This window comes from Rhodospirillales bacterium (assembly GCA_016872535.1).
GTDB lineage: Bacteria > Pseudomonadota > Alphaproteobacteria > Rhodospirillales > 2-12-FULL-67-15 > 2-12-FULL-67-15.
The window spans coordinates 1-55,727 of record VGZQ01000001.1 but is presented as its reverse complement, the minus strand read 5'-3'; the positions used below and the strand labels follow the sequence as shown (position 1 = coordinate 55,727).

56 protein-coding genes (1 of these 56 running past the window's edge) are annotated in these 55,727 nt (G+C 65.5%); 36 read left to right on the top strand and 20 right to left on the bottom strand.

Annotated elements, in window-relative coordinates; genetic code table 11:
• The 9 genes from FJ311_00280 to FJ311_00240 form a co-directional block, all read left to right on the top strand.
• A protein-coding gene (locus FJ311_00280) for a (Fe-S)-binding protein (GenBank protein ID MBM3949873.1) crosses the window boundary here: on the top strand, positions 1-558 show its end. 945 nt of this gene lie to the left of the window's left edge; only the last 558 of its 1,503 coding nucleotides appear in the window; its start codon lies off the left edge, out of view; it ends in the stop codon at positions 556-558.
• Positions 559-585: 27 nt separating this feature from the next.
• Entirely contained in the window at positions 586-2,538 is a 1,953-nt protein-coding gene (locus FJ311_00275) for an FAD-dependent oxidoreductase (protein MBM3949872.1), read from the top strand.
• A 76-nt stretch (positions 2,539-2,614) separates the two neighbouring features.
• A complete protein-coding gene (locus FJ311_00270; protein MBM3949871.1) occupies positions 2,615-4,573 on the top strand; it encodes a 4Fe-4S dicluster domain-containing protein in 1,959 nt (652 codons plus the stop codon).
• Positions 4,574-4,581: 8 nt separating this feature from the next.
• Positions 4,582-4,995, top strand: coding sequence for an Hdr-like menaquinol oxidoreductase cytochrome c subunit (locus tag FJ311_00265; protein MBM3949870.1), 414 nt, complete (start codon positions 4,582-4,584; stop codon positions 4,993-4,995).
• Positions 4,992-5,747, top strand: a complete 756-nt coding sequence (locus FJ311_00260; GenBank protein ID MBM3949869.1) for a 4Fe-4S dicluster domain-containing protein — start codon at positions 4,992-4,994, stop codon at positions 5,745-5,747. Before FJ311_00265 ends, FJ311_00260 begins: the two co-directional genes overlap by 4 nt.
• Entirely contained in the window at positions 5,744-6,946 is a 1,203-nt protein-coding gene (locus tag FJ311_00255; GenBank protein MBM3949868.1) for a molybdopterin oxidoreductase, read from the top strand. The genes FJ311_00260 and FJ311_00255 overlap by 4 nt, the downstream gene beginning before the upstream one ends.
• 25 nt (positions 6,947-6,971) lie before the next feature.
• The gene (locus tag FJ311_00250) at positions 6,972-7,988 is read left to right on the top strand and encodes a glycosyl transferase family protein (GenBank protein ID MBM3949867.1); all 1,017 of its coding nucleotides are present in this window, start codon (positions 6,972-6,974) and stop codon (positions 7,986-7,988) included.
• A 33-nt stretch (positions 7,989-8,021) separates the two neighbouring features.
• Positions 8,022-10,274, top strand: coding sequence for a cobyrinate a,c-diamide synthase (locus FJ311_00245; GenBank protein MBM3949866.1), 2,253 nt, complete (start codon positions 8,022-8,024; stop codon positions 10,272-10,274).
• Complete coding sequence (locus FJ311_00240; GenBank protein ID MBM3949865.1) at positions 10,267-11,037, top strand: hypothetical protein; 771 nt, start codon at positions 10,267-10,269, stop codon at positions 11,035-11,037. Before FJ311_00245 ends, FJ311_00240 begins: the two co-directional genes overlap by 8 nt.
• 19 nt (positions 11,038-11,056) lie before the next feature.
• Here the strand turns inward: FJ311_00240 and FJ311_00235 are convergent, their stop codons facing one another.
• Positions 11,057-11,443, bottom strand: a complete 387-nt coding sequence (locus tag FJ311_00235; protein MBM3949864.1) for a DUF302 domain-containing protein — start codon at positions 11,441-11,443, stop codon at positions 11,057-11,059.
• Positions 11,444-11,532: 89 nt separating this feature from the next.
• Between FJ311_00235 and FJ311_00230 the strand changes: the two genes are divergently transcribed.
• The 3 genes from FJ311_00230 (at position 11,533) to FJ311_00220 (ending at position 14,587) form a co-directional block, all read left to right on the top strand.
• Entirely contained in the window at positions 11,533-12,210 is a 678-nt protein-coding gene (locus FJ311_00230; GenBank protein MBM3949863.1) for a Fe2+-dependent dioxygenase, read from the top strand.
• A complete protein-coding gene (locus tag FJ311_00225; protein ID MBM3949862.1) occupies positions 12,207-13,355 on the top strand; it encodes a zinc-binding dehydrogenase in 1,149 nt (382 codons plus the stop codon). Before FJ311_00230 ends, FJ311_00225 begins: the two co-directional genes overlap by 4 nt.
• Positions 13,356-13,459: 104 nt before the next feature.
• Positions 13,460-14,587: an HD domain-containing protein gene (locus tag FJ311_00220; GenBank protein MBM3949861.1), complete on the top strand. Its 1,128-nt coding sequence runs from the start codon at positions 13,460-13,462 to the stop codon at positions 14,585-14,587.
• 35 nt (positions 14,588-14,622) lie between these two features.
• Here the strand turns inward: FJ311_00220 and FJ311_00215 are convergent, their stop codons facing one another.
• The 6 genes from FJ311_00215 to FJ311_00190 all read right to left on the bottom strand — a co-directional run bounded on the left by FJ311_00215 (position 14,623) and on the right by FJ311_00190 (position 22,115).
• Positions 14,623-15,381 carry an SDR family oxidoreductase gene (locus FJ311_00215; protein MBM3949860.1) on the bottom strand — a complete coding sequence of 253 codons (759 nt, stop codon included), beginning with the start codon at positions 15,379-15,381 and terminating at the stop codon, positions 14,623-14,625.
• Positions 15,382-15,412: 31 nt separating this feature from the next.
• Positions 15,413-17,179 carry an FAD-binding protein gene (locus FJ311_00210; GenBank protein ID MBM3949859.1) on the bottom strand — a complete coding sequence of 589 codons (1,767 nt, stop codon included), beginning with the start codon at positions 17,177-17,179 and terminating at the stop codon, positions 15,413-15,415.
• On the bottom strand, positions 17,148-18,854 hold the full coding sequence (locus FJ311_00205) for a formate--tetrahydrofolate ligase (protein MBM3949858.1): 1,707 nt from the start codon (positions 18,852-18,854) through the stop codon (positions 17,148-17,150). The genes FJ311_00210 and FJ311_00205 overlap by 32 nt, the downstream gene beginning before the upstream one ends.
• A gap of 180 nt (positions 18,855-19,034) precedes the next feature.
• Positions 19,035-19,961 (bottom strand): 3-methyl-2-oxobutanoate hydroxymethyltransferase, encoded by a 927-nt coding sequence (gene panB / locus FJ311_00200; protein ID MBM3949857.1) that lies wholly within the window; start codon positions 19,959-19,961, stop codon positions 19,035-19,037.
• A 339-nt stretch (positions 19,962-20,300) separates the two neighbouring features.
• The gene (locus FJ311_00195) at positions 20,301-21,329 is read right to left on the bottom strand and encodes an aminomethyl transferase family protein (GenBank protein MBM3949856.1); all 1,029 of its coding nucleotides are present in this window, start codon (positions 21,327-21,329) and stop codon (positions 20,301-20,303) included.
• Between the two features lie 15 nt (positions 21,330-21,344).
• Positions 21,345-22,115 (bottom strand): sulfite exporter TauE/SafE family protein, encoded by a 771-nt coding sequence (locus FJ311_00190; GenBank protein MBM3949855.1) that lies wholly within the window; start codon positions 22,113-22,115, stop codon positions 21,345-21,347.
• Positions 22,116-22,181: 66 nt separating this feature from the next.
• Between FJ311_00190 and FJ311_00185 the strand changes: the two genes are divergently transcribed.
• A complete protein-coding gene (locus FJ311_00185; GenBank protein MBM3949854.1) occupies positions 22,182-23,150 on the top strand; it encodes a LysR family transcriptional regulator in 969 nt (322 codons plus the stop codon).
• A 10-nt stretch (positions 23,151-23,160) separates the two neighbouring features.
• On the opposite strand, the gene FJ311_00180 is transcribed toward FJ311_00185, so the two are convergent.
• From FJ311_00180 to FJ311_00155, 6 genes are all read right to left on the bottom strand, one after another.
• Positions 23,161-23,364, bottom strand: coding sequence for a hypothetical protein (locus tag FJ311_00180; protein ID MBM3949853.1), 204 nt, complete (start codon positions 23,362-23,364; stop codon positions 23,161-23,163).
• A 9-nt stretch (positions 23,365-23,373) separates the two neighbouring features.
• Positions 23,374-24,237, bottom strand: a complete 864-nt coding sequence (locus tag FJ311_00175; protein MBM3949852.1) for an ABC transporter ATP-binding protein — start codon at positions 24,235-24,237, stop codon at positions 23,374-23,376.
• A gap of 22 nt (positions 24,238-24,259) precedes the next feature.
• Positions 24,260-25,051, bottom strand: coding sequence for an ABC transporter permease (locus FJ311_00170; protein ID MBM3949851.1), 792 nt, complete (start codon positions 25,049-25,051; stop codon positions 24,260-24,262).
• 78 nt (positions 25,052-25,129) lie between these two features.
• The gene (locus tag FJ311_00165; protein ID MBM3949850.1) at positions 25,130-26,005 is read right to left on the bottom strand and encodes an ABC transporter ATP-binding protein; all 876 of its coding nucleotides are present in this window, start codon (positions 26,003-26,005) and stop codon (positions 25,130-25,132) included.
• Positions 26,006-26,010: 5 nt separating this feature from the next.
• Positions 26,011-26,784 (bottom strand): ABC transporter permease, encoded by a 774-nt coding sequence (locus tag FJ311_00160; GenBank protein MBM3949849.1) that lies wholly within the window; start codon positions 26,782-26,784, stop codon positions 26,011-26,013.
• 286 nt (positions 26,785-27,070) lie between these two features.
• Complete coding sequence (locus FJ311_00155; protein MBM3949848.1) at positions 27,071-28,207, bottom strand: nitrate ABC transporter substrate-binding protein; 1,137 nt, start codon at positions 28,205-28,207, stop codon at positions 27,071-27,073.
• Positions 28,208-28,850: 643 nt separating this feature from the next.
• On the opposite strand from FJ311_00155, the gene FJ311_00150 reads away from it, so the two are divergent.
• The 13 genes from FJ311_00150 (at position 28,851) to FJ311_00090 (ending at position 41,680) form a co-directional block, all read left to right on the top strand.
• Positions 28,851-30,092: an aromatic ring-hydroxylating dioxygenase subunit alpha gene (locus FJ311_00150; GenBank protein MBM3949847.1), complete on the top strand. Its 1,242-nt coding sequence runs from the start codon at positions 28,851-28,853 to the stop codon at positions 30,090-30,092.
• A gap of 33 nt (positions 30,093-30,125) precedes the next feature.
• The gene (locus FJ311_00145) at positions 30,126-30,620 is read left to right on the top strand and encodes a hypothetical protein (protein MBM3949846.1); all 495 of its coding nucleotides are present in this window, start codon (positions 30,126-30,128) and stop codon (positions 30,618-30,620) included.
• A 122-nt stretch (positions 30,621-30,742) separates the two neighbouring features.
• The gene (locus FJ311_00140) at positions 30,743-31,081 is read left to right on the top strand and encodes a Rieske 2Fe-2S domain-containing protein (protein ID MBM3949845.1); all 339 of its coding nucleotides are present in this window, start codon (positions 30,743-30,745) and stop codon (positions 31,079-31,081) included.
• 55 nt (positions 31,082-31,136) lie between these two features.
• On the top strand, positions 31,137-32,180 hold the full coding sequence (locus tag FJ311_00135) for a 2Fe-2S iron-sulfur cluster binding domain-containing protein (GenBank protein ID MBM3949844.1): 1,044 nt from the start codon (positions 31,137-31,139) through the stop codon (positions 32,178-32,180).
• Positions 32,181-32,193: 13 nt separating this feature from the next.
• Positions 32,194-32,631 (top strand): cyclic nucleotide-binding domain-containing protein, encoded by a 438-nt coding sequence (locus tag FJ311_00130; protein MBM3949843.1) that lies wholly within the window; start codon positions 32,194-32,196, stop codon positions 32,629-32,631.
• Between the two features lie 136 nt (positions 32,632-32,767).
• Positions 32,768-32,968 carry a hypothetical protein gene (locus FJ311_00125; protein ID MBM3949842.1) on the top strand — a complete coding sequence of 67 codons (201 nt, stop codon included), beginning with the start codon at positions 32,768-32,770 and terminating at the stop codon, positions 32,966-32,968.
• A gap of 385 nt (positions 32,969-33,353) precedes the next feature.
• Positions 33,354-34,664: a sulfite dehydrogenase gene (gene soxC, locus FJ311_00120; GenBank protein MBM3949841.1), complete on the top strand. Its 1,311-nt coding sequence runs from the start codon at positions 33,354-33,356 to the stop codon at positions 34,662-34,664.
• Complete coding sequence (locus FJ311_00115) at positions 34,651-35,235, top strand: cytochrome c (GenBank protein MBM3949840.1); 585 nt, start codon at positions 34,651-34,653, stop codon at positions 35,233-35,235. The genes soxC and FJ311_00115 overlap by 14 nt, the downstream gene beginning before the upstream one ends.
• Before the next feature lie 88 nt (positions 35,236-35,323).
• A complete protein-coding gene (locus FJ311_00110) occupies positions 35,324-35,704 on the top strand; it encodes a 4a-hydroxytetrahydrobiopterin dehydratase (GenBank protein MBM3949839.1) in 381 nt (126 codons plus the stop codon).
• A gap of 88 nt (positions 35,705-35,792) precedes the next feature.
• A complete protein-coding gene (locus FJ311_00105; GenBank protein MBM3949838.1) occupies positions 35,793-37,211 on the top strand; it encodes a UbiD family decarboxylase in 1,419 nt (472 codons plus the stop codon).
• Positions 37,208-38,245, top strand: a complete 1,038-nt coding sequence (locus tag FJ311_00100) for a TAXI family TRAP transporter solute-binding subunit (GenBank protein ID MBM3949837.1) — start codon at positions 37,208-37,210, stop codon at positions 38,243-38,245. The genes FJ311_00105 and FJ311_00100 overlap by 4 nt, the downstream gene beginning before the upstream one ends.
• Before the next feature lie 42 nt (positions 38,246-38,287).
• Positions 38,288-40,189, top strand: coding sequence for a TRAP transporter fused permease subunit (locus FJ311_00095; protein ID MBM3949836.1), 1,902 nt, complete (start codon positions 38,288-38,290; stop codon positions 40,187-40,189).
• Between the two features lie 3 nt (positions 40,190-40,192).
• Positions 40,193-41,680, top strand: a complete 1,488-nt coding sequence (locus FJ311_00090; protein MBM3949835.1) for an amidohydrolase family protein — start codon at positions 40,193-40,195, stop codon at positions 41,678-41,680.
• A 7-nt stretch (positions 41,681-41,687) separates the two neighbouring features.
• On the opposite strand, the gene FJ311_00085 is transcribed toward FJ311_00090, so the two are convergent.
• Together FJ311_00085 and FJ311_00080 are read right to left on the bottom strand one after the other, a co-directional pair.
• Complete coding sequence (locus tag FJ311_00085) at positions 41,688-41,945, bottom strand: MoaD/ThiS family protein (GenBank protein MBM3949834.1); 258 nt, start codon at positions 41,943-41,945, stop codon at positions 41,688-41,690.
• A 28-nt stretch (positions 41,946-41,973) separates the two neighbouring features.
• Positions 41,974-43,137 carry a glycosyl hydrolase gene (locus FJ311_00080; GenBank protein ID MBM3949833.1) on the bottom strand — a complete coding sequence of 388 codons (1,164 nt, stop codon included), beginning with the start codon at positions 43,135-43,137 and terminating at the stop codon, positions 41,974-41,976.
• Between the two features lie 170 nt (positions 43,138-43,307).
• On the opposite strand from FJ311_00080, the gene FJ311_00075 reads away from it, so the two are divergent.
• Together FJ311_00075 and FJ311_00070 are read left to right on the top strand one after the other, a co-directional pair.
• A complete protein-coding gene (locus tag FJ311_00075; GenBank protein ID MBM3949832.1) occupies positions 43,308-43,664 on the top strand; it encodes a hypothetical protein in 357 nt (118 codons plus the stop codon).
• A gap of 12 nt (positions 43,665-43,676) precedes the next feature.
• Positions 43,677-44,171, top strand: a complete 495-nt coding sequence (locus tag FJ311_00070) for a hypothetical protein (GenBank protein ID MBM3949831.1) — start codon at positions 43,677-43,679, stop codon at positions 44,169-44,171.
• Here FJ311_00070 and FJ311_00065 read toward each other — a convergent pair whose 3' ends face one another.
• Together FJ311_00065 and FJ311_00060 are read right to left on the bottom strand one after the other, a co-directional pair.
• The gene (locus FJ311_00065; GenBank protein ID MBM3949830.1) at positions 44,172-44,363 is read right to left on the bottom strand and encodes a hypothetical protein; all 192 of its coding nucleotides are present in this window, start codon (positions 44,361-44,363) and stop codon (positions 44,172-44,174) included. It lies immediately after the preceding gene.
• Between the two features lie 17 nt (positions 44,364-44,380).
• Positions 44,381-45,019, bottom strand: a complete 639-nt coding sequence (locus tag FJ311_00060; GenBank protein ID MBM3949829.1) for a UbiX family flavin prenyltransferase — start codon at positions 45,017-45,019, stop codon at positions 44,381-44,383.
• Between the two features lie 135 nt (positions 45,020-45,154).
• Between FJ311_00060 and FJ311_00055 the strand changes: the two genes are divergently transcribed.
• Genes FJ311_00055 through FJ311_00045 form a run of 3 tightly spaced genes read left to right on the top strand, consistent with a single transcriptional unit; the run spans position 45,155 to position 48,142 of the window.
• Positions 45,155-46,117 (top strand): tripartite tricarboxylate transporter substrate binding protein, encoded by a 963-nt coding sequence (locus FJ311_00055; GenBank protein ID MBM3949828.1) that lies wholly within the window; start codon positions 45,155-45,157, stop codon positions 46,115-46,117.
• A gap of 17 nt (positions 46,118-46,134) precedes the next feature.
• Positions 46,135-46,635 carry a tripartite tricarboxylate transporter TctB family protein gene (locus FJ311_00050; protein MBM3949827.1) on the top strand — a complete coding sequence of 167 codons (501 nt, stop codon included), beginning with the start codon at positions 46,135-46,137 and terminating at the stop codon, positions 46,633-46,635.
• A gap of 13 nt (positions 46,636-46,648) precedes the next feature.
• Entirely contained in the window at positions 46,649-48,142 is a 1,494-nt protein-coding gene (locus tag FJ311_00045; protein MBM3949826.1) for a tripartite tricarboxylate transporter permease, read from the top strand.
• A 72-nt stretch (positions 48,143-48,214) separates the two neighbouring features.
• On the opposite strand, the gene FJ311_00040 is transcribed toward FJ311_00045, so the two are convergent.
• Together FJ311_00040 and FJ311_00035 are read right to left on the bottom strand one after the other, a co-directional pair.
• Positions 48,215-48,805 carry a biotin transporter BioY gene (locus FJ311_00040; GenBank protein ID MBM3949825.1) on the bottom strand — a complete coding sequence of 197 codons (591 nt, stop codon included), beginning with the start codon at positions 48,803-48,805 and terminating at the stop codon, positions 48,215-48,217.
• Positions 48,806-48,885: 80 nt separating this feature from the next.
• Positions 48,886-49,761 carry a LysR family transcriptional regulator gene (locus tag FJ311_00035; GenBank protein MBM3949824.1) on the bottom strand — a complete coding sequence of 292 codons (876 nt, stop codon included), beginning with the start codon at positions 49,759-49,761 and terminating at the stop codon, positions 48,886-48,888.
• Positions 49,762-49,994: 233 nt separating this feature from the next.
• On the opposite strand from FJ311_00035, the gene FJ311_00030 reads away from it, so the two are divergent.
• From FJ311_00030 to FJ311_00010, 5 genes are read left to right on the top strand one after another with little or no spacing between them, the layout of a single operon-like run.
• Positions 49,995-51,395 (top strand): aldehyde dehydrogenase family protein, encoded by a 1,401-nt coding sequence (locus tag FJ311_00030; GenBank protein MBM3949823.1) that lies wholly within the window; start codon positions 49,995-49,997, stop codon positions 51,393-51,395.
• 30 nt (positions 51,396-51,425) lie between these two features.
• Entirely contained in the window at positions 51,426-52,550 is a 1,125-nt protein-coding gene (locus FJ311_00025) for a succinate--CoA ligase (GenBank protein ID MBM3949822.1), read from the top strand.
• Positions 52,547-53,440, top strand: coding sequence for a succinate--CoA ligase subunit alpha (gene sucD, locus FJ311_00020; GenBank protein MBM3949821.1), 894 nt, complete (start codon positions 52,547-52,549; stop codon positions 53,438-53,440). The genes FJ311_00025 and sucD overlap by 4 nt, the downstream gene beginning before the upstream one ends.
• Positions 53,441-53,468: 28 nt before the next feature.
• Positions 53,469-54,665 carry an acetate/propionate family kinase gene (locus tag FJ311_00015; GenBank protein ID MBM3949820.1) on the top strand — a complete coding sequence of 399 codons (1,197 nt, stop codon included), beginning with the start codon at positions 53,469-53,471 and terminating at the stop codon, positions 54,663-54,665.
• Positions 54,662-55,387, top strand: a complete 726-nt coding sequence (locus tag FJ311_00010) for a sulfite exporter TauE/SafE family protein (GenBank protein ID MBM3949819.1) — start codon at positions 54,662-54,664, stop codon at positions 55,385-55,387. The genes FJ311_00015 and FJ311_00010 overlap by 4 nt, the downstream gene beginning before the upstream one ends.
• A gap of 2 nt (positions 55,388-55,389) precedes the next feature.
• Here the strand turns inward: FJ311_00010 and FJ311_00005 are convergent.
• A partial coding sequence (locus tag FJ311_00005) for a phosphate acetyltransferase (protein MBM3949818.1) occupies positions 55,390-55,727 on the bottom strand: 338 nt, incomplete at its 5' end.

The window sequence follows — 55,727 nt, the reverse complement described above, 5'->3', positions numbered from 1 at the left end:
CGCGTCGCCTACAGCTTCCTCAACACGCTCGCGGGCCCGTGGGATTTCCTCGATCCGGCCTACCCGACGCCGCAGCACATTTGCGAGCTTACCTACGACCTGATCCAGAAAGGTGTCATCACCTTCGACAAGTCCAAGAACGACGACAAGGTCATCACCTTCCACGATTCCTGCAACGTCGCGCGCGGCTCGCGCATGGGCGCGGAACCGGGCGGGCAGTTCCGCATTCCGCGCGAAATCATCAAGGCCTGCTGCAACAATTTCGTCGACATGCGCGCCGATACCATTGGCGAAAAGACCTTCTGTTGCGGCGGCGGCGGCGGGTTGCTCACCGACGACTTGATCGAGCTTCGGGTCAAGGGCGCCATGCCCCGGATGCAGGCGCTCAAGGAAGTCGTAACCGGGCGCGGCGTCACCCACATGGCCGCCATCTGCGCCATCTGCAAGAGTCAATTCACCAAGGTTCTGCCGGAATACGGCATGGACATGGACATGATCGTCAGCGTGCATCAGCTGGTGAGCAACGCGATCCGGATCGAACCGGCAAAGACGATGTAATTCGGAATTCAGTGAAAGGGACGCGCCATGAACGTTGAAACGCCGAAAAAGGCCGAGAAGGCTCTGACCTACCGCCGTTACGAGGACGGCAAGAACAAATGGCGCGACCTGCAGCACCAGATTTTCCAGGCGAGCTGGTCGCACAAGTGCCCGACCTACGTGCACCGCACGCCGCCGTGTCAGGGCAGCTGCCCCTCCGGCCACGACATTCGCGGCTGGCTTCAGATCGCGCGCGGCATCGACAAACCGCCGGTCGCCGGCATGACGTGGCAGGAATACGCGTTCCGGCGCATGGCCAAGGCCAATCCGTTTCCCTCGGTCATGGGCCGGGTGTGTCCGGCGCCATGCGAAACCGGCTGCAACCGCAACGCGGTCGACGACTTCGTCGGCATCAACGGGGTCGAGCAGTATGTCGGCGACTGGGCGATCCATCACAATATGACCTTCACCAAGCCGGAAAAGGAAACCGGCAAGAAGGTCGCCATCATCGGCAGCGGCCCGGCGGGCATGTCGGCGGCGCTTTACTTGCGCGAACGCGGCCACGGCGTGACGCTGTTCGAATCGCAACCCGAACTCGGCGGCATGATGCGCTACGGCATTCCCGGTTACCGCACGCCGCGCGACATGCTCGACGCCGAGATCAAGCGCATCGTCGACACCGGCGTCGTGGTCAAGACTGGCGTGCGCGTCGGCAAGGACGTGCCGGTCGAACAACTGGAGCGCGATTTCGACGCCATCTTCTGGGCGATCGGCGCGCAAGTCGGTCGCCCCCTGCCGGTGCCCGGCTGGGACGCGCCCAACTGCATCGCCGGCGTGGAATTCCTGCGCGCCTTCAACGAAGGCCGGCTCAAGGTCGTGGCCAAGCGCGTGGTGGTGGTCGGCGGCGGCGACACCTCGATCGACGTCGCCTCGGTCGCCCGCCGGCTCGGCTACATCTCCCACGGCCGCGACGTTCCCGCGCCGGAAGCGGTCGTTCACGGTCATACCGCCCAGGACGTCGCCGGCGTCATGCGGCGCGAAGGGGTCAAGGCGGTGCTGACCTCGCTTTTCCCCGTCGAGCAGATGACCGCGGCGGCGCGCGAGCGCGAGGACGCCATGCGCGAAGGCGTCGAGATCAAGGGCGGCGTGATGCCGCTTGAGGTACTCAAGGGGCCGGACGGCCGCGCGCGCGCGCTGAAAATGTGCCAGTGCACCATGAAGGGCATGACCCCGGTGCCGACGCCGGGCACCGAATTCGAAATCGAGTGCGACTTGATCGTTTCGGCCATCGGCCAGGGCGGCGACCTCAAGGGCATGGAAAGCTTCGACAACGGCAGGGGCCTGATGACGGTCGAAAGCACCTACCAGGTCAAGGACAAGCCCAAACACTTCGCCGGCGGCGACATCGTGCGTCCGCATCTGCTCACCACCGCGATCGGGCACGCCGGGATCGCGGCCGAATCCATCGACCGGTTCCTCGCCGGCCAGGATCTCGGCAAGCGGCCCAAGGTGGACAAGCGCCGGTTCAATCTGCTCGACGAACTGCGCCAGCGTAAATTGGAGCCGGGCGAGTACGACCACAAGGAAACGCGGGGAACCTCGGACGCGAATTTTGCGGTCCACAACTACGAAGACCGTTCGTTCGTCGAAATCATCAAGCACGACGACATGTTCCTCGGTCATTTCCCCTACGTCGAGCGGGCCAAGCGCAAGGAAATCCATATCGTCGCGGACGAGGTGATCGGAAATTTTCAGGAACGCATCGTCAATTACACCGAGGAACAAGCCATCGCCGAAGGCAAGCGCTGCATGTCCTGCGGCATGTGCTTCGAGTGCGACAACTGCGTGGTGTTCTGCCCGCAGACGGCGGTGTTTAGGGTGAAGAAAGACAAGCGGGCCATGGGGCGCTACGTCGACACCGACTACAAGAAGTGCATCGGCTGCCACATCTGCGCCGACGTCTGCCCGACCGGGTACATCGAAATGGGGCTTGGCGAATAGCCGGGGAAGGAACGGATGACTTCAGGCGCATGCGGCATTATCCTCGCGGGATGACCTTCGACGCAGGGAGAGCGCCATGACGTCCCCGACCTACACGTCCAAGCCCGGCCGGCCCCCCAGCTACTTCCGGTACAAGGAAGGCGAAAGCGCCTGGAGCGACCTTCAGGAGAACGTGTTCCAGGCGGGCTGGTCGCACAAATGTCCGATCTATGTGCACCGCGCGCCGCCGTGCCAAGGCAGTTGCCCTTCCGGGCACGACATCCGCGGCTGGCTCCAGATTGCGCGCGGGCTGGACAAACCGCTCGACAAGGGAACGCCCTGGCAGGAATACGCCTTCCGCCGGATGGTCGAAGCCAATCCCCTTCCAGCGGTGATGGGCCGGGTCTGCCCCGCCCCGTGCGAGGCCGGTTGCAACCGTAACGAGCTCGAGGAGCAAGTCGGCATCAACGCCGTCGAGCAGTACGTCGGCGACTGGGCGCTCGCCCACAAGCTCGGCTTTGCCGGGCCGGAGCGGGAAAGCGGCAAGCGCGTCGCCATCATCGGCGGCGGGCCGGCCGGGCTTGCGGCCGCCTATTTCCTCCGCCGGCTCGGGCACGGGTGCACGATCTTCGAATCCTATTCGTCGCTCGGCGGCATGATGCGGTTCGGCATTCCCGGCTATCGCACGCCCAAGGACGTGCTCGACGGCGAGATCAAGCGCATCGTCGATCTGGGCGTCGAGGTAAAGATAGGCGTGCGGGTCGGCAAGGACGTCTCGGTCGAACAACTGGAACGCGGTTTCGACGCCGTGTTCTGGGCGATCGGCGCGCAAACCGGCAAGCCGATCGCGATTCCGGGCGCGGAGGCGCCCAACTGCGTCGACGGCATCTCGTTCTTGCGCGCCTTCAACGAAGGCCGCCTGCAGCATCTTTCCGGGCGGGTGCTGGTGATCGGCGCCGGCGACACCGCGATGGACGTGGCCGCGGTCGCGCGCCGGATCGGCCATATCCACAGCATCCATCCGCACGACAGGCCGGAGAATGTGATCCTCGGCCAGACCGCCCACGATGTAGCCACCGCGGCGCGCCGCCAGGGCGCCGAAGTGTGGATTATCTACCGCCGGCCGATCAGCCAGGCACCGGCGAGCAAGCACGAACTCGCCGCCGTGCTTGCCGAGGGCGTGCAAATCCGCGAAAGCCTCGTCCCGGTGGAGGTAACCCGCGATTCCGAAGGCCGGGCGCGGGCGCTCAAGGTCTCGCCGGTCGACTGGGAGGCGGGCAAGATGAAGCTCCGCGCCGGCGAGGAGTTCGAGATCGACTGCACCCTGATCGTCGGCGCCACCGGCCAAGCCGGCGATTTCGCCGGCTTCGAGGCGTTCGACAACGGCCGCGGCCTGATGAACGCCGACCGGAACTACCGCCTCGCCGGGCAGAGGAAGCATTTCGCCGGCGGCGACGTGATCGTGCCCAATCTACTCACCACCGCGATCGGCCACGCGCGCATCGCGGCCGAGGGGATCGACCGCTACCTGCGCGGCGAAGAACTGCCGAAGCGGCCCAAGGTCGATGTCCACCATTTCAGCCTGCTCGAGGAACTGCGCGCTCATCACATCGAACCGGGCGAATACGATCATACCGAAGTGCACGGTACCGACCGCTCTTCCTTTGCCGTCCACAATTACGAAGACCGTTCGTTCATCGAGATTATCACGCACGAAAAGCTCTTCCTCGGCCATTTCGGCCACGTTCCGCGCCGCCGCCGGGCCGAGGTCGCGATCGACGCCGACAACGTGCTCGGCAACTTCCAGGAACGGTTCAACGGGTTGTCCGAGCAAGATACGATCGCCGAAGCCGACAGATGCATGTCCTGCGGGATGTGCTTCGAATGCGACAATTGCGTGATTTATTGTCCACAGACCGCCATCGACCGGGTGAAGAAGGATCAATACGCCATCGGTCGCTACGTCGACACCGACTACAAGAAGTGCATCGGCTGCCACATCTGCGCTGATGTCTGCCCGAGCGGCTACATCCAGATGGGTCTTGGCGAGTTGTGAAGGGAACGATGGCGGGATATCGCGCGCTCGTTCGACTTCTGATGGCTGCCGTTCTGGCGGCCGTCGTCGGGACGGCTTTTGCCGCCGACGCCCCGCGCACGCCGGTGCCGAAACCGCCCAAGGCGGCGAAGGGAACCGAATGCGTCGAGCCGGTCGCCGACATGCGCCGCAACCACATGGTCTATCTCGATCACGAGCGCGACGAAACCGTGCACAAGGGCATTCGCGGCCGCAAGCACAGCCTTAAAGGTTGCGTCGAATGCCACGCCGTACCGGCTGCCGCCGTGGGTGGCGCGCGCACGGTCGGGCCATTCTGCGCCGAATGCCACCGCTACGCCGCGGTCACGATCGATTGCTTCGGTTGCCACGCGACGACGCCGGAGACCCAGGCCGCGTCCGCGCCGGCGAGAAAATCTCCATGACCGGCGCGGCGACCATGGAACTTACGCGCCGCGCCCTGTTGCAAGGCGCGGCGGCGACGGTCGTCGCGTTGGCGCCGGGCGTGACCCTGCTGCTCGGGCCGGCCCCTTCCGAAGCGCGCGCACCCGGCACGCCAGTTTCCGCGAAAACCCGCTGGGGCCTGCTGGTGGACGTGTCCCGGTACGCGGAAGTGGCCGATACGGTGGTCGAGGCCTGCCGCACGGAAAACGGCTGGACCGGCCACGGCCGGCCGCTCACCGATCCGCAGTGGGTTCGCAACGTCACGCTCAACGATCCCCGGACCGGGGCGGTGCGAACGCTGCCGGTGATGTGCCAGCATTGCGAACACCCGCCTTGCGTCGACGTATGCCCGACCGGGGCGTCGTTCCGCCGCGCCGACGGCGTTGTCTTGGTCGATAAGCATATCTGCATCGGTTGCCGCTATTGCATGATGGCGTGCCCGTTCGGCGTGCGGTTTTTCGTGCACGAGAACGTCACCGGGCAGAAACCGCACGCGCCGCGCGGCAAGGGCACGGTCGAATCGTGCACGCTCTGCGTCCATCGGCTCGACGCCGGGCGCCGCCCGGCCTGCGTCGAGGCGGCCGAGCGGAAAAGCCCCGGCGCCATGATCTTCGGCGATCTCAACGACCCGAATAGCGAGATCGCCCGCGCGGTCGGCCGCCACGTGGCGCTGCGGCTCCGCGCCGACCTCGGGCTCGACCAGGGCGTGTTCTACAAGGGATTGAACGGATGACCGCCGCCGCGCGCATCGAATTTCGCGAACATCCGGGTTGGGGACGCGGGTTCCTGACGCTGGCCGGCGCGCTCGGCCTGCTCGTTCTCGGCGGATTGGGCGGTGCCCACGTCATGGAAAGCGAAGGCCACTGGGTCACCGGCATGTCGAACCGGATCGTGTGGGGAACGCCGCACGTGTTCGCGGTGTTCCTGATCGTCGCCGCATCCGGCGCGCTCAACGTCGCGTCCATTTCCTCGGTCTTCGGCCGGGAGCTCTATAAGCCGCTCGCGCGGCTCTCCGGCGTGCTCGCGGTTTCGCTGCTGGCCGGCGGGCTCGCGGTGCTGGTGCTCGACCTCGGCCGGCCCGACCGGCTGATCGTCGCCATGACCGTCTATAACTTCAAATCGATCTTCGCCTGGAACATCTTTCTCTACACCGGCTTCTTCGCGGTGGTGATCGTCTATCTCTGGATGATGATGGAAAAGCGCATGAACCGGTTCTCGAAGCCGGTCGGCACGTTCGCGTTTCTCTGGCGGTTGGTGTTGACCACCGGCACCGGGTCGATCTTCGGGTTTCTGGTCGCGCGCCAGGCTTACGACACGGCGGTGATGGCGCCCATGTTTATTGCCATGTCGCTCGCTTTCGGGCACGCGATCTTCTTGCTGGTGGTGATGGCGGCCTCGGCCGGGACCGGGCGGCCGCTCGGCGACGAGGTGGTGCGCCGGCTCAAGAACCTGCTCGGCATCTTCCTCGCCGCGACCCTCTATTTCGTCGCCGTCCAGCACTTGACCAACCTCTACATCGCGGAGCGGCAGGGGGTCGAACGGTTCCTGCTGGCCGAAGGAGGCATCTACACCTGGCTCTTCTGGGTCGGCCACGTCGGGATCGGTTGCCTTGTGCCGATCGCGCTGGTGTTCGCACCGGCGACCGCGTCGTCGCGCGGCGCCGCCGGGCTCGCCGCCGTCCTTGCCGTGGTCGGGGGAATCGCCCAGATTTACGTGATCATCATCGGCGGCCAGGCCTACCCGTTGGTTCTGGTGCCGGGTATGGAAGCGGCGGGATCGGTGCTCGATGCCGGCATCGCCCCCTACGTCCCGAGCGTCTACGAAATCGCGCTCGGCCTCGGCGGCGTCGGGTTGGCGCTGCTGCTGGCGACGATCGCGATCAAGGTTCTGCCGGTCCTGCCGGAATCGCTTGCCGACGTTCCGGCGAAGTAAGAAGTAACATGAGAGAGGCGGATTCGTGAGCAACACGGAGCACCCTTTCGCCAAGTACGTGCGTACCATCGCGCGCGGGCCCACGCTTTCCCGCCCGTTGACCGCCGAGGAGGCGCTGGAGGCGACGCGAATGATTCTCCGGGGCGAGGTCGAGCCGATGCAGCTCGGCGCGTTCCTCTGCGTGCTGCGGGTGCGGACCGAGGACGCGGGCGAAGGCGAAGGCTTCGTGCGCGCGGTCAAGGAAACGATCCGCGTGCCGGAAGGGGCGTGTGCCGACCTCGACTGGTCGGCTTACGCCGGCAAGAAACGCCAGTTGCCGTGGTTCATGCTGTCGGCGCTGCTGCTCGCGGGTGCGGGGGTGCGCGTGCTGATGCACGGCACCGAGGGCCACACGCCGGGGCGCGTTTACGCGCGCGAGACGCTCGCCGCGCTCGGCGTTCCGGTCGCCTTTTCGCTTGAGGACGCCGCGCGCCAGATCGCCGAGCGCAACTTCGCCTACCTGCCGCTCGAAGCGTTCAGCCCGCGTCTGCAGGAAATCATCGAACTGAAGGCGATCATCGGCGTGCGCTCGCCGGTCAACACTTTCGCGCGCATGATCAACCCGTTCGATGCGCCCTATTCGATCCAGTCCATCTTCCATCCCAACTACCGCGAAATTCACCGCGACGTCTGTCTCCGGCTCGGCCAGCCGCACATGGTCGTGTTCAAGGGGGAAGGCGGCGAGATCGAGCGCCGCCCGGAAAAGCCGGTCGAGGTGCAGCATCTCCATCAAGGCGCGAAGTTCGACGAAGATTGGCCGGCGATCGAGGGCCTCGCGCGCGCGCCGCACGAGGAAACGATGGATTTATCCCGGCTCGCGGCCTTGTGGCGCGGCCAGGACAAGGACTCCTACGCGGAAGCGGTGGTGATCGGTACCGCCGCCATCGCGCTCCGCCTGATGGGGCGCGCCGCCGAGCCGCGCGCGGCCGAAGCCGAAGCCCGGCGGCTTTGGAACGCGCGGCCGAACGAGATCCTGCCCCGGGCGTCGGCGCGGGCGGCTTAGGGTCCGGATCCTGAAGCCCGGTGGGGCCGTTCCATGGCGCACCTCTTTCTCTCCGCGGCGCACAAGTCCTCCGGCAAGACGACGCTCGCCATCGGCCTCGCGCGCGCCTTCGTCCGGCGCGGGGTCGCGGTGCAGCCGTTCAAAAAGGGGCCCGACTACATCGACCCGCTGTGGCTCGGCGTCGCCGCCGGGCGGCCCTGCCACAACCTCGATTTCCACACCATGTCCGCGCGGGAAATCGAGGACACGTTCGCGACGCGCATGGCGGGCGCCGCTCTCGGCCTGATCGAGGGCAACAAGGGCCTTTACGACGGCCTCGACCTCGACGGCTCCAACAGCAACGCGGCGTTGGCGAAGCTGCTGGCCGCGCCGGTGGTGCTGGTGATCGACGCGCGCGGCATGACGCGCGGGATCGCGCCCTTGCTGCTCGGCTATCGCGCGTTCGACGCCGATGTCGCGATCGGCGGCGTCATCCTTAACAAGATCGGCGGATCGCGCCACGAAGCGAAATTGAGGGCGATCATCGATCATTACACCGGGATTCCCGTGCTGGGCGCGGTGCAGCAGGATCCGGCGCTGGAGATCGTCGAGCGCCATCTCGGCCTGATGCCGAGCAACGAATGGACCGCGACCGAGGCCACCGTCGACACCATCGCCGATGCCGTCGCCCGCCAGGTGGACCTCGATCGCGTGTTGGCGCTGGCGCAAGCGGCGCCGCAAGCGTCTATTGTTCGCCCGCCTATCGGCGGGACGCGCGCTTCCGACGTGCGCATCGGCGTCGCCCGCGATTCCGCCTTCGGATTTTATTACCCGGGCGATCTGGAGGCCCTGGCGGCGGCCGGCGCCGAGTTGGTCTTTTTCGACACGCTCCGCGACCGCGCATTGCCCGATATCGACGGCTTGTTCATCGGCGGCGGCTTTCCCGAAACCCACATGGCGGGGTTGGAGGCGAACGCCTCCTTGCGCGGCGAGATTCGCGCGGCGCTGGCGGCGGGGCTTCCGGCCTATGCCGAGTGCGGCGGGCTGATGTATCTCTGCCGGCGGCTGAAATGGAAAGGCGACGTCCGGGACATGGTCGGCGCGATCGCGGCCGACGTGACGCTGCACGCCAGGCCGCAGGGGCGCGGCTATGTGCGGCTCAAGGAAACCGGCGCCGGTCCCTGGCCCAAGGCCGGTGACGCCGACGAAACGCCGCGCGACATTCCGGCGCACGAATTTCACCACGGCGCTCTCGATGCCCTGCCGTCCGATACGGTCTTCGCCTACGAGGTGCTGCGCGGCCACGGGCTCGACGGCCGTCACGACGGGTTGGTGCAGGGCAATCTGCTCGCGTCGTTTTCGCATTTGCGCGACACCGGCATGAACCGGTGGGCCGCGCGCTTCGTGGCGTTCGTGCGCCGGTGCAAGGCCCAAGGGGCGGACCGAATCCGGACGACGGCCGCCGCGGCCGCGCCGACCGCGACGCCAATCCGGCGCGCGGTGCGCGGATCCGCCGCGACGCCCGCGCGGGTGCACCTGGTCGGCGCCGGGCCGGGCGATCCCGGCTTGTTGACGGTGCGGGCGAAAGAAATTCTGGCCGAGGCGGACATCGTCGTCTACGACCGCCTGGTTTCGCCCGAAGTGCTGGCGCTGGCGCGTCCCGGCGCCGGCCGGATTTTCGCCGGCAAGGCCGCGCGCACCCACTTCGTCGAGCAAGACGAGATCAATCAGTTGCTGGTGCGCCTGGCGCGCGGGGGCAAGCGCGTGGTGCGCCTCAAGGGCGGCGATCCTTTCGTCTTCGGGCGCGGCAGCGAGGAGGCGCTCGAGCTTGCCCGCAACAGCATCGCCTTCGAGGTTGTGCCGGGCGTATCCGCCGCGACCGGCTGCGCGACCCGCGCCGGCATTCCGCTCACCCATCGGGGTCTCGCGCGCGCCGTCACCTTCGTCACCGGCCATGCCCAGGACGGCCAGGAGGTCGATCTCAACTGGAAGGCGCTGGCCGATTCCAAAACCACGCTGGTCGTTTACATGGGCCTGACCAACGCCGCGTTGATTTCGCGCGAGTTGATCCGGGCCGGCCTGGCACCCGCGACGCCGGCGGCGGCGATCGAAAAAGGCACGACGCCAGCGCAACGCACGGTGCTGACCACCCTCGCCGATCTTCCCGATTGCGTCGTCCGCGAACAGTTCCGCCCGCCGACCCTGTTCGTCATCGGCGAGGTGGCGGCGCTGGCCAAGGACCTCAATTGGGCCTCGGAAATCGTCGACTGCGAGCGACTTCCGGACGACCGGACGGCGCATGGCTGAAGCCTCAACCGCCTCCTGGGCCCGGCGGGCGCTGGTGATCGTCGGGCACGGTTCGTCCAGCCAGCCCGAAGGCGGACGCTCGGTCGAAGCGCTGGTTGAAACGGTGCGCGCGCGGGGGATTTTCGCCGACGTGCGCGCGGCATTCCTGCGAATGGGGCCCAAGCTCTCCGACGTTCTCGACGAGTTGGCGGGGTGGGCGACCTATATCGTTCCGCATCTTGCCGCCGACGGCGTGGTCGGGGAAGCGCTGTCGGGCGCGGTCGCCGCGCGCAAAAGCATCGTCATCTGCCGGGCGACCGGCACCCATCCCGACGTCGCCCGGATCGCCGCCCGACGTCTCGCCGAGCTCTGCGCGCGTTTCGCCCTTTCGGCCGATCGCCTCGGCGTCCTCGTCGCCGGTCACGGCACTTCGCGCAACCCGGATTCCTCGGCGCGCGCCCGCGCGCTCGTCGACGCGCTGCTCGCGGCGGGAGCCGCGCGCGAATCGGCGGCCGCCTTCATCGAGGAGCCGCCGTCGATCGCGGAATGGGACCGATTGCTCGCCGTCGCCGACATCGCCGTGGTGCCGCTTTTGATGGCCGAGGGACGCCACGGCGGCAGCGATGTGGCGCGCCTGCTGGGCGTCGCGCCGGACGGAACGGAAGCGCCGTTCGCGGGCCCGTTCGCCATGCGCGGGCGCAGGCTGTGGCTGATGCGCCCGCTCGGCGTCGATCCCGGCTTCGCCGACATCGTGCTGGCGCGAGTAACCGAAGCCGACGGCTAGATGGGTCTCCGGGACGCGGTTAAAGGGATTCGACCATACCTTTAAGCAGACTTTGCACTTCGGTCGCGATCGTTTCCAGCGCCGGGTTCTTGATCGCGGCCATGGACGCGATCGGATCGACGGCGGAAACCTGGACCTTGCCGTCGTCGTTCTGCTGAACGATGACGTTACAGGGCAGCATGGTGCCGATCATCGGTTCGGCCTGAAGGGCCTTGTGGGCGAAGCCGGGATTGCAGGCGCCCAGGATGGTGTAGGGCCGGAAATCCGCGCCGATCTTTTTCTTGAGCGTGTCCTTGACGTCGATGGTGGTGAGCACGCCGAATCCGCGATCCTTGAGGGCGGCGGTGGTCTTGGCGATCGCCTTATCGAAGGGCAGATCGAGGGTCTTGGAGAAATAATACGTCATGGCGGGTTCCCGTTCTTGAACATTGGCGATCATGGGGGGATATTGGGCATATGTAGGCGCCGAAAGGGGTCCGGGCAAGGGAACGGTCCATGATCGTGATCATCGAAAACGTTCTCGATGCCGAGGATCTCGCGTTCGCGGACGAAACACTCGCCAAGGCGCGCTTTCGCGACGGTGCCGAAAGCGCGGGCGGGACCGCGCGCGGAACCAAGCGCAACCTGGAAATGGATCGTGCGGCGACACCGGGCGCGTCGGCGCTCGAAACGCTGCTCGTGCGCGCGCTCGCCGCCAAGCGCGAATTTAACGATTGCGTTCTGCCGTGCCGCTATTCGCGCCCGATCGTCAGCCGTTACGAACCGGGCATGGCCTACGCCCGGCATGTGGATAACCCGCTGATGGGCGGGGCGGAAGGCATGCTGCGCACCGACGTTTCGGTCACGATCTTCCTCGCCGATCCGGCAAGTTACGACGGCGGCGAGTTGACCGTCGGCGCGGAGGGAGAAGAACGCGCGATCAAGCTTCCGCGCGGACACGCGGTTGTCTATACCACCGGCACGCCGCACCGGGTCGCGCCGGTGACGCGGGGCGCGCGGCTCGCCGGAATTCTGTGGGCGCAAAGCGTGGTTGCCGATCCCGGTCGGCGCGCGATCCTCGCCGACCTTCAGCGCGCTCACCATATTCTCGTCGAAAAATCCCCGGATGCGCCGGAAACCGCGGCGCTGTTGCAGGGGTATTACAACCTTCTTCGTCTGTGGGCCACGCCATGAAAACCAAAGCCGCCATACTGGAAACCATGGGCCTGCCTGCGCCCTACGCCGAAAGCCGCCCCTTGCGCATCGCCGAGGTCGACCTCGACCCGCCGGGCGAGGGCGAGGTGCTGGTGCGCGTGCGCGCGGCCGGGCTTTGCCATTCCGATCTTTCCGTCATCAACGGCGACCGTCCCCGGCCGACGCCGATGGCGCTCGGCCACGAAGCCGCGGGCGAGGTCGAGGAAGTCGGCCCCGGCGTCAATGACCTCAAGCGCGGCGACCATGTGGTGATGGTGTTCGTGCCGAGTTGCGGGCATTGCCTGCCGTGCACCGAGGGCCGTCCGGCGCTGTGCGAACCTGGAGCGGCGGCCAACGGCCAAGGCGCGCTCATCTCGGGCGCGCGCCGGTTCCGGCGCGGAAGTGAAGCCATTCATCACCACGTCGGCGTTTCCGCGTTCGCCGAATTCACGGTGGTTTCGCGCAATTCGTTGGTCAAGATCGATCCCGATCTGCCGTTCGAGACGGCGGCGTTGTTCGGTTGCGGCGTTCTGACCGGGGTCGGCGCGGTAATCAACACCGCGAACGTGCGGGCGGGGTCCTCGGTCGTGGTGGTCGGCCTGGGCGGAGTCGGACTCAATGCTTTGCTCGCGGCGCGCCTCAGCGGGGCGGGGCGCATCGTCGCTCTCGACATCCTTTCCGACAAGCTCGCGCTCGCGCGCGAACTGGGCGCGACCGACGCCGTCGACGCCGCCGATCCCGATGCCGTCGCCCGGGTGCGGGATATGACCTCGGGCGGCGCCGACTACGCCTTCGAAATGGTCGGCTCGGTCAAGGCGATGGCGCTGGCCTACCGCCTGACCCGGCGCGGCGGAACCACCGTCAGCGCGGGTCTCGCCCACCCCGATCACACGTTCGCGCTGCCGCACGTTAATCTCGTCGCCGAAGAACGCACGGTGAAAGGCAGTTATGTCGGAAGCTGCGTGCCGTTGCGCGACGTGCCGCGCTACATCGCGTTGCACCGCCAGGGCCGGTTGCCGGTCGACAAGCTGATGAGCGGGCGGATCGGATTCGACCAGCTCAACGCGGCTTTCGATCGCTTGGCGGCGGGCAGCGTCGTCCGTCAAATTCTAGTGCCGGGCGATCCCGTTTCGCCCAGCATTTAAGGCGGGCCCGACAGGGGAAAATCCCTTATTGTTCCGGGAATTCCAGGCTGTTAGCATTTTTTGAATTTCACTGCGCATGGCCGCGCGACCAAGACCGAATCGAAATGAATGACAAACCCGCCGCCGACGCACGACCGGCACTTCCGAAAGTAGGCCTGATCGACGGCAACGTCCGCTATCGGGCGGAAATCACTTCGGCTCTCACCCAATATTACGACGTCATTCCCTTTCCCGACGGCCGCGACGCAGTGGTCGGGTTGATCGCGCGCCCACCGGCGGTATTGATCATCGACGAGAAGGCGCCGCCCGGCGGCGGCATGGCGGTACTGGAACTGATCCGCAAAAACCCGTCGCTCGCGGCGATCCCGGTCATTGCCAAGGCGGAGGACGCGGGATCGGCCTTCGCCGCCGCGGCGAAGGAAGCGAGCCATTGCACCGTGATTTCGATCCCGTTCAAGCGTAGCCAGCTGCTGGCGGCGATTTCCGGCAACGTCAACAAGGAGATCGAGGCCGCCTGGGACAAGGTCGAACCGGTGCAGCAAGCCGCGCTCAAGCAGTCGGTCGCGACCTTCAACCAGATCGCCGAATTGCTCGAAGACGGCAAGCCGATCCCGTTCGAGAAGGTCAAGGACAGTTGCGAGCCGCTCGCCCGCGCCGTCAGCGAAGGCAACTTCAAGGATGTGCTCAAGGGCGTGCGCGGCCACGACAATTACACTTACGTTCATTCGATGCGGGTGGCGACGCTGCTCTCGCTGTTCGGCCATCGCATCGGCATTCGCGGCGACGATCTGCTCACCCTCGCGACCGGCGGGTTATTGCACGACGTCGGCAAGATGGACGTTCCCCAGGACGTTCTCAACAAGCCCGGCCGGCTGACCGACGAGGAATTCGCGGTCATGCGCAGCCACGTCACCCACACCAGCCGCCACTTGCGCGACAGTCCCGGCATTCCCAGGGGCGTCATCACCATCGCCGAGCAGCACCACGAAAAACTGAACGGCAAGGGCTACCCGAAGGGCCTGCAAGGGACGCAGTTGAACGATCTCGCGCGCATGGCCGGGATCGTCGACATCTTCAGCGCGCTGACCGACCGGCGCGTTTACAAGCCTCCGGTGCCGCCGGAAAAGAGCCTGGAAATCATGGAAGGCATGACCGGCGAAATCGATCAGAAGCTGCTCGGCATGTTCCGCGGCATGCTGCTCGAGGCGGCCGCGGGCACGTGGGATAGCTGACCCGGGGGGGCATCCGAAATGCCCTTTCGCCGCGGTCAGCCCCGCCCGACGAAGGGCATCTTGGTCGCCATCACCGTCAGGAACTGGACGTTGGCCTCGAGCGGCAGGCTCGCCATGTAGGCGACCGCGCGTCCGGCGTGTTCGACGTCCATGCGCGGCTCGACCGCGATTGTGCCGTTCGCCTGCGGCACGCCCTTGGTCATGCGTTCGGTCAACTCGGTCGCCGCGTTGCCGATATCGATCTGGCCGCAGGCGATATCGAAGGGACGGCCGTCGAGCGAGATGCACTTGGTCAGCCCGGTCATGGCGTGCTTGGTCGCGGTATAGGGGGCCGAGAACGGCCGGGGCGCATGGGCGGAGATGGAACCGTTGTTGATGATCCGTCCGCCCCGCGGAGTCTGCTTTTTCATGATCCGGATCGCCTCCTGGGAGCACAGGAAAGTCCCGGTCAGGTTGGCGTCGAGGACCTTTTTCCACTGTTCGTAGTTCAATTCCTCCATCGGCACCGCGGGCGTGCCGGTGCCGGCGTTGTTGAACAGCACGTCGAGCCGGCCGAACGCCTCCAAGGTTTTCGCGAACAGCGCCTTGACCGATGCGGGATCGCCCACGTCCGTCGGTACCGCCAATGCGCGGCCGCCGAGCTTTTCGATGTCCTTGGCGGCCGCCTGCAACGGTTCCGGCCGCCGTCCGGCCAGAACGACGGCGAAACCGTCGCGCGCGAGGGCGAGCGCGGCGGCGCGGCCGATGCCGGTGCCGCCGCCGGTGACGAGAGCGACCTTAAGCGAGTTTGTCATGGGAAAACGGGCCTTTCGTGTCCATCGGCGATTACGCCGCGCGCCGGTCGCGGAGAATCATGTCCGCGCCTTTCTCGGCGATCATCAAGGTGGGCGAGTTGGTGTTGCCCGACGTGATGGTCGGCATGATCGAGGCATCGATCACCCGCAACGCCCCGATCCCGCGCACGCGCAGGCGTTCGTCCACCACCGCCATCGGGTCGGGCCCCATCTTGCAGGTGCTGACCGGGTGGAAAATGGTGGTGGCGATGTCGCCCGCGGCGCGCGCCAGTTCTTCGTCGCCGACGATCTCGGGTCCGGGCCGGAACTCCTCGGGCGTGAAGCGGGCGAGCGCCCGGGTCGCGACGATCCGGCGGGTAAGCCGGATCGCGTCGGCGGCGACGCGGCGGTCTTCGGGGGTGGAAAGATAGTTCGGGCGGATGGCGGGCGCCTCCCTGGGGTCGCGGGATCTGATGCGGACCGTGCCCCGACTGGTCGGGCGGATGTTGCAGACCGAGGCGGTGAACGCCGGAAACGGATCGAGCGGTTGCCCGAACTTGGGCAACGTCAGCGGCTGGACGTGATATTGCACATTGGGCGTCTCGCGCGAAGGATCGCTTTTGGCGAAGACGCCGAGTTGCGACGGCGCCATGGTCATGGGGCCGCGCCGGAACAACATGTATTGAAGCCCCATGCCGATCTTGGTCAGGGGGTTGTGGGTCATCTCGTTGAGCGTGCGCGTGCCACGGACCCTGTAGGCGCAGCGGATTTGCAGATGGTCCTGCAAGTTTTCGCCGACGCCCGGCAACTCGTGGCGAACTCCGATCCCGAGGCCGCGCAACAAATCGCCGGGGCCGATTCCGGACAACTGGAGAAGCTTGGGCGAGCCGATCGCCCCGCTCGCCAGCACGACCTCGCCCGAGGCCACGGCGTGGCGCACCGTGCCGTGTCGTTCGAAGACGATACCGGTGACGCGCTTGCCGTCGAACATCAAGGCGCGCGCTTCGGCGTGGGTGAGGACCGCGAGGTTGGGACGGTGGCGGACCGGATGCAGAAACCCGTGCGCCGTGGTCCAACGCACGCCGCTTCGTTGATTGACGTGGAAGTAGCCGGAGCCCTCGTTGTTGCCGCGGTTGAAGTCGTCGATCTTGGGAATGCCGATTTCGGCGCAGGCATCGCGGAATGCCTCCAGGATTTCCCAACGCACGCGTATGTTTTCGATCCGCCATTCGCCGCCGACGCCGTGCATCGCGTCGTCCGCGCCGTCTCTGCCGTCGAGAGCGAAGTCTTCGTGCTTCTTGAAATAAGGCAGCACGTCGTCCCAACCCCAGCCGGCGTTGCCCATTTGGCGCCATTGGTCGTAATCGCGCGCCTGGCCGCGCATGTAGATCATGCCGTTGATGGCCGAACAGCCGCCGAGCACCCGTCCGCGCGGGTAATCGAGCGCGCGTCCGTTAAGACCGAGGTCGGGTTCGGTCTTCAGGCACCAGTCGGTGCGCGGGTTGTTCATGGTTTTGAGATAGCCGACCGGGATCTTGATCCACAGGTAATTATCCTCGCCGCCGGCTTCGAGCAGCAGGACGCGGATCCCCGGGTCGGCGGAGAGCCGGTTGGCGAGCAAACAACCGGCCGTGCCGGCGCCGACCACGATGTAATCGAATTCGCCGAACCGATCGCCTTCGGGCGCAACGCTTGGGCTCACGCGATCGTTTCTCCCGCCGATTCCATTGCCGGGGGAACGATGCGGCTTTCTGCCGGCTGGATCAAGGCCGCCGGCGCAGGCGGTCCTAGAACAGCCCCTCGATCCGCCCCTGGGCATCGAGGCGAATGCTGTTGGCGGCGGGAACCCTGGGCAAGCCCGGCATGGTCATGATTTCGCCAGTGATCACCACCACGAACCCGGCGCCGGCCGAGAGCCGAACTTCGCGGACCGGCACCACGTGGTTGGACGGCGCGCCCTTGAGGCTGGGATCGGTCGAGAAGCTGTATTGGGTCTTGGCCATGCACACCGGCAGTTTGCCGTAGCCGCCCGCTTCCAGGTCCTTGAACTGCTGGCGGACGCGGGAATCGCCGACGATGTCGGAGGCGCCGTAAAGCTTGGTCGCGATCGTTTTGACCTTTTCCCACAAGGGTGTCGCATCGTCGTAGAGCGTCGAGAATTTCGAGACGCCGCTGTCGGCCAGCTTGACCACGTACTTGGCCAGTTCGATGGTGCCGGCGCCGCCCTCCGCCCAGTGGTTGCATTCGATCGCAGTGGTGCCCAGTTCCTCGGCGGTCTTGCGCACCGCGGCGATCTCGGCGTCGGTGTCGGCCATGAATCGGTTGATCGCCACCACCGGCGGCACGCCGAACATCTTCACGTTGCGGATATGGCGGGCCAAGTTGGCGCATCCCGCCTTGACCGCCTTGACGTTTTCCTTGGCCAAATCTTCCTTGGCGACGCCGCCGTGCATCTTGAGCGCCCTGATGGTCGCCACCACCACCGCCGCGGTCGGCTTCAGGCCCGCCATCCGGCACTTGATGTCGAAGAACTTCTCGGCGCCGAGGTCGGCGCCGAAACCGGCTTCGGTCACCACATAGTCGGCGAGTTTGAGCGCCGCCTTGGTGGCGATCACCGAATTGCAGCCGTGCGCGATATTGGCGAACGGGCCCCCGTGGATGAAGGCGGGGCTGTGCTCGAGGGTTTGCACCAAATTCGGCATCAGGGCGTCCTTGAGCAGCACAGTCATCGGACCCGGCGCCTTGAGGTCGGCGGCGCGGATCGGCTTGCGGTCGCGGGTATAGCCGATCACGATCCGACCCAGGCGTTCCTCGAGGTCCTTCAAGTCGCGCGACAGGCAGAAAATCGCCATCACCTCGGACGCCACCGTGATGTCGAAGCCGTCCTCGCGCGGAAAGCCGTTGGCGACGCCGCCCAAGGAATTGATGATCTGGCGCAGCGCCCGATCGTTCATGTCCATGACCCGGCGCCAGGCGACGCGGCGGGTGTCGAAGCCCAGTTCGTTGCCCCAATAGATGTGGTTGTCGATCAAGGCCGAGAGCAGGTTGTGGGCGGTGGTGATGGCGTGGAAGTCGCCGGTGAAGTGAAGGTTGATGTCCTCCATCGGCACCACTTGGGCGTAGCCGCCGCCGGCGGCGCCGCCCTTGACGCCGAAGCAGGGCCCGAGCGACGGTTCGCGCAGGCAGATCATCGCCTTCTTGCCGATACGGTTGAGCCCGTCGCCGAGGCCGACCGTGGTCGTCGTTTTGCCTTCGCCGGCGGGAGTCGGAGTGATCGCCGTCACCAGGATCAACTTGCCGTCCTTGCGGCCTTTGAGGCTGTCGATGAACTCGGCGGAGACCTTGGCCTTGTAGTGGCCGTAGGCCGACAGGTGCTTTTCCGGGATGCCGAGTTTGCGGCCGATCTCGACGACCGGCTTCATCGTCGCCGCGCGGGCGATCTCGATGTCGCTTTTCACTTTGCCCGGCTTGCGGGGTTTCTTGGCGGCGGCCATGACGGTGTCCTTTCGATGTGCTCGACGTGTCGTGAATTGCTGGGCCGTGAACGAACTGTCGGGAAGTACGCGACCGGCACCGGCGCGCGCCGATGTCGGCGCGGCCGGGCGGTGGCTATATCACGCCTTCGGGTTCCATTCTCCCACCCGCACGGGGGGCGGTGCGGACCGGCGGCCTCGTTATTTCTTGTAGGAGGCGGGCTTGCCGGGGCCGAGCGGGGTTTTCGGCTGCCAGTTCATGAGCTTTTTGAATTTTTCCCGTTCTTCGTCCTTCATGTAGACGGTGTGCTCGGGGCCCGGATAGTCGTGATTGCGCACATCGGCCATGTAGCGCTTGTAGACGTCCTCGATGATGGGGATGAGATCGGTGTAGATCTTGGAGTGGCGCGGCACGTGTTCCTCATAGAGGTGGAACAAATCCGAGCCGATGATGTGGACGCCATGGGCCTTGTTGCCGGCGCCCAGGCTGATAACCGGCACCGGCAGGGTTTCGGTCAAGTACTGACAGACTTCCTCGCTCGTCACTTCGCACAGGATCGAGAAACAACCGGCATCGACCATCGCCTTGGCGTCGTCGATCAATTCCTTGGCGCGATCCGACGTCTTGCCCTGGGCGACGAAGCCGCCGAGCTGGGGCATGCGCATCGGCGTGATGCCGATGTGACCCTGGACCGGAATGCCGGCCTTGACGATCGCCTCGATGTTCTTGGCGTGATGGCGGTTGCCTTCGCACTTCATCACCTCGGCGTTGGCCTCGGCGACGAAGCGGCCGGCGTTCTCGACCGCCTGCTCGGGCGATACATGGAAGCTCCAGTAAGGCATGTCGACCATGCGCAGGCCGTATTGCGAACCGCGATCGACCGCCTTGGACATCATCATCACTTCGTCGAAGGTGACGGTGACCGTGCTCTTGTGGCCGAACAGGACCATGCCGCCGGTGTCCGAGACGCAGAGGATATCGACGCCGAGACGGTCGGCGACCACCGCGTTGCGGTAGTCGTAGACGGCGAGCTGAACGATCTGCTCGCCCTCGCGCATCTTGCGCATCAGTTCGGTGATGGTGATTTTCTTGCGTTTCTTCGGTTCGGCGGCGGCAGGATTGGCCATGGGTCTTTCTCCCTGTCGGGTTGTTGCTCGGTTGTGGGATCCGGGTCCGGCGGAAACAAAGGGCCGGTCGGTGGAAGCTGAAAGGGCGGCTATCGTCCAAGGGGAATGGACATAACCCGTTTATCGCTGGTCGGCTGGACTTATCCCCCACCTGGAACGAATTAGATTGATTTTCCTAGGATTTCTACGTGTTTATGAGAATGCTTGTCAAAATGGTATCATTTATGAGTTGATAACGAAAACATCAGTTAAGCGAATTTTGATAGACGTCCACAATCAAACGCTAATATGAATTCAGGCGGAAACCTAGAGAGGGGGAGCGCCATGCCTGGGCTCAGCCTAGGGACTGGTCCCGGTTGCGGCTGGCGGCGGCCATGGGCCGCGCGGTCGTTGTTTGGCGGGATCGTAAAGCGGTATCCGTTCGACGCGAACGTGGTCGAACCGGCGCGTGCGGTCGCGAACCCGCGTGCCCGGTGCGGCGTCGGCGACGTGGACAAATCCGAGCCCGATCGTCCGCTCTTCGAGCGCGACGCTGGTGCAGGCCGAGGTGACGGCGATCTCGCCCCGCTCCGGAGGATAAAGCTCCTCGGGTTGCCAGGGAGATCGGACCGGCTCAGGTTCCGCCGTGAAGGCGACCAGGCGGAGCGGCGATCCGCCGGAGGTATGGGGCGCAAGGCGTTCGAGGCCGAGCGCGGCCGCGTCCGCCCCCAGGCGGCACTCGTTGACGAACAACATGAACCCCGCCTCGATGCGCAGAATGTCGGCGGCGGCGAAACCCGCCGGGCGCGCGCGTTGGGCCAGAGCCGCGCGCAGTCGCGCGGCAGCGGCCTTGTCGGCGACGATCTCGAATCCTTTTTCGCCGGTATAGCCGAGCCGTCCGACCCGGCAGGGTATGCCCGCGACGATCGCTTCGGCGTGGCCGAAATAGGGAATGGCCGCCAGGCGCTCCCGCTCGCCAAGGGGCGCAAGCGCATCGAGGGAGCCCGGCCCCTGCACGGCGAAAATGGCATTCGAGTCGCTCAAGTCCTCGACCTGCGCGCCGTCGCCGGCGAGCGCGATCAGCGCGGCGATGTCCCGGCGGCGGCCGCTCATCACCTCGAAGGCATGGTCGTCGAGCCGCCAGAGGGTGAGGTCGGCCTCGACCGCCCCGCCCGCGCCGAGGCGGAGGGCGTAACGAATCGCTCCCGCCGCCATGTCGCCGACGGGGCGCGGCTGAAAGCGCTCCAGGATGGCGACGGCGTTGCGGCCGGTGACGCGCCCGCGGGCGATGAACGAGAAATCGAACAAGGCCGCGCTTTCGCGCACGGCGCGCGCTTCGCCTTCGACGTCGCCGAAATCCGGAATCACGTTCGCGATGTCGAAGGCCATCGTCGCGGCCTCCCCTCAGGCGCCGATGCCGATCCGGGCCAGCATCATCGCGCCGACCCCGATCAGCAGGACCGCCACCACCCGTTTCAACTGAGCGGCGGGAAGCCGATGGCTGATATCGGCGCCCGCGAACGCGCCGATCATCATGATCGCGGCGAGCGCGCCGCCGAGCACGAAATCGACGCGTCCGTGAATCACGTTGCCGGCGGTGGCGAACAGCGCAATCGGCACCATGACGGTCTGGCTGAGCCCGATGGCGACGATCGCCGGCATCTTGAGCCACAGCAGAATCGGCACCAGCACGAGCGGCCCGCCCGTACCCGAAAGCGCGGAGCCGACCCCGACCACGACGCCGATCGCCGCCAGCGCGCTCCTGTTCAGCGTTTCGCGCGTCGATGCGCCGTCTTCGGCGCGGAGAACGGCGTTGAGTCCGGAAAACACGATCAGGAGCGCGATCAGCGCGAGCAGTACGTTGCCCGGCACGTGCGGCAGAATGAATGCGCCGAGATAGGCGCCGGGCATGGCGCCGAGGGCGAGCCACAGGCCCATGTCCCACGAAATCGAGCCCTTGCGGGCATAGAGCGCGGTACCGACCAAGCCGGTGAACAGATAGCTGAAATTGCAGCTGGCGACGGCCAGGTGAACGGGCACGTCGCCGAGAAAGGTGAGCGTCGGCACCAACAGCACGCCACCGATACCGGTCGCGCCGATCAACACGCCGACGAAAAGCACGGCGCCCGCGAGGCCGGCCGCGCCAAGCACCGACATTCCGAGCACCGGGATCATGCGCGCCTGGGCGCGCGCACGCGCAAACCGAACAACAGGGAGGCCCGTCCGTCGGGTTGAATCGTCATGTTCCTGCGGCAGTTCCAGTACCTGGCCACTCTCGCCGAGGAGAAGAATTTCGGGCGGGCCGCGCAGCGCTGCAACGTTTCGCAGCCTAGCTTATCGAGCGCGGTCAAGCAACTTGAGCAGGAACTCGGCATCCCGATCGTGTTGCGCCATCAACGCTTCAGCGGGCTGACCGAGGAAGGCAAGCGCGTGCTCGAATGGGGCAAGCGCATTCTCGCCGACCGCGACGCGATGCTGATGGAGCTCGCCCTGATGCACCGCAATCTCGAGGGACGCATCCGCATCGGCGCGATGCCGATGAGTTCCCCGGTGCTGCCGATGATCGACCGGCTGTTCTTCGTGCGCTACCCCGGCGTTCAGATCGAGACCCACTTCATCGGTCTCGACAAGATGATCGACGGATTGATCAATTCCTATTTCGACATCGGCGTCACCTATCTCGGGGAACAGCCGCTCGGGCGCCTCAAGACGCTTCCGCTCTACGAGGAAGAATTTGCGCTCCTGATCCCCGATCGCGGCTGGGCGGGCAATCGCTCGTCGATGGCCTGGGCGGAAGCCGCCGGCCTGCCGCTCTGCCTGCTGTCGCCGTCGACCCACGAACGCCAGGCGATGAACAAGGCGTTCACTAAATGCGGAGTCACGCCCAAACCCAGGCTCGAATCGGAATCGATCCTGAATCTCGTGTTCCACGTCATGCAGGGCGACCTCGCCACGATTATTCCCAGTCACTTCCAGCATTTCATCGGGCCTTTCCCGCGCACGCGCTTGATTGCGCTGGAGAAGCCGCAGGTGGTGCAAAACGTCGGACTGGTCTGGGTCGACGCACAGCCGATGCGGCCGATGACCAACGCCATGGTCGAATTGATGAAGGAAGCCATTAAGACCGGCGCTCTGGCCGAACAATTGACCGGCAATAGCGGCACAAGCGCGCCCGCGGAAACCCGGCGGACGCAGGCCAAGGGCGTCTGAGGACGCGCCCTTACGCCATGAATCCGGCAACGATGAACAGAAACACGCTCACGCCGGTGATGCCGTAGCCGATCCGCAACACCAGGCGCGCGCCGCGCGCGCCAAACCGGCCCGGGTTGCGCATGAGCCAGCTTCCGACCGTGGCGACGATCGCGCCGGTCACGGCCAGCGCGATCACCACGGGCCGGCTGGCAACCAGGCCGAGAAGCTCCAAGGGCGATCCCTACTGAACCCGCTTGGCGTAAGCCTCGAGAAAGTCGCTCTGGCCGCTGCCCTTCTTGAAGCTTTTCATCGCTTCCTGGTGCAGGATGTCGAGGGCCTCGCGCTTGTATTCGTACGCCTGGGCGCTGCCCAGCATGTCGTAGGTGCGCGGCCTGGGAAGTTCGATCGGGATCACGCGACGCACCGTCGCCGGGCGATTGGAGAGCACCACCAACCGATCGGCGAGGAAGATGGCCTCGTCGATCTCGGACGTGACGAACAGGTTGGTGCGCCGGTTTTCCTCGAACAGCTTGAGGAAGAATTCCTGCATCAGCTCGCGCGACATGGCGTCGAGCCCGCGGAACGGCTCGTCCATGATCATCAGCTTCGGTTGGTTCATCATGGCGCGGGCCAGTTCGGCGCGCCGCTGCATGCCGCCCGACAGCTGAAGCGGGTATTTATCCTTGAATTCGCCGAGACCGACCTTCTCGATCAGCCGGTCGGCTTCGGCTCTGAGCGTCGCCCGGTCCATGTCGCCGCGCAGCTTCGGTCCGAAACTGACGTTCTGGCGCACCGTCAGCCAGGGCATCAGGGCGGTTTCCTGAAACACGACCATGCGGTCGCGCCCGGGACCGCCGGCGGGCACGCCGTCGATCTTGATGGTGCCCGAATCGGGCTGCTCGAAGCCGGCGATCAGATTGACCAGCGTGGATTTGCCGCAGCCCGAGGGACCGATCACCACGGTGAGTTGCCCCGCCGAAACGTCGAGATCGAGGTCGGCGATGACCTGCTGGACTTCCCAGGCTTCGCCGTAGGCCTTGCTGAGACCGCGGATCTCGACGTTGACCCTGGGGATTGCGCCCAAGCCGGTCGCCGGTGACGTCATGTTCATGGCCACAATTCCCGTCCTAGAACAACCGCCGCCAGGGCATGGCCGCGAAGCCGAGATAACGGATCGCGCTCGAGCAGAGATAACCGGCGATGCCGATCGAGATCATGCCGACCACGATCTGCTCGAGCGATCCGCCCATGTAGGAATTCCAGATGAAGAAACCGAGCCCGCCGCCGGCCTGGGTGCCGCCGCCCGAAATCATCTCGGCGGCCACCACCACTTCCCAGGTGATGCCCATGCCGACCGCCGCGCCGGTGAAGATCGAGGGCAGCGTGCCCGGCAGGATGATCTTCCAGAACAGATGCCATTGGGTCGCGCCCATCGATTGCGCCGCGCGCAGGTACTGAATGTTGATGGTGCGCGCGCCGCCGAGCACGTTGATGACGATGGTGTAGAACGCGCCGAGGAAGGTCACGAACGCGATCGACATTTCGTTGGTCGGCCAGAAGATCAGGGACGCCGGCACCCAGGCGAGCGGCGGGATCGGGCGCAGGATTTCGAACGGCGGGAAGAAGATATCGCGGAAATAGCGGTTGACCGCGAGCGCGAGACCGAACGGTATGCCGACGATTTGCGCGGCGATGAAGCCGGCAAGCACGCGATTGATGCTCAGATACCAGCTTTGCCAATAGCCGAGCTCGGTGACGACGCCGGCCCAGGCCGTGACCACCGCGGTCGGCGGCGGGACCATGCCGATCCACGGCACCTGGAATCCGAACATCTGTTTGGAGCGGGAGCACAGCTCCCAGAACGCGAGCGCGACCGCGATCGCGACGATCCCGCGCCAGAACACAGGGCTGGCGAACATGCCGCGGAGCGAAAACCGGGAGGAACCGGACGAAGGGGATGAAGAGGCGACGGCCATGGAATCGTTCCCGTTGTTCGTTCAGGCGAGCTCGCGCTCGCCGGCCTCGAAGGCCTTGATGGCTTCCTCGTGGACCGCGCCCTTGGCTTGCTCGAACAACTGGCGGAATTCGTCCGAGCTGAGGATCTTGTAGTCGCGCGGCCGCGGAATCTTCACGTCGACGATCTGCTTGACCTTGGCCGGCCGGGTGGTCATCACCACCACCCGATCGCCGAGGAAGATCGATTCCTCGAGATCGTGGGTGATGAAGAAAATCGTGACCTTGGTCCGGTCGTACATCTCGAGCAGCGCCTCGTGCATGATCGACTTGGTGAGCGCGTCCATCGCCCGATAGGGCTCGTCGAGCAGTAGCACCTTGGGGTCGTTGATCAGCGCGCGCACGATCTCCGCCCGCCGGGCCATGCCCGAGGACACTTCGCCCGGATACTTGTCGCCGACGTCGTGCAGCCCGGCCTCGGCCAGCATGTGCGCGGCCTTGTCGCGGGCCTCGGCGCGGGAAAGCCGGCCCTGGATGATGGGTCCGTAGGCGACGTTATCGAGGATCGTCTTCCAGGGGAACAGCGCGCCGTTCTGGAAGACGACGATGCGGTCGGCGCCCTGCTCGGCCTTGGGTTTGTCGGGGCCGCACAGCAGCTCGCCGTCGAGATGGATGGTCCCCGTGGTGATCGAGTGGAAACCGGCGATGGCGTTCAAAAGCGTGGTCTTGCCGCACCCCGAGGGGCCGACGATCATGCAAATCTCGCCGGACGCGATCTCGAGCGAGCAGTTGTCGACGGCGATCACGTTGACGCCGCCGGGATCGTAGATCTTGGTCACGTTCTTGATGCTGATCGCGCCCTTGCCGCCGCGGTGCGCGGCGGGCGCGGCGGCGCCGTGAACGGCCGTCGTCGCGGTCATGGCGCTCATCGGCCCTCCAGCGCCAGCGCGCGCGTCCGCCATTGCATCAGGCGATTGCCGGTCATGCGCACCAAGGCCGAGGTGAACCAGCCGACGAAGCCGAGCGTCAGCATGCCGATCACCATCGGCACCGTGACGCTGTTGACGTAGGACGACAGGATCATGTAGCCGAGGCCGTAGTCGCCCGACACCATCTCGGCCGCGACCAGCGAGAACCAGGCGACGCCCATGCTGATCTGCAGGCCGGTGAAAATGAACGGCAGCGATCCGGGCACCACCACGTGCCAGAAGACTTGCCTTGGCTTGGAACCGAGGCACCCGGCGGCGCGGAAGTAGGCTTCGTCGATCGATTCGACGCCGAGCAGCGTGTTCAGCACGGTGACGAACAGCGACGCCAGCGTGGCGAGGAAGATCACCGGGGTTTCCAGACCCTTGAACATGAGGATGGCGAGCGGCACCCAGGCGAGAATCGGGATCGGCCGCAAGGTTTCCAGGATCGGGAACGTGTAGTCCTTGAAACGCCGCGACCAGCCCATGAGAAGGCCGAGCGGCACGCCGATCACGGTGGCGATGGCGAATGCGATCATGATCCGCCGCACGCTGACCCAGATATGGGTGTAATAGACCTCGGTATAGATCGAGATGCCTTGGAACGGATGCGGCGACAGCCAATCGCGGACGAGCGCGACGGGACCGGGCATTTTCTCGAAGCGCGGCAGCCTCCACACCTCGCAGAACAGCCAGTAGAGCAGCACCCACGTGCCGAGGCCGAGCACCATCAGGTACGGCGCCGGCGAACGCAGTTTCTTGTTCATGTGGTAGCGAAACAGGGCCAATCCGGTTGGGGCCTGCATCCGTCCGCCCTCGACGGTCCCGGGATTGGGCATGGCGCTCGTGATTCCGTCACCGCTCATCGTATTCGGAGCCGTCCTTGGTTCTCGTTACTGTCGTTGACCGGTGCCGCCGCGCGGTCGCGCTGAAACATCCGGTGGTTTTAGCGAAAGTCCCGTTCGGAGCGGCGGCTCCGGGACATGTATCCCGGAGCCGCGCATTCCGACGCCCGACTTACGGCTTAAAGGCCGATATCGGCTGGGCCTTGATCACGCCGAGCGGGCTCGACAGATTGCGCGCCTTCAAAACTTCGCGCGCGGTCTGGTCGGCGACCGCTTCGGGGCGAACCTTTTCCGCAGCCGCCGGCTTCGCGTCCAGGCTGTAAAGGAACGCGGTCGCGTCGTCGAGCAGCTTGCGCACGCGGTCGTTAACGATGTACTCGAGCTGGTTCTTGACCTCGCCGCCGCCGACATCTTTCGGGTATTCGCCGTAAAGCGAAGCCCACAGGATCTTGCGGTCGATCTTTTCGGTCTGCTGCTGGGCCATCGTGGCGACCTCGCCCGCGTTCTTCGGGTCGAGCAGGAATAGCTGCGCGTCGAGCTCCGCTTCCATCCAGGCGCGGATGACGTCGGGCCGCTGCTGGATCAGGTCGTTGAGCGCGATCAGGAAGCCGCCGTCGAGGGCGTCGAAGTCCTCGCCGCTCGCCGCGCGCCGGGCGATCCCTTCGAGCTCAAGCTTGGAGGCGGTCGGCTCCCAGATTACCGCCGCGTCGAGCTTGCCGGCGCGGAAGTTGGTGGTGATCACCTCGATGTTCTGGTTGAGATACTTGTCCGGCTTGATTCCGGCCTTCTGGAAGGCGAGCCGGGCGAAGCGGTCGGTGCAGCTGCCGTGCGGGGACGACGTGACCTTGCCGTCCATCCACTTGACCGCCTCGACGCCGTTCTTGAACTTCGGCGCGTCGTTGCGGACGAAGAAGACGTTGCACTGCTGCTTCGAGGTGCCGAGCGAACCGATGATGCGGATATCCGTGCCGCCGCGCTCCTTGATATAGCGGAAGGTGGCGGCGATGCCGGGCATGTCGCCGACATAGCCCATGTGTTGTTTTTCGCCGGTCATGGCGTTGACGATGATCGCGCCCTGGAGGCCGATCTGGAATTCGACCGTCGAGCCTTTCGGCAACCGCGCTTCCCAGAACTTCTTGCCGTTCATCACCACGCCCGACCAGGACTGGGTGTAGTAGGGCTGATAGCCGACCACCAGCTTCACCGGCGTTCCCGGCTTGCCGAAGTCGACGGCGGCGGACGCGGGCTGGGCCGCAAGGCCGATCCCGACCGCCGCGCACAAAGCAATGCTTCCGATTCTCATCTTCATGTCATGTCTCCCTTGATGGTGAAAAGTCAGCCTGTCGCTCGAGTTTCTTGATCTTGGGGTCGATTCGAAGCGCTCATCCGGGTTGCGCCAACGGGACGGCGGCGGGTTGCTCGACCGGCGGGCAAAAGTCCGCCCGGCCGCTAAACCGAACTCGCGTGCCGATGGTTGTGTCGCGGAAATGTCAGCGATCCATTCGCGCGGCGTCTCCCGGTAAATCCTCCCTAAACCTTGTCCGTTGCACCGAATTTTTTCGTCTGCTTTGTCCTTGGATCGTCGTCCAAAGCGTCACAGTCGGTGCTCTTTAGGTGGTCTTATGAAAAACAATCCGCGCCATTTGTAAAGCTTTATAACCGTATCATTTGATAGAAGTCATCAATAACACAAAAGCACAATTTTCCGAGGTTAACTATCGACTGCGCATATCAACCAATAAGTTTGATAGATTTTACAAATTGCTTTTCGGATCTTAGATTGTTCGGCCTTACGCGGAACGCGCGCTATTTTCGTGTGGCCAATACGCACGCCGGGCGCGCGGGAGCTATGCCGCGGAAGCGGAAGACTTTAAAATTTAGCGCCAAGTCCGGCACCGGGCCGGGCCGAAGCGATCGGCAAGGCCAACGCGAGCCGCAACAGGAGAGACATCATGCCGTCCAGGAACGCCGCGCAGTGGAATACCCCTCCCAACTCGCTCCGCATCGACGAGTTCGTCGACAGCCGGATTTACTCCGATCCCATGATTTTCGAGGAGGAGTTGGAAAAGATCTGGAAGAAGACGTGGATTCCGGTGTGCCACGAATCCGAGGTGCCGGAGCCCTACGATTTCCGCACGCTCACCATCGCGCGCGAGCCGATCATCGTGGTGCGCGGCCCGGACAACAAGATCCGCGCCTTCCTCAACATCTGCCCCCATCGCGGCATGCTGATCGAACGGCGCCCCTCGGGCTCCTTCATGGAAGGCCAGGCGTCGGGCAATCCCAAGCACATGACCTGCATGTTCCACGGCTGGCAGTTCGACATGAAGGGCAACTGCGTGATGATCACGCGGGAAAAGGAAGGCTACCAGGACCGCATCTCGCGCAAGGATTTGGGCCTGCGCGAACTGCGCTGCGAGACCACCTTCGGCAATTTCGTGTGGGTGACCCTCGACGACAACAACCCGCAGACGGTCCAGCAGTGGGCCGGTCCGGCGCTCGAATGCATCCAGAAGAACCTGGATGGCGCGCCGCTCGAGGTCTTCCATTACCACAAGGCGATCATCGGCTGTAACTACAAGCTGTGGCACGACACCAACAGCGAGTTCTATCACGACTACATGCACTACCATAACCGGATCACCGGTTTTAACGACGCCTACTTCGCGCGCAAGAACATGGCCTTCGACAACGGCCACGTGGTCGTCGGCACGTTCGAGGTACAATACGAGAAGTATCAGGGCGCCCATTCGCGCGCCGCGCTGTCGTTCCCCGGCCTGCCGCCCAACCAGTGGTACATGGTCGATCTGTTTCCGGGCGCGAACTTCAACCTGCGCGGCTCGGCGCTCCGGGTCGATCTCATGACCCCGCTCGGCCCGGACAAGGTGCTGATCGAATTCCGCGGCCTCGGCCTCAAGAGCGACACCGCCGAGGAGCGGATGCAGCGGATCGAGCACCACAACTCGATCTGGGGACCGTTCGGGCGCAACCTGCATGAAGATCTGATCGGCGTCGCCGGCCAGGGCACCGCCATGCAGACCGGCGCCGAGCCGCGCCGGATCATCCAGGCGCGTCACGAAAACGAGACCATTCACGACGAAATCGGCATGCGCCATTTCTATCAGGAATGGGGCCGCTGGATGAATCGCCTGCCGAGCGATCCGACGCGCAAATACATGGAAGCGGCGGAGTAGGACGTATCGCTCCAGACAGGAAGGACAGAAGCCATGACCGCAACCAGGGACACGATCGAATCCGTCAAGGAAACGATCTACAAGAGCTGTCTTTTGCTCGACGAGAACAAGTTCAGGGACTGGCTCGAGCTTTGCGACGGCGATTTCAACTATGCCATCACCGCCTACAGCCCGGAAATCCGTCGCGACATGACATATTTTTCGGGTAATCGGCAGGACTTGATCGGGATGGTCGATATCCTGCCCAAGCACAACACCGATCATTCGCCGCTCAAGCGCCACGCGACGGTTTATACCGTCGAGGTGGACGACAAAGCGAAAACCGCCCAGGCGGTGACGTCGGTGGTGATTTACCAGAACATGCTGGACGGCATCAATTCCCACATCGATTCGGGGGAAAATCGCCTGTTCGTGGTGGGCCGCTACGTCGACCAATTCCGTCTCAACGGCGGCGCGCCCAAGTTCGTCAAGCGCGAGGTGCGCCTGGAAACGCGCCGCCTCGACAAAGGCTCGCACTGGCCGTTGTAACGGCGGCCGCCGCGCGCGGGGCTTGCCGCTCGCCCCGGAAAGATTATAGAGACGAAAGCCGGTTCCGCCGCCGCCCCCTTCGGGCGGCGGCGGCGCGCCGGGATCAACTTCGGGAGATATTCATGGCCTGGAAGCGCGTGTGCTCGATCGAGGGATTTCCCGTCAACGCGGTCAGGAAATTCGACGTCGACGGCGTCGAGGTCGTGGCCGTCAATCTCGGCGGCGATTTCCGGGTGATTCCCCCCATGTGCCCGCATATGGAGGAACCGCTCGCCGAATCCGGGCTCTACCAGGACGGCGTGTTCACCTGCACCAAGCACCTCTGGCAATGGGATTTGAAGACCGGCGCCAAGCAGGGCGAGGCCGAACGCGACATCAAGTTCTACCAAAGCAAGGTCGAAGGTACCGACCTGCTCGCGTTCATCGACAAGCCGATCGTATACGAATACATCGAGGAATGACTCCGCGCCGTTCGCCGTTCGTGGTCGTGCCCGGCGCCGAGAACCGTTGCGCGCGATGAAAATCGTCGTTCAAACGAAGGCCGGCGAGCGGACGTTCGACTGCGCCGCGGACGAAAAACTGCTCTACGCCGGCCTGCGCCAGGGCGTGGCTCTCCCTTACGAATGCGCGACCGGCACCTGCGGCACCTGCAAGGCCCGCGCCATATCGGGCTCGATCGTGCCCGGATGGTCGGCGGCGCCGGCGCGCTCCTATCTCAAACCCGATCGCGGCGAATTTCTGCTCTGCCAGGAATCGGCGGCCGGCGATTGCACCGTCTTCGTTCCCGGCAAAATACCGCCCGAGATCGAATTGCTTCCGCGTCCCGCATATCATTGGGGCACGCTCGGAGCCTACGCGCGGCTCACCGCCGACGTGGTGGCGTTCGCGCTCGATCTCGATCCGGCGATGACATTCGTTCCGGGCCAATTCGCGATCTTGGCCGTTCCCGAGGTGGACGGCGGCCGGGCGTACTCGATGGTTAATTTCGCGGCCCCCGCCGGGCGGCTCGAATTCGTGATCAAGGCCAAGCCCGGCGGCAAGTTCAGCGAATGGCTGTTCGCCGCCGATCGCAACGGCACACGGGTACACGTATTCGGCCCGCTTGGGCGGGCGGTCTATCGCCCCGAGGAAGACAAGAATTTTCTTTGCATCGCCGGCGGCAGCGGTATCGCCGGGATGATGGCGATTCTCGCCCGTGCCGACGGCACCGGACATTTCGCGCGCCGCCGCGGTCACGTTTTTTTCGGCGTGCGCACCGCGAACGACGTCTTTTTCCTCGACCGGATGGACGACATCGCCGCCCGATCCGGCGGCAATCTCGCGGTTACCGTCGCGCTGTCGGAAGGCAACGCACCGGATAATTTGCGCGCCCGCCACGCGCATCTTCGCTTTGCGACCGGGTTCGTCCACGCGGTCGCGGCCCAGACCATGGCCGGACAGTACGATAACGTCGTCGCGTTCGTCGCGGGCCCGCCGCCGATGGTGGACGGCGCGCTGCGCATGCTGATCATGGACGCGCGTCTGCCGGCCAAGGACATTCGCTACGACAAATTCGGCTGAAGAGGAGCCACCCATGACCCAGGCGATCACGGAACTGTTGCGGAAAACCCCGCTCTTCGCGGGCGTGTCCGAAGCCGCGTTGGCGGAAATCGCGCGCGCCTCGCGCGAGGAGACGTTCGACGAAGGAGACCGGGTTTACGAGCTGGGCGACGACGCCGAGGCGATCTACATCGTCGCCAAGGGCCGGGTCCGTTTCTCGATCGGGGTCGGCAACCGGGCCGGGACGGATTCGGTGATGGGCCCGGGCCAAGTGTTCGGCTGGGCGGCCTTGATCGACGAGCGCCCGCGCCGGGTGGCGACCGCCGATTGCCTGGAGCCCTGCACGATCGCGGTGATTCCGGCCAAGGCCTTGTTGATGATTTTCGACAAGGACCGGGCGTCGGGCTACCTGGTGATGCGCCGGCTCGCCGGCTTGATCGCCCGGGACTTCCTGTCGGCCCTTGCTGTCTGAATCGCCATCGCCGTCCGCTTGACCACGGTCAAGGATCGGCCCGACCAGCTTGATAGAATACTGTTATCAAAACGATAGGGTCATAGAATTGACTTATTAAGGCCCCTTCGTTGGTCCATTCTGATGGAGCGAGCCCATGACCGTCGACGAAATGATGGAAGGCGAATCCGCCTTTCGCCGCCTGCACCGGAAAATCAATCCGTGCGAAACGCCGGGTTGTTCCGGCAATTGCGCGTACGCCTGGAGTTGCCACAACACCCGACTGGGCAAGATCGGGTTCTTCTGGCCGGGAATCGTCCTGGTCGCGGTCGTCGTGGCGGTGGTTGCGTTGCAATAATCGCCTCGCGTTTCCCGCGCCGTCGTTTCCCAATCGCGCTCGCGACCGGACCGGTCGTCGAGGGCGGTTCTTGCCGGGTAAGACAGAAACTATTAAACAATAGTATTAATAGATTTTACAAACCGACAACCCCAAGCCGATACTGCCTCCTACGTGGAGGCTTTCTAATCCTCACTCGCAAGTCGAACCTAGGCATAAGCTTACGGCCGATAAAAACCGGCTTGCAGAGAGAGGGGGACGGGGAGGGGACGTAATCGATGCGCCGCGTCAGGCGGGGCATCTCGATCTCTCGAACGTCCGGTGTCCGAATAGCCGTGCGGCCGTAACTCGGCCGTTTGGCGAACGCTGCCGCGCCGCTTGGCGCCACAACATAGGGAGACCGTTCATGAGCGAGTCCAAGCTCCTCTACCCGATCGAATCGGAAAATCGTCCGCCGAATGCGCCGTCGGCCCCGAGCCGGCGTCAGGTGCTGTTCGGCGCGGCCGCGGCGGGCGGCGCGCTCGCCACCCTCGGCGTGGGCGCGGCCAAGCCGGCCAAGGCTGCGGCACTCGCGGTGCCGGAAACCGCGAAAAGCATGGGCCGGCCGATCGAGGCCGAGGCCTACGGCATGCCTTCCAAGTTCGAGACGCAATACAAGCGCCGCCGCACCGACGTGTTCGTCAACAAGCAGAACTTCTCCGATTGGAGCATGTCGCCGCTTCAGTACCAGAAGGGGATCATCACCCCCAACGGCGTGATTTTCGAGCGTCATCACGCCGGCACGCCGGACATCGATCCCAAGACCCACAAGCTCGTCATCCACGGCATGGTGAAGCAGCCGCTGGAATTCTCCATGGACGCGCTGTTGCGCTATCCGTCGGTGTCGCGGTTCCATTTCATGGAATGCTCGGGTAACGGGCTCACCGACTGGACCCAGGCCCGTTCCAAGACCGTGCAGCAGACCCACGGACTTCTGTCGTGCTCCCAGTGGACCGGTGTTCCGGCCTCCTGGTTGATCGACGAAGCTGGCCTGCAGCCTGGCGCCAAGTGGGTGATGTTCGAGGGCGCCGACGGTTCCGGCCACGTGCGCAGCGTCCCGATCGAAAAAGTGATGAAGGACACGCTCATCGTCTACGGCTCGGGCGGCGAGATGCTCCGCCCCGAGAACGGCTATCCGCTTCGCGCCTTTATCCCCGGCTGGGAAGGCAACGTTTCCGTCAAGTGGCTGCGTCGGATCAAGGTGTCCGACCAGCCCTGGCACTTCCGCAGCGAAACCGCGCGCTACACCGACCCGATGCCGGAAGGCAAATGGCGCCAGTTCAGCTTCACCATGGAGTGCAAATCGGTCATCACCAATCCCTCGGGCGGGATGAAGATGCAAGGCCCCGGCCATTACGAGATCCAGGGTTTCGCCTGGTCCGGCAACGGCCACATCAAGGCGGTCGACATCACCACCGATGGCGGCAAAACCTGGCGCCAGGCGGAACTGGAACGGCCGATCCTCGACAAGTGCCTGACCCGCTTCACCTACCGCTGGCGGTGGAATGGTCAGCCCGCGAAGGTCGCGAGCCGCGCCGTCGATTCCACCGATTACGTGCAACCGACCGTCGCCGAGATCGCGAAAGCGCGCGCGCTGGTCGGATTCGTCCAGCATCACAACGGGGTCTTCCCGTGGTCCATCGATGCCAACGGGGAGGTCAAAAATGCGATCGCTTAAGACTCTCGTCGCTCTCGCGGCCGCAGCCGCGTTCGTTGCCGGCGGCACCGCCTATGCCCAGTCGTCGAAGCGTCCGGCCGCCAAGTTCGGCAAGCCGATCGCCGAATCCGACATCGCCGCCTGGGATATCGACATCCGTACCCCGGACGGCAAGGGCCTGCCGGCGGGCAAGGGCTCGGTCGCCCAGGGCAAGGAGATCTATGCCGCCAAGTGCCTGCCGTGCCACGGCGCGGACGGCAAAGCCGGCGATCAGGTCGGCCCCTTGTTCGGGGGTATTGGCTCGTTCAAGACCAACGCACGGGTCCTGACCCCGGGCAGCATGTACCCGTACGCGCCGATCCTGTTCGACTACACCCGGCGCGCCATGCCGATGACCGCCCCGCAAACCTTGACCAACGACGAGGTCTACGCGCTTTCGGCCTACCTGTTGTTCCTCAACGGGCTGGTGAAGGAAGACGCGGTCATGGACGCCAAATCGCTCGCGGCGGTGCAGATGCCGAACAAGGACGGCTTCATTCCCGACGATCGCCCCGACGTGAAGGCGGTTCGTTGCATGAAGGACTGCCAATAATCGTTGAAGTAGCCCGATCCTCCCGGACACGGTAGGCTACGCCCGGCGGGCAATAACCCGCCGGGTTTTCTTTTCAGGGATACCGATTATGGGCAAGACCAAGGCCCCGGTTTTGGCCGAAAGCGACGTCCGATCCCGCTTGGCCGCCGAATTGCCGGCCTGGACGCTGGAGGGCGGACACCTCGAACGGGTCTACCGCACCAGCGGCTGGCGCTCGAGCCTCCTATGCGCCAACGCCGTCGGCCACCTCGCCGAGGCCGCTTGGCACCATCCCGATCTGATGGTTTCGTTTCGTACGGTCACGGTCCGCTTGATGACCCACGATTCGAACGGAATCACGGAACTGGATTTTGCGTTGGCGAAAAAGATCGAGGATTTAATTGGCTGGCGCCCGGCGAAAGACGGAAGCCCCCTGCCCGGAACCCCTGATCGGCCCGAGTTCAAATATCTTGATTACGGCGATAAATAAGGGCGGCGCGGCTTTTCGCCGGTCGCGGAGTCGTGTTAAAGTTGCCGGATAAGGTACTAACAATAGAACAACTTGGGGAGATGGTCCGATGGCCGACGGCGATGTTCGCGCCGACGCGAAGACCCAGCGCCAATCGTTGCGCGGGTTCCTCGCCATGGTCGAGCGCGACTTTCCCGACGAACTCGTCCGCATCCGGACGCCGGTCAAGACCGACCTCGACATCACCTCGCTGGTGTTCGAACTCGAACAGATGGGGAAGAGCCCGGTCGTCGTCTACGAGAACGTCGAAGGGCACACGATCCCGGTCGTCACCAACATCGCCGGCAACCGCAAACTGCTCGCCGCCTGCCTCGGCGTCGCGCCCGCCGATCTGCCGACCGCGTTTCGCGAGCGCTGCCAGAAATACATACCGTGCGAAACGGTCGCCAACCCGGCCTGGAACGAGGTGGTGATCGAGGGCGACGCGGTCGACCTGGCGAAGCTTCCGATCCCGCGCCATTTCTCGGTCGATCAGGCCCCCTACATCACCGCCGGCCAGATCGCGGCGCGCGATCCGGTCTCGGGCGTCGACACGACGGGCTTTCATCGGCTGATGGTCAAGGGCAAGAATAGGCTCGGCGTTTCCCTCCATTCGCGCCGGCGCATGTACGAATTCCACCGCCGCGCCGAGGAGCGCGGCCGATCGCTTCCCGCCGCCATTACCCTCGGCATCCATCCGCTTCATTACATGGGCTCGATGGTCTACGCCTATCCGCCCCATGTGCGCAAATTCGAAATCATCGGCGGCCTGTTCGGCGAGTCCTATCGCCTCGCCAAGTGCGGGGTTTCCGATCTCGAGATTCCGGCCGGGGCCGAAATCGTGATTGAAGGGGAAATTCTGGCGGGCGTGCGCGAGCCGGAGGGCCCGTTCAGCGAATTCACCGGCTACGCGTCCTACCGCAGCACGCAGAACGTCTTCGTCGCGCATCGCATCCGCATGCGCCGCGACGCCATGTTCCATTCGGTGGCGTCGGGTATGTCGCAGGACCATATCCTGATTTCCTGCGTCACCCGCGAAGGCGAAATTCTCAACACGCTCCGCCGCAACCTGCCCAACGTGATCGCGGTCCACGTGCCGCACCGGACCTGCGGCGCGTTCATGGCCTTCATCAAGATGAAGAAGACCGCGCAGGGCGAGCCGCAGCAGGCAATCATGGCCGCGCTCGGCACCGAGTTCTACACCAAGTACGTGGTGGTGGTGGACGAAGACGTGGACATTTTCGACATGAGCGACGTGATGTGGGCGATCGCGACCCGGGTACGCGCGGAAAAGGACATCGTTCTCATTCCGGGCTGCAAGGGCGCGATCCTCGATCCGACGTCCGATCCGGAGACGTTCACGCTGACCAAGATGGGGATCGACGCCACCCGCCCGGTCGGCAAGGATTTTGCCGAGCGCCTGACGATTTCGGACGAACAACGCGCGCGCGTGCGCGGCATTTTGAGTGCCGCCGGGATCGGGTTATGATCGGAATCAACGAAACGACCGTCGTCAAAACAGGGAGAAATATCATGAAAGTTATCCATGGAATCGCCATCGCCGCCGGGATGCTGCTCGTCGTTCCCGGGGCGCACGCCCAGCAAAAGGTCGATCTCGCCTTCGGCACGGTCGGGGTCGGCTCGGCCTGGTACAATTACGGCGCCGGCATGGCCGAACTGGTCAAGCCCAAACTGCCGGCGGGTTCCTCGATCAACGTGCTGCCCAAGGCGGGCGGTGTTGGCAACATCAAGCTGATCCAGTCGGGCGAAATGGATTTCGGCATCAGCTTCGCCGTGACCTCGGCCGAAGGCTGCGGCGGCTTCGGCGCGTTCAAGGAGAAGCAAACCAAGGTGCGCGGCCTGATCGGCGGCCTCGACATCTACTACTTCGGCACCTTCGTCACCAAGAAGTCGGGGATCACTTCGTGGGAGGAGATCGCCGCCGGCAAGAACAAGTTCCACCTGCTCACCACGCGCGCCGGCGGCACCGGCGAGCAGGGCGTGCGCCAGGTGCTCGAACTGCTGGGGTCCAGCAAGGACGACGTCGCCAAGAAAGGTGGCATGATCGAGGCGACCGAACGTTCCGGCGCCGCCGAAAGCATCCGCGACGGCCAAGCCCACGGCTGGGCCCACGTGGTGACCAAGGGCCATCCGGCCGCGACCCAGATCGTCACGCTCAACGAGATGGTCATGCTGCCGCTGCCCGACAAGGTCATCAAGGGCATGGTCGAGAAGAACGGCTGGGCGACGGCCGAGATTCCGGCGAACACCTTCAAGGGCCAAGCCGCGCCGGTGAAGACGGTGATGGCGGTCTCCAACATCCTGGTGTCGTCGTCGGTTTCCGACGACGTCGCCTACATCTTCACCAAGACGGTGATGGAGAACGCCGACAAGCTGCCCAAGATCCATGCCGCGCTAGCCGATTTCGATCCCAAGCGGGCGGCGGAACCGGGGCTCAACGGCAACTGCCCGCTCCATCCCGGCGCGGTCAAGTACTACAAGGAAGCGAAGCTTCTGAAATAAGCGGATGCGGGCGGCCGGCCCGTTGCGGGGACTCGGCGTTCCGTGGTACTTCCGGCCGCCCATGCTCGTCTTTTCCTCGGGTTCATCGCGCTCGCGCTGACGGCGGTCGAGTTCGCGCCGCTTGCTCTCGGCCGCTCGATCTACGAAGTCGCCTTTCTCGGCATCCACGTCGGGGCGACGACGGCGATCGTTTTCCTGGTCATCGGTTGGAACGCGCGGCGCAAGCCCGAGGACGGCGTTCCCGCCGTCGACGTGTTGTGCGCGATCCTGGCGCTCGCGTGCGCCGGGTACTTCGCGTCCCAGGGTTTGCGCATTTCCGAACGGATCGAGGGCGTCGACGAGGTATTGCCCCTCGATTACGCGTTCGGGCTGCTGTTGATTCTGCTTTTACTCGAGGCCTGCCGGCGCATCGCCGGGATAGTGCTGATGCTGGTGGCGGTGATCTTCATCGCCTACGTCTTTCTCGGGCCCTACCTGCCGGGGGTGCTGTCGCACCGCGGCATGAGCCTGATGCGCTTCGTCGATCTGCAAGTGCTCTCGACCCAGGCGATCTTCGGCACGCCCATTTCGGCGTCGGCCCACATGGTGTTCTATTTCGTCGTGGTCGGCGCGTTCCTGGAACGCTCCGGCGCGGGCAAGCTGTTCGTCGATCTCGCCTATTGCGCCACCGGGCGCGCCTGGGGCGGCGCGGGCAAGGCGGCGGTGATTTCATCGGGTCTGTTCGGTACCGTTTCCGGCAGCGCGGTCGCCAACGTGTTGATCAGCGGAATCATGACCATCCCGCTGATGAAGCGGACCAAGTTCAAGGGCACGCTCGCCGGCGCGATCGAGGCGACCGCCTCGACCGGCGGGCAGCTCGCGCCGCCGGTGATGGGGGCGGCGGCTTTCATCCTCGCCGACATTGTCGGCGTCAGCTACGCCTCGGTCGCTTTCGCCGCCATCGTGCCGGCGGCGCTTTATTACCTGTCGCTGTACGTGGTGGTGGATAGCCACAGCCGCCGCCACGGCCTCGCCCCCAGCACCGAATTGCCGATCGCCGAATCCTTTGCCGGTTTGCGCGAACGCTGGCACATTCTGCTGCCGCTCGGGATAATGATTTACTTGCTGTTCGAGGGATTCTCGCTGCGGCTGGTCGGGGCCGCGTCGGTCGTGGCCATCGTCGCCGTCGCCTTCGTGCGTGCCTCGACCCGCATGAGCCTCTCCGCCATGTACGAGGCGGTGATCGGCGGCGCGCGCGCCGCAGCCGAAGTCGCGATCCCGTCGGCGGTCGCCGGCATCATCGTCGGCGTGCTGGTGCAAAGCGGCATGGCGCTCAACCTGGAACGCTGGCTGCTCCATGTCGCCGGCGATTCGCTGATGATCTCGCTCGTCGGCGCGATGGCGCTGACGCTGGTTTTCGGCATGGGCATGCCGACCTCGGCCGCTTACCTGGTCGCCGCGGTGCTGGTCGGTCCCGCCTTGCAACATCTGGGCGTGCCGGCGCTCGCCGCGCACATGTTCATCTTCTATTTCGCGGTGCTGTCGATGGTGACGCCGCCGGTCGCGCTCGCGGCCTACGCCGCCGCCGGCATCAGCGGCGCCAGCCTATGGACCACCGGCTGGTACGCCTTCCTGATCGCGGTGCCGGGATTCATGATCCCGTTCGCCTTCGTCTTCGACCAGGGTATCCTGCTGCAGGGCGAGCCGTGGCGGATCGCGCGCGTGATCGCGACCGCCGGTTTCGGAATCTTCGCGTTTTCGTCCGCGCTCGGCGGATTTTTCCTGGGGCCGATCGCCTGGCCGGCGCGAATCGTCCTGTTCGTGCTGTCGCCGCTTCTGGTCGATCCCGATCCGCTCACCGACCTGATCGGCGTCGGCGGGATCGTGCTGATTTTTGGCTGGCAATACTGGCGCTGCAAAATCGTGCCGCGGCGGCAAAAGATCATGTCGGATTCGGAGGTCTAGGTCATGCGCGTGAAAATCGAGGGCGGTTGGGTGGTCGGCTTCGATCGGGGTGGGCACGTCCTGATCCGCGACGGGGTCGTGGTGTTCGAAGGCGACAAGATTCTCCACGTCGGCAAGTCTTTCGCCGGCCGCGCCGACCGGACCATCGATGCCAAAGGTAAGCTGGTCGCGCCGGGATTCATCGACACCCACGTCCATTCCGGCCATCGCGCCTCGCACCGCCTGATCGCCGATGTCGGCCGTCCCGAATACTTCGGCCAGCCGTTTCTCGAAATCTCGGTGCCGAAGGAAGGCAGGGTGGTCAAGGGCGATCCGCGTTATCTGAAACACGGCGACGAAGGCGCCGAAGCCGCGTTCCGCCTCAATGCCCGCTTCACGGTCGTCGAGCTGCTGCGCAACGGGGTCACCACCTTCGTCGAATACGGAAGCCAGTTGAAGGTCCAGGACGCGCTGTTGGCCCAAGTCGAGCGCTTGGGTACGCGCGCGTATCTTGCGCCAGGCTACGACTGCGGACGCTGGGTCGGCGACGACAAAGGGCGTTTGAAGCGCGTGCGCAACGATCAGGCGGGCCTCGACGGCCTTGCCACCGCGCTCGATTGGATCGCCCGGCACGACGGCAAGGCCGAAGGGCGCGTACGCGGCATCCTGGTGCCGCGCGAGGTGGAAACCTCGAGCGTCGAGGTCCTGAAGCGCACCCGCGAGGCCGCCGATCGCCTGAAATTGCCGATGGCGACCCATGCCGCCTACAGCGTGCTCGAATTCCACGACGTGGTGCGCGAGCACGGGTGTACGCCGATCGAGCTGCTCGAATCCTTAGGTATGCTGCGCCCGACCCTCAACATCGGGCACGGCAATTTCGTCGCCGACAACTCGAACCTCAATTATTCGCGCGCCCGCGACCTGGAATTGATGGGCCGGGCCGGCACTTCCATTTCCCATTGCCCGATCAACATCGTGCGGCGCGCCCGCACCCTGGATAATTGGAAGAAATACCGCGCGGCGGGCGTCAACATCGCCCTCGGCTCCGACACCTATCCGCGCGACATGGTCCTCAACATGCGCTGCGCGTCGTACCTCGGCAAGATCATGAGCCACACCTATTTGGCCGCGACCGCGGCCGAGGTGTTCGCGGCGGCGACCTTGGGCGGCGCGATTTCCCTCGGGCGCGACGATCTGGGACGGCTCGCGCCGGGCGCGCGCGCCGATATCGTCATCATCGACTTCGCCGGGCGCAATTCGCTGCGTTTCGGCCCGATCCGCGATCCGATCAAGAGCCTGGTCGAATGCGGCGTCGGCGACGACGTGGACACCGTCATCGTCGACGGCCGTGTGTGCATGGAAGGCGGCGTCATTCCGAACGTCGATGTCGCGGAGTTGCGGGCCGAGGCGCAGGAAGCGGGCGAACGCGTGTGGGCGAGCCTGCCGGAATGGGACCCGCTCGGCCGCACGGCGGAGGAAGCCTGCCCGATGAGCTATCCGGCGGGCGACTGAGCGGTTTCTACCCCCCGCTCAGCGCCTGGACGATCTGCACTTCGCTCTCGATGCCGACCGGCATCGCCAGGTCGTGCACCTGGCGGCCGTCGAGGAATACCCGGATATGCGGACGGATGCGGTCTTGCTCGTCGACGATGCGGAAGCGCAGGCCCGGATAGCGTCGGTCGAGGTCGGCGAGAACCTCGGCGAGGGTTGCGCCTTTCGCGTCCACCTCCCGCTGCCGGGTATAGGAGCGGAGCAGTCCGGGAATCAGGACTTTCATGGGGGCGGCTCTTCGGGCGGGAGCGGTCTCAACCCAATTCCGCCGCCTCGACCGCGTAGATTTCGGGCAAATGGCGCGCGATGCAGCGCCAGCGGCCTCCCTCGTTCGCGCCCATCCACAATTCGCCGCTGGTGGTCCCGAGATAGAGGCCGAGCGGGCTGCCCGCATCCGCGCACATGGCCTGGCGCTTCACCGTCCACCACGCCTGGGCCTTCGGCAATCCGGAATCGAGTCGGCGCCAGGATTTACCGCCGTCGCGGGTGACGTAGGCGGCCGGCGCCCCGCCCGGGCTGGTGCGCGGCCAGACGGTGGTGCCGTCCATCGGGAATACCCAGGCGGTGTCCGCATCGCGCGGATGCACCACCAGGGGAAAGCCGATGTCGCCGATCTTCTTGGGCATGCTTTTTCCGATCCGCGTCCACGTCTTCGCCGGCCGGTCGAGCCGATAGATGCCGCAATGATTCTGCTGATAGATCCGATCGGGGTTGGTCGGGCAAAGCCGGAGACAATGAGGATCGTGAAAGGCGAGGTTGCCGGGCTCGAATCCTTCGACCACGTCGAGGCCGTCCGACAGCGGCGTCCACGTTCGGCCGCGGTCGGTCGATTCGTGCACGCCGCCGCTCGACATGGCCATATAGAGGTGCGCAGGGTCGCGCGGATCGACAATGATCGAATGCAGTTTCGGCCCGTCGGGCGTGCCGGCCTGCTCGTCGCCCATGTAGGCGCGATAGCGCGGGTCGTCGTTGAGCCCGGAGACCGGCTCCCAGGTGACGCCGCCGTCCTCGGAGCGGAACAGGCCCTGGGGCGAAGTGCCCGCGTACCACGCCCCCGGTTCGCGTACGTGGCCGGGCGTCAGCCAGAAGGTGTGATCGACGACGCGGCCTTTCTGGCCCTCGGGCGCCTTGGCGAACGCCGGCGGCCGGACCGCCTCCTTCCAGGTGCGCCCGAGATCGGTCGAACGGAAGATGGTCGGGCCGAGGTGGCCGGTTTTCGCCGCCGCGAGCAGGGTTTTGCCGTCACGCGGATCGAGCGCGAGCTGGCTGACGACATGGCCGAGGAAATGCGGCCCGTCGGGCTTCCATGTTTTCCGCGCCGCGTCGGCGCGATAAATCCACGCGCCCTTGCGCGTGGCGACGAACAAGACCGTCCCACGTACCCGCCGGGCGGCCGGTTTCCCATGTTTGCGTTTCATTGCAACAAGCCCATACTCGGGATTCCCAGTGTACATATTTGCGCATCACGAATGGAACAAAGGAAACACGCCATTCCGAATAAGGTCTTTCTCGTCGCGCGACAGGGACGCATGCGCCGCCGGCCAGCGCGTGCTATAACGAAAATCGGTACGAACCTGGGAGGGCGACGATGATCCGATACCTCGCGGCGATGGCGGTAGGCGTTTTCGCATTTCTCAACGCGCCGATCCTATCCGCGCACCACGGCTGGAGCGGCTACGATTCGGCGACCGTGCTCAATCTCACCGGCCCGATTGCGCGGGTTTCCTACGTCAACCCGCACGTCGAAATCGACGTCAACGCCGACGGCAAGACCTGGACCGCGATTTTAGCGCCGCTTTTCCGCATGCAGGCGCGCGGGCTTCCGGAGGACAGCCTCAAGGTCGGCGATCGCGTGACCCTGGTCGGCTATCCGCACCGCGACAAGACCGGCGAGTTGCGCGCCGAGCGCATCGTCGTCGCCGGCAAGACCGTCGAACTGCGCTGAGCCGCGCGGCCCATGCACGCCGCCCAGGAACCGGCGTGGGTGCTCGCCATCGAGCACACGGCGCTCGGCGAGGCGATGCGCGGCGGCGTGCTGCTCTATCCGATCGTCGAAACCGGGCACATCCTCGGTTTTGCCACCCTGGTCGGATCGGTTTTGATTTTGGATTTGCGCTTGATGGGCCTTGGGCGGGGCATCCGGCCGAAGGCGATGCTCAAGATCGCCGTGCCGGTGGCGGCGTGCGGACTTCTGCTCGCGGCCGTGACCGGCGCGATGCTGTTCGTGACCGAGGCCACCAGCTACGTCCGCAATCCGGCGTTCTACGCCAAGCAGGCCCTGATCGTCCTCGGCCTCGTCAACATCGCGATCTTCCACCGCAAGCTGCTGCCGCTCGCCGATCGGTGGCCCGATCACGCGCCGCCGCCCGGGTCGGCGCGCGTCTCCGGCGCGCTGTCGGCGGTCACCTGGATCGGCGTTTTGATTTGCGGGCGCTTTATCGCCTACGTCTAGTTATCGTCTGCGTCTGGGCGTTTCGGCGGGGGCCTTGTCGAGCAAGGCCTCGAGCCGTTTCATGAGCGGGTCGAGGATTTTCCGCGAAAAAACGTATTCGCGCCGGATTCCTTCGTCGTCGACCATGGTCAGCTTGACATCGTCGCCGTCGGGGGTCAGGTAGGCTTTCGGCACGAGGGTGATGCGGGGCATAATGGTCTTCCTGTCCCCTAATCCTTGTCTGCGCGCCGGACCGCCGCGAACGCCGCCGTTTCCGTTTCGCGCCAGCGTTTCACCAGTCCGGCGTCCAACCCGAACAGGTCGAGCGCGCGCCCGACCGTGTGGTCGACCAGGTCGGCGACGGTCTTGGGCCGGCTGTAGAACCCGGGCATCGGCGGCGCGATGATTACGCCCATCTCGGCCAGGATCGTCATGTTGCGGAGGTGAATCGCGTGCAGCGGCGTTTCGCGTACCGCCAGCACCAGAGGACGGCGCTCCTTGAGGCAGACGTCGGCCGCGCGCGCGAGCAGGTTGCCGGTAACCCCGGTCGCGATCTCCGACATGGTCTTGACCGAACACGGCATCACGATCATGCCAAGCGAGCGGAACGATCCGCTCGAGATCGGCGCGGCGACGTCGTTGACGTGATAGGCGCGCGTGGCGAGCTTGCGCACCCGGGCGCCCGTCCAATCGGTTTCGTAGGCGAGCGTCTGCTCGGCGGCCTTGCTCATCACCAGGTGCGTTTCGATGCCGAGATCGCGCAGAACCTGCAGCAGCCGGACGCCGAGAATGGCGCCGGACGCGCCGGAAATGCCGACGACGATGCGCCGGGCGGGTTGCGAGGCGGGTTTTCGTTTGCGACTGGGCATGGCGGCGGCACTATAGCAGCCCGGCCGGTGATGGGCGACGGTCCGGGAGATGGCGGGCGGTTGCCGGCGGATCGGGAATTGTCGAACCGGAGCCGGCACGCTAACGTCTTGGGTCATTTTCGGGGGAGGAAACCCATGTCGCGCCGCTTCTCGCGTTTCGCCCGCGCTACGCTCGCGCTCGGCCTATTGGCGATCGCCTATCCGTCCCACGCGTTGGATCAGCTTTACATCATGGCCCCGGCGGCGCCCGGCGGCGGTTGGGACGGCACCGCGCGCGCCATGCAGGAAGCGTTGCAGGGCGCCGGCATCGTCCGCTCGGTTCAGGTCGAGAACGTGACCGGAGCGGGCGGGACCATCGGGCTCGCCCAGTTCGTCAAGCGCGAACGCGACGGCAAGGCGCTGATGGCGACCGGCCTCGTCATGGCCGGCGCGATCCTGACCAACAAGTCGCCGGTCAATTTCTCCCATGTTACGCCGATCGCGCGCCTGACCCAGGAATGGCAATCGATTGCGGTGTTGAAGAACTCCGATCTCAAATCGATCGCTGACCTGATCCAACGGCTCAAGACCAATCCTGGCGCGGTGTCGTGGGGCGGCGGCTCGGCGGGCGGCGCCGACCAGATGACCGCGGGCCTGTTCGCCAAGGCGGTAGGGGCCGATCCGGCCAAGATCAACTACGTGGCGCATTCGGGCGGTGGGCAGGCGATGGCGACCATTCTCGGCGGGCACGTTACGCTCGGCGTCAACAGCGCGTCCGAATTCCTCGATCAGGTCCAGGCCGGAACAATGCGCTATCTCGCGGTTTCGAGCGACAAGCGGATTCCGGGGATCGACGCGCCGACCTTCCGCGAGCAGGGCGTCGATCTCGTCTTCTCCAACTGGCGCGGCGTGGTCGCGCCGCCCGGCATTTCGGCGGCCGACAGGAAGGCTCTCGCCGACGCGGTCGACAAGATGGTCAAGTCGCCGCAATGGAAGGCGATCCTGGAAAAGCGCGGCTGGATCGACGCCTATATGCCGACGGCCGAATTCGAGGCCTTCCTCAAGGACGAACGCTCGCGGGTCGAGACAACGCTCCGCTCCATCGGCCTGGTGCGCTGAAAACGGCGCGCGCCCGGATGGGGCGGATCGTGCGCCTGGCGCGTTCGCCCGAGGCGTTGTTCGGCGCCGGCGTCGCCGCCCTCGGCGTGTTCGTGCTGGCGGCGGCGGAAGACATCCTCTCGCCGGCGCCGTGGGGTCCGGCGCTGATGCCGCGCATCGTCGGCGCCGGGCTGCTGCTGCTCGGGCTTGCGACCGTGGCCGAGCGGCTGCAAGCGCAAGCGCCCGCCCGAGGCGACGCTTCCGACGACGGTGGCGCGACCGACAACGATTGGCGCGGCTTCGCCTGGATCCTCGCGAGCCTCGCGGCGTTCGGCCTGCTGGTCGGGCCGGTCGGCTTTCCGCTGGCGGCCGCCCTACTGTTCGCGTGCGTCGCGCGCGGTTTCGGCTCGCCGAGGTCCGGGCGCGATTTTGTCCTCGGCCTTGCGCTGGCGCTGGCGGCGACCCTGCTGTTCGCGCATTTCCTCGGCCTGCCGCTGTCGTGGGGTGGCGCACTCGAATCGATCCTGAGATCGCGCTAGCGGGAATCCGGGCATGGAAGCGCTCGCCGGTCTCGCCTCGGGGTTCGCGATCGCCTTCACGCCGACCAACCTCGTCTGGTCGCTGGTGGGCGTGACGCTCGGCACCTTCATCGGCGTGCTGCCCGGCATTGGCCCGGCGCTGACCATCGCGCTGCTGTTGCCCGTCACCTACAAGATCGACCCGACCGCCGCGTTCATCGTCTTCGGCGGCATCTACTACGGCGCCATGTACGGCTCCTCCACCACCTCGATCCTGATCAATACGCCGGGCGAAACCGGCTCGATCGTCACCACCCTCGACGGTCACCAGATGGCGCGGCGGGGGCGCGGCGCCGCCGCGCTCGCCACCGCGGCGATCGGTTCGTTCGTCGCCGGAGTGATCGGTACTTTTCTGCTCGCACTGCTCGCGCCCGAGGTGGTCAAGCTCGCCCTGCTGTTCGGCCCGGCGGAATATTTCGCCCTGATGTGCGTCGCCTTCGTCGCTATTTCGTCCATGCTCGGCTCGTCCGTGCGGCGCGGGCTGGTGGCGCTGTTCCTGGGCCTCGCGCTGGGCCTGGTCGGCATCGATCAGCAGTCGGGCCAGGCGCGCTACGCCTTCGGCCTGCTCGAGTTGCTCGACGGCATCGGCGTGGTGGTGGTCGCGGTCGGCCTGTTCGCGCTGGGCGAGGCGCTCTATTTCGCGTCGCGTCGGGACTTGCGCCAGGAAAGCATGGCTCCGCTCAAGGGCTCGCTCGCCATGACCGCCGAGGAATGGCGGCGTTCGTGGAAGCCGTGGCTGCGCGGCACCGCGATCGGGTTTCCGCTGGGCGCGCTGCCGGCGGGGGGCACCGAGCTGCCGACGTTTCTGTCCTACCGGGTCGAGCGCGACCTGTCGCCCCGCAAGGAGGAATTCGGCCGAGGCGCGATCGAGGGCGTCGCCGGGCCCGAGGCCGCCAACAACGCCGCGGTCGCGGGCGTTTTGGTGCCGTTGCTCACCTTCGGATTGCCGACTTCGGCGACGGCGGCGATCATGCTCGCCGCCTTCCAACAATACGGCATCAATCCGGGGCCGCTTCTGTTCGCCAACAACGCCGCCTTGGTGTGGGGGCTGATCGCCAGCCTGTTCATCGGCAACGCCATGCTGCTGGTGCTGAACCTGCCGATGGCCGGGCTTTGGGTCCGGCTGCTCCATATTCCGCGCCCGTGGCTGCAAGGCGGCATCGTGCTGTTCGCGGTGCTCGGCGTGTTCGGCGCGTCGCGCGCGATCGCCGACATCGCCATTCTGGCCGGGGTCGGATTGCTCGGGTTCGTCTTGAAGCGTCTCGATTATCCGCTGGCGCCGGTGGTGGTGGGACTGATCCTCGGGCCGATGGCCGAGGTTCAGTTCCGCCGCGCGCTGCAGATCGCCCAGGGCGACTGGTGGGTGTTCGTGGAAAAGCCGATCGCGGCGGCACTGTTCGCGCTCGCCGCGATCCTGCTCGTGTTGCCGTCACTGATTCGCTTTTACGCGAAACGATCGCCCCGATAGGGGCGCGTCGTTGAAAAAGCGCGCGTCATGCCGTTAGGCATGCGTTCGCATGACGATTCTCGCCCGCGCGCCTTAATTCCTGAGCCGCCGGACCAACGACCAGGCCGCCGGCAGCAGCGCGCCGCCGAGCACGATCTTGAACGCGGACGACAGCAGAAACGGCGTCACGCCGACGGCGACCGATTTGGAAAACCCGTACATCGGCACCAGCCAGGCGAGGCCGAAAACGAACACGACCACGGTCGCGACGAAATTGACCGCCGTCGCCTTGAGGAAGGTGCGATCCCACCCCTTCTCCGCGAGCCAGCCGGCAAGCCAGGCGGCGGCCACGAATCCGACCAGATAGCCCCCGGTCGGCCCGAGCATGTAGGGAAGGCCGATGCCTTTTTCGGGCGTGCCGGCGAACACCGGCAGGCCGATCGCGCCTTCGAACAAATAAAGTGCCAGAGTGGCGAAGCCGAGTTTGGCGCCGAACGCCATGGCGATGACCACGATGGCCAGCGTCTGCATGGTCATCGGCACCGGCCAGAACGGCACCTGGATTTTGGCGGAAACGGCGATGATCGCGGTGCCGGCGAGCGCGAGCAAGGTGTTGCGTACCGCGTGCCCGAGCGGCGTCGTTTCGGGCAGGGCGGAAATAAGAGTGGCGATCCGCGGGGCCATGTCGTGGCTCTCCTCTATTATAAGGGCTCGGCATGCGGTGCCGATCCGGCGGGCGACTATAGCCTAATCGAAATGTGCGCTCAACGCGCGGCCAGCCCGGCGAAAGCGGCGTGCAAGGCGCCGACTAAGCCGCTCTTGGGGTTGCCGACCCGCTCGATCAGGCCGATGCGGCGCGTCAAGGGCGGCTCGCCGAACGGGACGTAGCGTACCGGCAGGGGATACGGTCCTTCGACGCAACGCTGCGGGACGATGGCAACGCCGAGGCCGAAATAGACCATCAGCAGGATTGATTCGATCGAATCGAGCTCCATCGCTTGGCGCGGGCGCAATCCCCGCGCGCGCAGACTCTGTTGGATCGGGCGCGCGACCCAGGCCCGGCGGTTGTAGCGGATGTAGGGCCATGCCGCGAGCAACTCGCGATCGGTCTTTTCCGTGCTTTGCGGCGGCGCCGCGACGATGATTTTTTCGGTTGCGATCGGCCGCCAGACGAGGTCGGCCTGAACGTGGCTCGGCTCGCTGATCAGGGCGGCATCCAACTCGCCGCGCTCGACCCGCGGCAACAATTCGCCCGACATGCCGTTGACGAGGTTGACGGCGATGTTCGGATGGATTTTCTGCAGGCCGGCGAGCGCCTTGGGCACGATCCCCGACAGCGCGGTCGGAATCGCGCCGACCTCGAGCAGGCCCGCCATGCCGTCGACGGAGGCGCCCGGTGCGTCGGCCATGCGCTCGTAAAGTTCCAGGATCTCGCGCGCGCGTCGCACCAGGCGCTTGCCATGGTCGTTGAGGGTGGGCGGGCGGCGGCGGCGGTCGAAGAGCCGGACGCGCAACTCGTCTTCGAGACCGCGCAGCTGCATGCTGACGGCCGATTGGGTGAGCCCGACGGCGCGGGCGGCGGCCGCGAAGCTGCCGTGATCGGCGACCGCGACGAGGGTACGCAGGTTGCGAATGCTCATGGAAAAACCCCGGAATTCTCACTCATTACATCAAATTATTTAAAGTAATGGAACAATCTTATTCAATTTTCTTCTCTTTTTGTGAAGTGTAACGTCCCGCCGCAATCGCCGATTTCGCCCGGCCGATTTTGCAAGGGCCGCATTTGCCAGGGAGGACTTGCCCCATGGGCCACGTTTCCACCTCGACTCCAGCTGTTGCCAAGGACGCCACCAAGGATCGGGACCCGCAGCAGATGGAAAAGGATCGCGCCACGGTCGCGGAGTTGATGACCAAGGCGCGCGCCGCCATGGCGGCGTTCGCCAACGCCTCGCAGGAAACGGTGGACGACGCGGTGCGCGCGCTCGCCTGGACCATCTACGAGCCGGGCCGGGCCAAGGCGCTCGCCGAAATGGCGGTCCGGGACACCGGCCTCGGCAACGTGCCCGACAAGATCGTCAAGAACCAGCGCAAGACCTTCGGCACGCTGCGCGATCTGCTGCGCGCGCGCACGGTCGGAATCATCGCGGAAGACCCGAAGCGCGGCATCGTCCAGTACGCAAAGCCGGTCGGCGTGGTCGGCGCGATCTGTCCCTCCACCAATCCCGCCGCCACGCCCGCCAACAAGGCGATGATGGCGGTCAAAGGTCGCAACGCCATCATCATCGCGCCGTCGCCCGCGGGCCAAGGCACCGCCCTCCGGTTGGTCGAGATGATGCGCGCCGAATTGACTCGCGCCGGCCATCCCGCCGATCTGATCCAGGTGCTGCCGCCGCCGGTGTCCAAGACCCTGACCCAGGCGCTGATGGAGGCGTGCGACCTCATCGTCGTCACCGGCTCGCAGGACAACGTGCGGCGCGCCTACGGCTCGGGCAAGCCGGCGATCGGCGTCGGCGCCGGCAACGTGCCGGTGATTATCGATTCGTCCGCCGATTTCGATCAGGCGGCGGCTAAGATTTGCGCCTCCAAGACGTTCGACAATTCGACCTCGTGCTCGTCGGAAAACTCACTGATCATCGTCGACGACGCCTACGACCGGGCGATCGCCGCGCTCAGGAAAGTCGGCGGCTATCTCGCCACCCCGGCGGAAAAGGCCGCGATCCGGGAAAAGCTCTGGGTCAACGGCTCGCTCAACCGCCACATCATCGCCAAGGACCCGCAGGTGTTCGCGGAAATGACCGGGCTTCCCGACGCGGCGAAGAAGGCGAAGTTCTTCATGGTCGAGGAAACCGGGGTCGGGCGCGACCATCCGTTCTCGGGCGAGAAACTCTCGCTCGCGCTCGCCGTCTATCGCGCCAGGGATTTCGATGCGGCGATCGCCCGGGTGCGCGAAATTCTCGCCTTCCAGGGCGCCGGCCATTCTTGCGGCGTGCACACGAGCGATTTGGACCACGCCCGGCGGCTGGCGTCCGAACTGGACGTGGTGCGCGTGCTGGTCAACCAAGCGCACGCCTTCGGCAACGGCGGCAGCTTCGACAACGGCCTCAACTTCACCCTCAGCATGGGCTGCGGTACCTGGGGCGGCAACAGCATCAGCGAAAACCTCAATTACCGGAACTTCATCAACATTACTCACCTCTCGACGGTGATCCCCGAGGACAAACCGACCGAGGACGAGTTGTTCGGGCCCTATTTCGCCCGGCATGGGCGTGGTTGAGCGGGCGCCGCTGACCGGCGGTTTTCAACGATGAATTTCGAAGAACACGTCGCCAAGGCACAATTCGCCGAGGTCGGCATTCCGGTGCCGGAAGGTCGGCTCGCGACCACTCCGGCGGAAGCCGCCGCCGCGGCGCAGACGCTCGGGCCCGTCGCGGTCAAGGCGCAGGTGCCCGCCGGCAAGCGCGGCAAGGGCGGCGCCATCGCGCTGGTCGATTCCCCAGCCGAGGCGGAGGCGGCAGGGCGTCGCATTCTCGGCATAACGCTGGGCACCCATCGGGTCGAACGGCTGCTGGTGGAAAAGCGCGTCGCCATCGCGCGCGAGCTTTACGCCGCCGTGCTCAACGATCCCGCCAGCAAGGGCCCGCTGGTGCTGTTCTCGACCTTGGGCGGCATGGACATCGAGGAAGCGGCCGCGCGCGACGCCAACGCCGTTCGCCGCCGCCCGGTCGACATCCTCGCCGGGTTCACTGCCAAGGACGCGGATGCGATGATCGCGGGTCTCGATCTCGGCCCGGCGCGGGCCAAGATCGCGGATCTGCTCGCCCGGCTCTATGGTTTCTATCGCACGCGCGACGCGGAAATGGTCGAAATCAATCCGCTCGCGCTGACCAAGACGGGCGATCTGATCGCCCTCGACGGCAAGCTGACCGTGGACGACGGCGCGCTGCCGCGCCAGGAGGCGCTCGCCAAACTGGGCGTCGTTGAGCCCTTGTCGGCGTTGGAGGCGCGCGGGCGCGCGCTCGGGCTCCGCTTCATCGAGCTCGATGGCAACATCGGCATCCTTGCCAACGGCGCCGGTCTCACCATGACCACCATGGACGCGGTGCGCCACTTCGGCGGCCGGCCGGCGAACTTCCTCGAAATCGGCGGCGACGCCTATACCCAGGCCAAACCCGCGCTCGAACTGGTGCTCGCCAATCCCGGCGTCAAGAGCCTGATGGTCAACTTCTGCGGCGCGTTCGCGCGCACCGACGTGATGGCCGAAGGCGTGGTCAAGGCGTGGGAGGAACTGCGCCCGAAAATTCCCGTTTTCTTCTCGATCCACGGCACCGGCGAGGAGGAAGCGGTCAAGCTGGTCAAGGCGCGCCTCGGCATCGAACCGTTCGATTTGATGGACGACGCGGTAAAAAACGCCGTGGAGGCCGCACGATGATCGTTCGACGCGAACACCGGGTGCTGGTTCAGGGCATCACCGGCAAGCAAGGGACCTTCTGGACCGAAAAGATGATCGAATGCGGAACGCGCGTGGTCGGCGGGGTCAACCCGAAGAAGGCGGGAGAGACTCATCTCGGCCTTCCGGTATTCGCCTCGGCCCAGGAAGCGGCGAAGAAAACTCCCTTCGACGTCTCCGTCCAGTTTGTGCCGCCCATGGGGGCGCGCGCGGCGGCCGAAGACGCCATTGCCGCCGGCGCCAAGCTGATCGTCATGCTGACCGAACATATCCCCGCTCAGGACGTGATGGCGGTGCTCGCCCAGGCCAAGGCGAAGGGCACCCGCGTCGTCGGCCCCAACACCGCCGGCTTGGTTACGCCGGGCGAAGGCTTCGTCGGCATCATGCCGGGCTTCAACACCAACGTGTTCAAGCCGGGGCGGATCGGCGTGATTTCCCGGAGCGGCAGTCTCGGCACTCTCGTATGCCTCGTGCTGACTCGCGCCGGGTTCGGCCAGTCGGCGTTCTACGGCATCGGCGGTGACGCCATCATCGGCACCACCAGCCGCGACGCGCTCGAAATCTTCGAAAAGGATCCCGGCACCGACGCCGTGGTGCTGGTTGGCGAAATCGGCGGCGCGGCGGAAGAAGCGGCGGCCGACTACGCCAGGACCATGACCAAGCCGGTGGTTTCGTTCATCGCCGGCCGCGCCGCGCCGCCCGGCAAGCGCATGGGCCACGCCGGCGCCATTGTCCTGGGCGATCGCGGCACCTATGATTCCAAGCGCCGCGCCCTTGAAGCGGCCGGGGTCAATGTCGTCGATCTGCCTTCCGGCCTCGCGCCCGCGCTGACGCGTGCGCTGGCCCGCGTCCGGGCGCCCGCCGCGACCTGAACGGCTGGCACGTGGCCAAGGGAGGCCCATGACCGGCCACATCGCCGTCATCAACGCCGGCTCCTCCAGCGTCAAATTCGCGATCTATCCGGCCGCCACCGACGCCGACGGAGGCGAACCGGCGGCGATGGTGCGCGGCCAAGTCGCCGGCCTTGGCGTCGAGCCTCGACTGACCGCGCAGGCGGCGGATGGACGCGATCTCGCCGCTTCGCGCGCGGTGCCCGGCGCGAAGGCCGACCACGCCGAGGCGATCGCCGCGATCGTCGCCGATCTTGCCGACTGGGTGCCCGGATCCCGTCTCCTCGGGGCGGGTCATCGCGTCACTCACGGCGGTTCCGAATTCGACCGGCCGGTGGTGTTGACGCCTGCGATCCTGGCACGGCTGGAAACGCTCGCCCCGCTCGCCCCCCAGCACCAACCGCACAACATCGCCGCCATTCGCGCGCTCGCCGCCCACGCGCCGGACGCGGTCCAGGTCGCCTGTTTCGATACCCAGTTCCACGCGACGCAGCCTGCGGTCGCGCGCCTGACCGGCCTGCCGCGCGCTTATCACGAGCGCGGGCTCCGCCGGTACGGCTTTCACGGCCTTTCCTACGAATACGTGACCGGCGCGTTCGCCCGCATCGCCGGCGAGCCGCTGCCCGAACGCACCGTCGTTGCCCACCTCGGCAACGGGTGCAGCCTTGCCGCCGTGCTGGGCGGGAAAAGCATCGCGACGACTATGGGCTTTTCGACTCTCGACGGCGTGCCGATGGCGACCCGTAGCGGCGCGATCGATCCCGGCCTGTTGCTCCATCTGCTGCGGACGGAAGCGATGGACATCGGTTCGCTCCAGTATCTACTCTACGACCGCTCGGGCTTGCTCGGAATTTCGGGAATCAGTTCGGACATGAAGACGTTGCTTGCCAGTCCCGAACCGGCGTCCAAGGAGGCGATCGAGTTCTTCGGTTATCGCATCGCCCGCGAGTTCGGTTCGCTCGCGGTCGCGCTCGGCGGCTTGGACGCAGTCGTTTTCACTGGCGGCATCGGGGAGAAAGCCGCGCCGGTGCGCGCCGATATTTGCGCCCGTCTCGCCTGGCTCGGCCTCGATTTCGACGCGGACGCCAACGCCCGCGCTGGCACGCGCATCTCGCGCGGCGATTCGCGTGTTTCGGCCTGGGTGGTCCCGACCGACGAGGAAAGCGTGATCGCCCGTCACACCCTGCGCCTCATGGCCGCGCGATGACCGACGCAATCTTGTTCTACGGGATTCTGGTGCCGGCGGCGGTGATCGGCGGATTCCTGCGCGGGTTCGCCGGGTTCGGCGGCCCGCTGTTCATGCTGCCGATCCTCAGCTTCTTTCTCTCGCCACCGGTCGCGGTCGGCGTCATGATGTGGATCGATATTTTTTCCAACGTGCATCTGATCCCCGATGCCCGCGCCGACAGTTCGCGCGGCGTGGTCATTCCGTTGCTGATCGGCACCGCCATCGCCATGCCGGTCGGCGCCCACGTTCTGTTGAGCGTCGACCCGGTATTGATGAAGAGAATCATCTGCGCCTCGATCCTGCTGATGGCGCTGGTGTTGCTGACCGGCTGGCGGCTCCGCAGCGTCCTCGGCGCGCCGGGCTACGTCGGGATCGGCGCCTTGAGCGGCTTCGTCATGGGCTCGACGGCGATCGCGGCGGTAACGCCGCTTTTTCTCGGCGCTGGACACCGGAGCGCGGCACAAAACCGCGCCGACTTCATTATTTGGGTTTTTTTCGGGACCATTTTGCTGATCGCGCTGTTGACCTGGCGCGGCGCACTCGCGGCGGGCGACACGGTCGCGATTCTGGTCCTGACGCCGATCTACCTCGCGAGCGTGATATTAGGCACCCGCACTCATCGCCGCGCTTCCGACGCGGTGGTCCGGCGCACGGTCCTGGGGTTGGTGATCGTCACCGCGATCGTCGGTCTCGTTCTCTGACTTCAGGCTTGCGCGAGCAGGATGGCGGCGGCCGCGGCGATATCGTCGGCGGTGGCGCCGCGCGACAAATCGCTGATCGGACGGGCGAAGCCCTGCAGCACCGGGCCGATGGCGCCGGCGCCGCCCAGGTGCTGGACCAGCTTGTAGGCGATGTTTCCGGAATCGAGGTCAGGAAAGACCAGCACGTTGGCGCGCCCGGCGACGGCGCTGGCGTCCTTGATCTTGCGCTCGGCGACGCGGGCGACCAGCGCGCTGTCGGCCTGCAACTCGCCGTCGATGGCTATATCCGGGGCGCGGGCGCGCGCGATCTCGGCCGCGCGGCGGACCTTGTCGATGCGTG

What these genes read in the sequence shown, in the direction of transcription:
- FJ311_00215 (MBM3949860.1), bottom strand. Translation starts at nt 15,381, where the DNA reads ATGACAAACTCGCTTAAGGTCGCTCTCGTCACCGGCGGCGGCACCGGC.
- FJ311_00090 (MBM3949835.1), top strand. Translation starts at nt 40,193, where the DNA reads ATGCGCGTGAAAATCGAGGGCGGTTGGGTGGTCGGCTTCGATCGGGGT.
- FJ311_00075 (MBM3949832.1), top strand. Translation starts at nt 43,308, where the DNA reads ATGATCCGATACCTCGCGGCGATGGCGGTAGGCGTTTTCGCATTTCTC.
- FJ311_00165 (MBM3949850.1), bottom strand. Translation starts at nt 26,005, where the DNA reads ATGACCGCGACGACGGCCGTTCACGGCGCCGCCGCGCCCGCCGCGCAC.
- FJ311_00050 (MBM3949827.1), top strand. Translation starts at nt 46,135, where the DNA reads ATGGGGCGGATCGTGCGCCTGGCGCGTTCGCCCGAGGCGTTGTTCGGC.
- FJ311_00240 (MBM3949865.1), top strand. Translation starts at nt 10,267, where the DNA reads ATGGCTGAAGCCTCAACCGCCTCCTGGGCCCGGCGGGCGCTGGTGATC.
- FJ311_00135 (MBM3949844.1), top strand. Translation starts at nt 31,137, where the DNA reads ATGAAAATCGTCGTTCAAACGAAGGCCGGCGAGCGGACGTTCGACTGC.
- FJ311_00150 (MBM3949847.1), top strand. Translation starts at nt 28,851, where the DNA reads ATGCCGTCCAGGAACGCCGCGCAGTGGAATACCCCTCCCAACTCGCTC.
- sucD (MBM3949821.1), top strand. Translation starts at nt 52,547, where the DNA reads ATGATCGTTCGACGCGAACACCGGGTGCTGGTTCAGGGCATCACCGGC.
- FJ311_00210 (MBM3949859.1), bottom strand. Translation starts at nt 17,179, where the DNA reads ATGCCCAGGGGCGGATCGAGGGGCTGTTCTAGGACCGCCTGCGCCGGC.
- FJ311_00170 (MBM3949851.1), bottom strand. Translation starts at nt 25,051, where the DNA reads ATGTTCGCCAGCCCTGTGTTCTGGCGCGGGATCGTCGCGATCGCGGTC.
- FJ311_00015 (MBM3949820.1), top strand. Translation starts at nt 53,469, where the DNA reads ATGACCGGCCACATCGCCGTCATCAACGCCGGCTCCTCCAGCGTCAAA.
- FJ311_00115 (MBM3949840.1), top strand. Translation starts at nt 34,651, where the DNA reads ATGCGATCGCTTAAGACTCTCGTCGCTCTCGCGGCCGCAGCCGCGTTC.
- FJ311_00255 (MBM3949868.1), top strand. Translation starts at nt 5,744, where the DNA reads ATGACCGCCGCCGCGCGCATCGAATTTCGCGAACATCCGGGTTGGGGA.
- FJ311_00270 (MBM3949871.1), top strand. Translation starts at nt 2,615, where the DNA reads ATGACGTCCCCGACCTACACGTCCAAGCCCGGCCGGCCCCCCAGCTAC.
- FJ311_00195 (MBM3949856.1), bottom strand. Translation starts at nt 21,329, where the DNA reads ATGGCCTTCGACATCGCGAACGTGATTCCGGATTTCGGCGACGTCGAA.
- FJ311_00060 (MBM3949829.1), bottom strand. Translation starts at nt 45,019, where the DNA reads ATGCCCAGTCGCAAACGAAAACCCGCCTCGCAACCCGCCCGGCGCATC.
- FJ311_00125 (MBM3949842.1), top strand. Translation starts at nt 32,768, where the DNA reads ATGACCGTCGACGAAATGATGGAAGGCGAATCCGCCTTTCGCCGCCTG.
- FJ311_00260 (MBM3949869.1), top strand. Translation starts at nt 4,992, where the DNA reads ATGACCGGCGCGGCGACCATGGAACTTACGCGCCGCGCCCTGTTGCAA.
- FJ311_00105 (MBM3949838.1), top strand. Translation starts at nt 35,793, where the DNA reads ATGGCCGACGGCGATGTTCGCGCCGACGCGAAGACCCAGCGCCAATCG.
- FJ311_00080 (MBM3949833.1), bottom strand. Translation starts at nt 43,137, where the DNA reads ATGAAACGCAAACATGGGAAACCGGCCGCCCGGCGGGTACGTGGGACG.
- FJ311_00190 (MBM3949855.1), bottom strand. Translation starts at nt 22,115, where the DNA reads ATGATCCCGGTGCTCGGAATGTCGGTGCTTGGCGCGGCCGGCCTCGCG.
- FJ311_00035 (MBM3949824.1), bottom strand. Translation starts at nt 49,761, where the DNA reads ATGAGCATTCGCAACCTGCGTACCCTCGTCGCGGTCGCCGATCACGGC.
- FJ311_00265 (MBM3949870.1), top strand. Translation starts at nt 4,582, where the DNA reads ATGGCGGGATATCGCGCGCTCGTTCGACTTCTGATGGCTGCCGTTCTG.
- soxC (MBM3949841.1), top strand. Translation starts at nt 33,354, where the DNA reads ATGAGCGAGTCCAAGCTCCTCTACCCGATCGAATCGGAAAATCGTCCG.
- FJ311_00225 (MBM3949862.1), top strand. Translation starts at nt 12,207, where the DNA reads ATGAAAACCAAAGCCGCCATACTGGAAACCATGGGCCTGCCTGCGCCC.
- FJ311_00155 (MBM3949848.1), bottom strand. Translation starts at nt 28,207, where the DNA reads ATGAAGATGAGAATCGGAAGCATTGCTTTGTGCGCGGCGGTCGGGATC.
- FJ311_00030 (MBM3949823.1), top strand. Translation starts at nt 49,995, where the DNA reads ATGGAAAAGGATCGCGCCACGGTCGCGGAGTTGATGACCAAGGCGCGC.
- FJ311_00145 (MBM3949846.1), top strand. Translation starts at nt 30,126, where the DNA reads ATGACCGCAACCAGGGACACGATCGAATCCGTCAAGGAAACGATCTAC.
- FJ311_00010 (MBM3949819.1), top strand. Translation starts at nt 54,662, where the DNA reads ATGACCGACGCAATCTTGTTCTACGGGATTCTGGTGCCGGCGGCGGTG.
- FJ311_00055 (MBM3949828.1), top strand. Translation starts at nt 45,155, where the DNA reads ATGTCGCGCCGCTTCTCGCGTTTCGCCCGCGCTACGCTCGCGCTCGGC.
- FJ311_00045 (MBM3949826.1), top strand. Translation starts at nt 46,649, where the DNA reads ATGGAAGCGCTCGCCGGTCTCGCCTCGGGGTTCGCGATCGCCTTCACG.
- panB (MBM3949857.1), bottom strand. Translation starts at nt 19,961, where the DNA reads ATGGCCAATCCTGCCGCCGCCGAACCGAAGAAACGCAAGAAAATCACC.
- FJ311_00230 (MBM3949863.1), top strand. Translation starts at nt 11,533, where the DNA reads ATGATCGTGATCATCGAAAACGTTCTCGATGCCGAGGATCTCGCGTTC.
- FJ311_00025 (MBM3949822.1), top strand. Translation starts at nt 51,426, where the DNA reads ATGAATTTCGAAGAACACGTCGCCAAGGCACAATTCGCCGAGGTCGGC.
- FJ311_00175 (MBM3949852.1), bottom strand. Translation starts at nt 24,237, where the DNA reads ATGACGTCACCGGCGACCGGCTTGGGCGCAATCCCCAGGGTCAACGTC.
- FJ311_00185 (MBM3949854.1), top strand. Translation starts at nt 22,182, where the DNA reads ATGTTCCTGCGGCAGTTCCAGTACCTGGCCACTCTCGCCGAGGAGAAG.
- FJ311_00085 (MBM3949834.1), bottom strand. Translation starts at nt 41,945, where the DNA reads ATGAAAGTCCTGATTCCCGGACTGCTCCGCTCCTATACCCGGCAGCGG.
- FJ311_00130 (MBM3949843.1), top strand. Translation starts at nt 32,194, where the DNA reads ATGACCCAGGCGATCACGGAACTGTTGCGGAAAACCCCGCTCTTCGCG.
- FJ311_00235 (MBM3949864.1), bottom strand. Translation starts at nt 11,443, where the DNA reads ATGACGTATTATTTCTCCAAGACCCTCGATCTGCCCTTCGATAAGGCG.
- FJ311_00040 (MBM3949825.1), bottom strand. Translation starts at nt 48,805, where the DNA reads ATGGCCCCGCGGATCGCCACTCTTATTTCCGCCCTGCCCGAAACGACG.
- FJ311_00065 (MBM3949830.1), bottom strand. Translation starts at nt 44,363, where the DNA reads ATGCCCCGCATCACCCTCGTGCCGAAAGCCTACCTGACCCCCGACGGC.
- FJ311_00220 (MBM3949861.1), top strand. Translation starts at nt 13,460, where the DNA reads ATGAATGACAAACCCGCCGCCGACGCACGACCGGCACTTCCGAAAGTA.
- FJ311_00275 (MBM3949872.1), top strand. Translation starts at nt 586, where the DNA reads ATGAACGTTGAAACGCCGAAAAAGGCCGAGAAGGCTCTGACCTACCGC.
- FJ311_00160 (MBM3949849.1), bottom strand. Translation starts at nt 26,784, where the DNA reads ATGGTGCTCGGCCTCGGCACGTGGGTGCTGCTCTACTGGCTGTTCTGC.
- FJ311_00110 (MBM3949839.1), top strand. Translation starts at nt 35,324, where the DNA reads ATGGGCAAGACCAAGGCCCCGGTTTTGGCCGAAAGCGACGTCCGATCC.
- FJ311_00100 (MBM3949837.1), top strand. Translation starts at nt 37,208, where the DNA reads ATGATCGGAATCAACGAAACGACCGTCGTCAAAACAGGGAGAAATATC.
- FJ311_00140 (MBM3949845.1), top strand. Translation starts at nt 30,743, where the DNA reads ATGGCCTGGAAGCGCGTGTGCTCGATCGAGGGATTTCCCGTCAACGCG.
- FJ311_00070 (MBM3949831.1), top strand. Translation starts at nt 43,677, where the DNA reads ATGCACGCCGCCCAGGAACCGGCGTGGGTGCTCGCCATCGAGCACACG.
- FJ311_00205 (MBM3949858.1), bottom strand. Translation starts at nt 18,854, where the DNA reads ATGGCCGCCGCCAAGAAACCCCGCAAGCCGGGCAAAGTGAAAAGCGAC.
- FJ311_00245 (MBM3949866.1), top strand. Translation starts at nt 8,022, where the DNA reads ATGGCGCACCTCTTTCTCTCCGCGGCGCACAAGTCCTCCGGCAAGACG.